Source organism: Virgibacillus halotolerans (assembly GCF_016908515.1).
GTDB lineage: Bacteria > Bacillota > Bacilli > Bacillales > Amphibacillaceae > Virgibacillus_M > Virgibacillus_M halotolerans.
In genome coordinates this window covers 115,344-173,014 of the sequence record NZ_JAFBEA010000006.1, presented here as the reverse complement: position 1 = coordinate 173,014, position 57,671 = coordinate 115,344, and the positions used below count along the sequence as shown (strand labels likewise).

At 38.7% G+C, this 57,671-nt stretch carries 57 protein-coding genes, 1 other RNA gene and 1 riboswitch (2 of these 59 cut by a window edge); of the genes, 10 read left to right on the top strand and 48 right to left on the bottom strand.

What is annotated here, in order from left to right; all coding sequences use genetic code 11:
* A protein-coding gene (locus JOC34_RS14935) for an aspartate aminotransferase family protein (protein ID WP_205137568.1) crosses the window boundary here: on the bottom strand, nt 1–35 show its beginning. Its footprint begins 1,333 nt before the window's first position; the window shows 35 of its 1,368 coding nt (coding positions 1–35); the start codon lies at nt 33–35; its stop codon lies beyond the left edge, outside the window.
* A 226-nt stretch (nt 36–261) separates the two neighbouring features.
* Between JOC34_RS14935 and JOC34_RS14930 the strand changes: the two genes are divergently transcribed.
* Nucleotides 262–1,902, top strand: a complete 1,641-nt coding sequence (locus tag JOC34_RS14930) for a PucR family transcriptional regulator (protein ID WP_239544455.1) — start codon at nt 262–264, stop codon at nt 1,900–1,902.
* Nucleotides 1,903–1,988: 86 nt separating this feature from the next.
* Here JOC34_RS14930 and JOC34_RS14925 read toward each other — a convergent pair whose 3' ends face one another.
* From JOC34_RS14925 to JOC34_RS14810, 24 genes are all read right to left on the bottom strand, one after another.
* Nucleotides 1,989–3,224, bottom strand: coding sequence for a Zn-dependent hydrolase (locus JOC34_RS14925; protein WP_205137567.1), 1,236 nt, complete (start codon nt 3,222–3,224; stop codon nt 1,989–1,991).
* Nucleotides 3,225–3,250: 26 nt separating this feature from the next.
* A complete protein-coding gene (locus JOC34_RS14920; RefSeq protein WP_205137566.1) occupies nt 3,251–3,481 on the bottom strand; it encodes a hypothetical protein in 231 nt (76 codons plus the stop codon).
* Nucleotides 3,482–3,506: 25 nt separating this feature from the next.
* Nucleotides 3,507–4,979 carry an NCS1 family transporter gene (locus JOC34_RS14915; protein ID WP_205137565.1) on the bottom strand — a complete coding sequence of 491 codons (1,473 nt, stop codon included), beginning with the start codon at nt 4,977–4,979 and terminating at the stop codon, nt 3,507–3,509.
* Between the two features lie 94 nt (nt 4,980–5,073).
* A complete protein-coding gene (gene hydA / locus JOC34_RS14910; protein WP_205137564.1) occupies nt 5,074–6,498 on the bottom strand; it encodes a dihydropyrimidinase in 1,425 nt (474 codons plus the stop codon).
* A 58-nt stretch (nt 6,499–6,556) separates the two neighbouring features.
* Nucleotides 6,557–7,822, bottom strand: coding sequence for an NAD-dependent dihydropyrimidine dehydrogenase subunit PreA (preA, locus tag JOC34_RS14905; RefSeq protein ID WP_205137563.1), 1,266 nt, complete (start codon nt 7,820–7,822; stop codon nt 6,557–6,559).
* Nucleotides 7,823–7,858: 36 nt separating this feature from the next.
* Nucleotides 7,859–9,232, bottom strand: coding sequence for an NAD(P)-dependent oxidoreductase (locus tag JOC34_RS14900; RefSeq protein ID WP_205137562.1), 1,374 nt, complete (start codon nt 9,230–9,232; stop codon nt 7,859–7,861).
* A 483-nt stretch (nt 9,233–9,715) separates the two neighbouring features.
* Entirely contained in the window at nt 9,716–11,143 is a 1,428-nt protein-coding gene (hydA, locus tag JOC34_RS14895) for a dihydropyrimidinase (protein WP_205137561.1), read from the bottom strand.
* Nucleotides 11,144–11,173: 30 nt separating this feature from the next.
* On the bottom strand, nt 11,174–12,436 hold the full coding sequence (locus JOC34_RS14890) for a Zn-dependent hydrolase (RefSeq protein WP_205137560.1): 1,263 nt from the start codon (nt 12,434–12,436) through the stop codon (nt 11,174–11,176).
* 583 nt (nt 12,437–13,019) lie between these two features.
* Nucleotides 13,020–14,417 carry a Fe-S cluster assembly protein SufB gene (gene sufB / locus JOC34_RS14885; protein WP_205137559.1) on the bottom strand — a complete coding sequence of 466 codons (1,398 nt, stop codon included), beginning with the start codon at nt 14,415–14,417 and terminating at the stop codon, nt 13,020–13,022.
* 90 nt (nt 14,418–14,507) lie between these two features.
* Nucleotides 14,508–14,939, bottom strand: a complete 432-nt coding sequence (gene sufU, locus JOC34_RS14880) for a Fe-S cluster assembly sulfur transfer protein SufU (protein WP_205137558.1) — start codon at nt 14,937–14,939, stop codon at nt 14,508–14,510.
* Nucleotides 14,929–16,149, bottom strand: a complete 1,221-nt coding sequence (locus tag JOC34_RS14875) for a cysteine desulfurase (protein ID WP_205137557.1) — start codon at nt 16,147–16,149, stop codon at nt 14,929–14,931. The genes sufU and JOC34_RS14875 overlap by 11 nt, the downstream gene beginning before the upstream one ends.
* The gene (sufD, locus tag JOC34_RS14870) at nt 16,149–17,456 is read right to left on the bottom strand and encodes a Fe-S cluster assembly protein SufD (RefSeq protein ID WP_205137556.1); all 1,308 of its coding nucleotides are present in this window, start codon (nt 17,454–17,456) and stop codon (nt 16,149–16,151) included. The genes JOC34_RS14875 and sufD overlap by 1 nt, the downstream gene beginning before the upstream one ends.
* A gap of 17 nt (nt 17,457–17,473) precedes the next feature.
* Entirely contained in the window at nt 17,474–18,259 is a 786-nt protein-coding gene (gene sufC, locus JOC34_RS14865; protein WP_205137555.1) for a Fe-S cluster assembly ATPase SufC, read from the bottom strand.
* A 254-nt stretch (nt 18,260–18,513) separates the two neighbouring features.
* Nucleotides 18,514–18,684, bottom strand: a complete 171-nt coding sequence (locus JOC34_RS14860; protein ID WP_205137554.1) for a YuzK family famiily protein — start codon at nt 18,682–18,684, stop codon at nt 18,514–18,516.
* Between the two features lie 211 nt (nt 18,685–18,895).
* Nucleotides 18,896–19,723, bottom strand: coding sequence for a MetQ/NlpA family ABC transporter substrate-binding protein (locus JOC34_RS14855; protein WP_205137553.1), 828 nt, complete (start codon nt 19,721–19,723; stop codon nt 18,896–18,898).
* Between the two features lie 16 nt (nt 19,724–19,739).
* Complete coding sequence (locus JOC34_RS14850) at nt 19,740–20,408, bottom strand: methionine ABC transporter permease (protein WP_205137552.1); 669 nt, start codon at nt 20,406–20,408, stop codon at nt 19,740–19,742.
* Nucleotides 20,398–21,429 (bottom strand): ATP-binding cassette domain-containing protein, encoded by a 1,032-nt coding sequence (locus tag JOC34_RS14845; RefSeq protein ID WP_205137551.1) that lies wholly within the window; start codon nt 21,427–21,429, stop codon nt 20,398–20,400. Before JOC34_RS14845 ends, JOC34_RS14850 begins: the two co-directional genes overlap by 11 nt.
* 107 nt (nt 21,430–21,536) lie before the next feature.
* Nucleotides 21,537–21,651: riboswitch (SAM riboswitch) on the bottom strand.
* A 67-nt stretch (nt 21,652–21,718) separates the two neighbouring features.
* Entirely contained in the window at nt 21,719–22,033 is a 315-nt protein-coding gene (locus tag JOC34_RS14840) for a thioredoxin family protein (RefSeq protein WP_205137550.1), read from the bottom strand.
* A gap of 10 nt (nt 22,034–22,043) precedes the next feature.
* Complete coding sequence (locus JOC34_RS14835) at nt 22,044–22,394, bottom strand: toprim domain-containing protein (protein ID WP_205137549.1); 351 nt, start codon at nt 22,392–22,394, stop codon at nt 22,044–22,046.
* 137 nt (nt 22,395–22,531) lie between these two features.
* A complete protein-coding gene (gene gcvH / locus JOC34_RS14830; RefSeq protein ID WP_205137548.1) occupies nt 22,532–22,915 on the bottom strand; it encodes a glycine cleavage system protein GcvH in 384 nt (127 codons plus the stop codon).
* 69 nt (nt 22,916–22,984) lie between these two features.
* Nucleotides 22,985–23,347 (bottom strand): arsenate reductase family protein, encoded by a 363-nt coding sequence (locus JOC34_RS14825; protein ID WP_205137547.1) that lies wholly within the window; start codon nt 23,345–23,347, stop codon nt 22,985–22,987.
* Nucleotides 23,348–23,507: 160 nt separating this feature from the next.
* Complete coding sequence (locus tag JOC34_RS14820; protein ID WP_205137546.1) at nt 23,508–25,292, bottom strand: acyl-CoA dehydrogenase family protein; 1,785 nt, start codon at nt 25,290–25,292, stop codon at nt 23,508–23,510.
* Nucleotides 25,293–25,331: 39 nt separating this feature from the next.
* Nucleotides 25,332–26,507: an acetyl-CoA C-acetyltransferase gene (locus JOC34_RS14815; protein ID WP_205137545.1), complete on the bottom strand. Its 1,176-nt coding sequence runs from the start codon at nt 26,505–26,507 to the stop codon at nt 25,332–25,334.
* Between the two features lie 18 nt (nt 26,508–26,525).
* A complete protein-coding gene (locus JOC34_RS14810) occupies nt 26,526–28,928 on the bottom strand; it encodes a 3-hydroxyacyl-CoA dehydrogenase/enoyl-CoA hydratase family protein (protein WP_205137544.1) in 2,403 nt (800 codons plus the stop codon).
* Nucleotides 28,929–29,477: 549 nt separating this feature from the next.
* On the opposite strand from JOC34_RS14810, the gene JOC34_RS14805 reads away from it, so the two are divergent.
* The 7 genes from JOC34_RS14805 (at nt 29,478) to JOC34_RS14775 (ending at nt 34,234) form a co-directional block, all read left to right on the top strand.
* Nucleotides 29,478–30,212 carry a metal ABC transporter solute-binding protein, Zn/Mn family gene (locus JOC34_RS14805; protein ID WP_239544454.1) on the top strand — a complete coding sequence of 245 codons (735 nt, stop codon included), beginning with the start codon at nt 29,478–29,480 and terminating at the stop codon, nt 30,210–30,212.
* A gap of 310 nt (nt 30,213–30,522) precedes the next feature.
* Nucleotides 30,523–31,458, top strand: coding sequence for a metal ABC transporter solute-binding protein, Zn/Mn family (locus tag JOC34_RS14800; RefSeq protein ID WP_205137543.1), 936 nt, complete (start codon nt 30,523–30,525; stop codon nt 31,456–31,458).
* A gap of 16 nt (nt 31,459–31,474) precedes the next feature.
* Nucleotides 31,475–32,230 (top strand): metal ABC transporter ATP-binding protein, encoded by a 756-nt coding sequence (locus JOC34_RS14795; RefSeq protein ID WP_205137542.1) that lies wholly within the window; start codon nt 31,475–31,477, stop codon nt 32,228–32,230.
* Between the two features lie 16 nt (nt 32,231–32,246).
* Complete coding sequence (locus JOC34_RS14790) at nt 32,247–33,110, top strand: metal ABC transporter permease (RefSeq protein WP_205137541.1); 864 nt, start codon at nt 32,247–32,249, stop codon at nt 33,108–33,110.
* Nucleotides 33,097–33,510 carry a Fur family transcriptional regulator gene (locus JOC34_RS14785; RefSeq protein WP_205137540.1) on the top strand — a complete coding sequence of 138 codons (414 nt, stop codon included), beginning with the start codon at nt 33,097–33,099 and terminating at the stop codon, nt 33,508–33,510. Before JOC34_RS14790 ends, JOC34_RS14785 begins: the two co-directional genes overlap by 14 nt.
* Nucleotides 33,511–33,512: 2 nt before the next feature.
* Nucleotides 33,513–33,896 (top strand): fluoride efflux transporter CrcB, encoded by a 384-nt coding sequence (gene crcB / locus JOC34_RS14780; protein WP_205137539.1) that lies wholly within the window; start codon nt 33,513–33,515, stop codon nt 33,894–33,896.
* Complete coding sequence (locus tag JOC34_RS14775; RefSeq protein ID WP_205137538.1) at nt 33,893–34,234, top strand: fluoride efflux transporter FluC; 342 nt, start codon at nt 33,893–33,895, stop codon at nt 34,232–34,234. Before crcB ends, JOC34_RS14775 begins: the two co-directional genes overlap by 4 nt.
* A 48-nt stretch (nt 34,235–34,282) precedes the next feature.
* On the opposite strand, the gene JOC34_RS14770 is transcribed toward JOC34_RS14775, so the two are convergent.
* The 17 genes from JOC34_RS14770 to nagZ form a co-directional block, all read right to left on the bottom strand.
* Complete coding sequence (locus tag JOC34_RS14770) at nt 34,283–35,089, bottom strand: VLRF1 family aeRF1-type release factor (RefSeq protein WP_205137537.1); 807 nt, start codon at nt 35,087–35,089, stop codon at nt 34,283–34,285.
* 357 nt (nt 35,090–35,446) lie between these two features.
* Complete coding sequence (locus JOC34_RS14765; protein ID WP_205137650.1) at nt 35,447–36,754, bottom strand: hemolysin family protein; 1,308 nt, start codon at nt 36,752–36,754, stop codon at nt 35,447–35,449.
* A gap of 479 nt (nt 36,755–37,233) precedes the next feature.
* The gene (locus tag JOC34_RS14760) at nt 37,234–38,679 is read right to left on the bottom strand and encodes a C40 family peptidase (protein WP_239544452.1); all 1,446 of its coding nucleotides are present in this window, start codon (nt 38,677–38,679) and stop codon (nt 37,234–37,236) included.
* Between the two features lie 273 nt (nt 38,680–38,952).
* A complete protein-coding gene (gene aceA, locus JOC34_RS14755) occupies nt 38,953–40,230 on the bottom strand; it encodes an isocitrate lyase (protein WP_205137536.1) in 1,278 nt (425 codons plus the stop codon).
* Nucleotides 40,230–41,831, bottom strand: a complete 1,602-nt coding sequence (aceB, locus tag JOC34_RS14750; protein ID WP_205137535.1) for a malate synthase A — start codon at nt 41,829–41,831, stop codon at nt 40,230–40,232. Before aceB ends, aceA begins: the two co-directional genes overlap by 1 nt.
* Before the next feature lie 75 nt (nt 41,832–41,906).
* Nucleotides 41,907–42,014, bottom strand: a complete 108-nt coding sequence (locus tag JOC34_RS14745) for a YhfH family protein (RefSeq protein ID WP_205137534.1) — start codon at nt 42,012–42,014, stop codon at nt 41,907–41,909.
* Between the two features lie 226 nt (nt 42,015–42,240).
* Complete coding sequence (locus JOC34_RS14740) at nt 42,241–42,873, bottom strand: response regulator (protein WP_205137533.1); 633 nt, start codon at nt 42,871–42,873, stop codon at nt 42,241–42,243.
* A complete protein-coding gene (locus JOC34_RS14735; protein WP_205137532.1) occupies nt 42,866–43,906 on the bottom strand; it encodes a sensor histidine kinase in 1,041 nt (346 codons plus the stop codon). Before JOC34_RS14735 ends, JOC34_RS14740 begins: the two co-directional genes overlap by 8 nt.
* Nucleotides 43,903–44,637, bottom strand: coding sequence for a cell wall-active antibiotics response protein LiaF (liaF, locus tag JOC34_RS14730; protein ID WP_205137531.1), 735 nt, complete (start codon nt 44,635–44,637; stop codon nt 43,903–43,905). The genes JOC34_RS14735 and liaF overlap by 4 nt, the downstream gene beginning before the upstream one ends.
* A 101-nt stretch (nt 44,638–44,738) precedes the next feature.
* Nucleotides 44,739–45,368 (bottom strand): PspA/IM30 family protein, encoded by a 630-nt coding sequence (locus JOC34_RS14725; protein WP_205137530.1) that lies wholly within the window; start codon nt 45,366–45,368, stop codon nt 44,739–44,741.
* 21 nt (nt 45,369–45,389) lie between these two features.
* Nucleotides 45,390–45,743: a lmo0954 family membrane protein gene (locus tag JOC34_RS14720; RefSeq protein ID WP_205137529.1), complete on the bottom strand. Its 354-nt coding sequence runs from the start codon at nt 45,741–45,743 to the stop codon at nt 45,390–45,392.
* 297 nt (nt 45,744–46,040) lie between these two features.
* The gene (locus tag JOC34_RS14715) at nt 46,041–46,649 is read right to left on the bottom strand and encodes a DedA family protein (RefSeq protein WP_205137528.1); all 609 of its coding nucleotides are present in this window, start codon (nt 46,647–46,649) and stop codon (nt 46,041–46,043) included.
* A 114-nt stretch (nt 46,650–46,763) separates the two neighbouring features.
* Nucleotides 46,764–47,753 (bottom strand): LLM class flavin-dependent oxidoreductase, encoded by a 990-nt coding sequence (locus tag JOC34_RS14710; RefSeq protein ID WP_205137527.1) that lies wholly within the window; start codon nt 47,751–47,753, stop codon nt 46,764–46,766.
* An 82-nt stretch (nt 47,754–47,835) separates the two neighbouring features.
* Complete coding sequence (locus JOC34_RS14705) at nt 47,836–48,891, bottom strand: M42 family metallopeptidase (protein ID WP_239544451.1); 1,056 nt, start codon at nt 48,889–48,891, stop codon at nt 47,836–47,838.
* Nucleotides 48,892–49,028: 137 nt separating this feature from the next.
* The gene (locus JOC34_RS14700; RefSeq protein ID WP_205137526.1) at nt 49,029–49,424 is read right to left on the bottom strand and encodes an HI0074 family nucleotidyltransferase substrate-binding subunit; all 396 of its coding nucleotides are present in this window, start codon (nt 49,422–49,424) and stop codon (nt 49,029–49,031) included.
* Nucleotides 49,379–49,723, bottom strand: coding sequence for a type VII toxin-antitoxin system MntA family adenylyltransferase antitoxin (gene mntA / locus JOC34_RS14695; protein WP_205137525.1), 345 nt, complete (start codon nt 49,721–49,723; stop codon nt 49,379–49,381). Before mntA ends, JOC34_RS14700 begins: the two co-directional genes overlap by 46 nt.
* 91 nt (nt 49,724–49,814) lie before the next feature.
* The gene (gene nagZ / locus JOC34_RS14690) at nt 49,815–51,497 is read right to left on the bottom strand and encodes a beta-N-acetylhexosaminidase (protein ID WP_205137524.1); all 1,683 of its coding nucleotides are present in this window, start codon (nt 51,495–51,497) and stop codon (nt 49,815–49,817) included.
* 542 nt (nt 51,498–52,039) lie between these two features.
* Between nagZ and JOC34_RS14685 the strand changes: the two genes are divergently transcribed.
* Nucleotides 52,040–52,489 carry a HicA family toxin-antitoxin system gene (locus JOC34_RS14685; protein ID WP_205137523.1) on the top strand — a complete coding sequence of 150 codons (450 nt, stop codon included), beginning with the start codon at nt 52,040–52,042 and terminating at the stop codon, nt 52,487–52,489.
* A gap of 349 nt (nt 52,490–52,838) precedes the next feature.
* Here the strand turns inward: JOC34_RS14685 and JOC34_RS14680 are convergent, their stop codons facing one another.
* Together JOC34_RS14680 and JOC34_RS21835 are read right to left on the bottom strand one after the other, a co-directional pair.
* Entirely contained in the window at nt 52,839–53,015 is a 177-nt protein-coding gene (locus tag JOC34_RS14680; RefSeq protein WP_205137522.1) for a hypothetical protein, read from the bottom strand.
* Nucleotides 53,016–53,715: 700 nt separating this feature from the next.
* A complete protein-coding gene (locus JOC34_RS21835) occupies nt 53,716–53,994 on the bottom strand; it encodes a hypothetical protein (protein WP_239544449.1) in 279 nt (92 codons plus the stop codon).
* 193 nt (nt 53,995–54,187) lie between these two features.
* Between JOC34_RS21835 and JOC34_RS14670 the strand changes: the two genes are divergently transcribed.
* The gene (locus JOC34_RS14670) at nt 54,188–54,598 is read left to right on the top strand and encodes an LAGLIDADG family homing endonuclease (RefSeq protein WP_205137521.1); all 411 of its coding nucleotides are present in this window, start codon (nt 54,188–54,190) and stop codon (nt 54,596–54,598) included.
* Nucleotides 54,599–54,937: 339 nt separating this feature from the next.
* Here the strand turns inward: JOC34_RS14670 and ssrA are convergent.
* The 4 genes from ssrA to JOC34_RS14650 form a co-directional block, all read right to left on the bottom strand.
* Nucleotides 54,938–55,280, bottom strand: a transfer-messenger RNA (tmRNA) gene (gene ssrA / locus JOC34_RS14665).
* A 109-nt stretch (nt 55,281–55,389) separates the two neighbouring features.
* A complete protein-coding gene (gene smpB, locus JOC34_RS14660) occupies nt 55,390–55,854 on the bottom strand; it encodes an SsrA-binding protein SmpB (RefSeq protein ID WP_205137520.1) in 465 nt (154 codons plus the stop codon).
* A gap of 157 nt (nt 55,855–56,011) precedes the next feature.
* On the bottom strand, nt 56,012–56,965 hold the full coding sequence (locus JOC34_RS14655; RefSeq protein ID WP_205137519.1) for a metal ABC transporter solute-binding protein, Zn/Mn family: 954 nt from the start codon (nt 56,963–56,965) through the stop codon (nt 56,012–56,014).
* A gap of 43 nt (nt 56,966–57,008) precedes the next feature.
* A protein-coding gene (locus tag JOC34_RS14650; protein ID WP_205137518.1) for a metal ABC transporter permease crosses the window boundary here: on the bottom strand, nt 57,009–57,671 show its 3' portion. It continues 192 nt past the right edge of the window; only the last 663 of its 855 coding nucleotides appear in the window; the start codon falls outside the window, past its right edge — the gene reads right to left on this strand; the stop codon is at nt 57,009–57,011.

The window sequence follows — 57,671 nt, the reverse complement described above, 5'->3', positions numbered from 1 at the left end:
GATTGGGATTGCTCTACTTCCTTAGCAGTTTTCATTTTTTTCTTCTCCCTTCTTTTGGCAACACTTTATCTTTTGTTCATTATCTTCAAATTGGTAGCGCTTACTGTTTATTCCGATATTCCCCTCCCCGTGTTGTTTTTCCTGTATTGACAACCATTCAACTATACTTCATAATTTATTATACAAATAATTGGTAACATTGTAACTTCACACTTTGTTAAATCATTTTGGTATTGCATTAACATTTTGGAGGGATGCAAGTTGATCAGTAGTTTTGAATTGACGGTCAAGGAAATTCTCAAGAGAAATACTTTCCAAAACGCCAAAGTTGTAGCTGGAAATAATGGATTAAATAAACAGATTAAATGGACTCATATATTGGAAACGAATCAATTTGAATCCCTAATAAATGGAGGCGAATTGATTCTTACAACTGGTGCTGGGCTACAACTCGATTCACCTACCGAACTAACCTATGTTAACAATTTAATAAAAAGAAAGACTGTAGGTATTTGTGTTGAAATGGGCACACATGTCAACCACATTTCAAATGAAATTATTCAATTAGCAAATAAACACCATTACCCAATCATTATATTTGAAGAAATCGTAAAATTCGTTGATATCACACAGGATCTTCATTCTTTAATTATTAATCAACACCACCAAATACTCAGCCAGCTAAATGAGTTATCAACAAAATTCAATGAACTTTCTCTATTACCAAATGGCATTTTAAAAATTCTCCAGGAATTACATGCTTGTTTTAAGCAAAGTACCTTATTTATTACAGATGATGTACGATCCTATTACTATCCACCTGAAATTAAATACATAGAGAAGCAGATTCGTTTCTACTTTTCTGGCTCTGATATATATCATGTACATGAAAGTATTATTTCACTTCATGAAGGAAATTTCGCGTTGGTTCCGGTAAAGGGGCTGGGGCAAACATGGGGACATTTATGTTTACAAGTAGAAGTAGAAGATAACATATTGAATGAGTTTCTTTTTTCTGTAATGGACCGTGCAGCATTAGCTATTGCACAAATCATGTTAAGGAACAGAACCATTGAAGAACGAAAACAGAATATCGAGGATAAACTCGTACGAAATTTATTACAAGGGAAGGAGTATGATTCAGATGAACTTCAATCCATTTTACCCTTCTCAGCTAAAAGTTTATACTATAGACTGATCCTTATTCAATTGAATCATACAGAAACAAACCCGGAAGAGGATTGGAACGAAATAAAATTACAACAATCAATGATGTTTCGATCATTATTTAAACACCATGGATACTTTCCTGCCATATCGATTAGCAAAAATGATATTGCTATCATTTCATTTTTTCGACAGAAAGATAGCCTCGTAACAGATACATCAAAGTTTTCCCAAATCGTACAATCAATAATAGAAATTCGCGAGAAAAACATGTTTGATGGAAGTGGATGTATTTTTGGCATCAGTAAGGTGAATAAAAACATATGTGACCTAACAACAAGTTATCAAGAAGCTAAAAAAATTCTTTTTTTACAAGGTTCTAATATATCTTCATCCATTTTTTATGAATATATCGGCGTGTATCGACTCCTTCTTTTACAACACAATGCCGGACAGTTAGATTTATATATTCACGATTATTTAGGTCCCGTGTTAAACTATGATCTGGAAATGAAGAGTGAACTTTTTAAAACTTTGGAAGTATATTTGGACTGCCAAGGTTCTAAAAAAGAAGCCGCTGAACAATTATTTATTGTTCGTCAGACACTTTATCATCGACTCAGAAAAATAGAAGAACTACTTGGAAAGGACTTTATGAAATCTAATAATCGCTTGGCCTTAGAAATAGCTATTAAGGCTTACTATATATCAAAAGCTGCTCCATCGTATTTGTGATGGTGACTCTCTATGACAATGTGTGGAAAGAAACCCAAGACCTTTTTACGAGTCCATGATTTCTTTCAACCATTATCATAAAATCACTACTTTGTTGTTAAATCCAGAACGGTCTGCAAGATAACATTAACCCCGTTTTCACAGTCTTCCCAGAATGTCAGTTCATCTTCAGCATGGCTTTTACCATTGACACTTGGAACAAAGATCATCGCGGTTGGAGTATATGTGGAAATAAACTGTGAATCATGTCCAGCACCGCTGACCATACGTTTATAAGAATATCCGATAGTTTTCGTGGTTTGTTCCAGTAAGTTGACTATTTTCTTATCAAACCATACCGTGTTTCGATCCCATTGTTTGGTTGTTTTCACCTCACATTTTTCTTTGTCAGAGGATTCCGTGAGCCCCTCAATAATTTCCTCTACTTGCCTAATGGTTTTGGTGTCCTGATGTCTTGCCTCGAGAGTAAACACAACCTTATTAGGAATGACGGTATGAATGTTTGGACTTACATTCATTCTGCCAATGGTATAAACTAATTTATCATCCAGTTTATTCATTTTCTCCCGTATTTCGGTAATTAAATTATTCGTAGCAAACAAAGCATCTTTTCGCATTGGCATTGGTGTTGTACCCGCATGGTCAGATTCACCGCTAACCTCGATTTCATAATTGACCATGCCAACTACACCTTCAACGACACCAATTTGCAGTGATTCACTTTCTAATATTGGCCCCTGTTCAATGTGTAACTCTAAAAAGGCAGCTGCATCTGTTAACCGATTTTCTTCTTTTCCTTCAAAGCCACTATTTTTAAGTGCTTCTCCAAAGGTAAGCCCATCTGTATCGGTTGACTGCAGCATGGTTGCTTTATCAAAGCGCCCGGAAAGCACACCTGATGACATCATTGCGGGTTCAAATCGCGCACCCTCTTCGTTTGTAATATTAGCAACAACGATAGGGACCTGCGGCTTGATACCATTTTCAACCAACGTTCGGACTACTTCTAACCCGGTCAATACACCAAGCACACCGTCAAAACGTCCACCTTTTTTCACGGAATCCAAATGCGATCCTACAACCACTGGAGGCTGATCATTATTAATTCCCGCTAGTGTTGCATACATATTGGCCATATCATCAGACACAACCGTCATCCCTAGATGTTCACACTCGGATTGAAAATGCTTCCTGACTTTAAGATCTACATCAGACAATGCTAAGCGGGTGACCCCATTATTTTCTGTTCTGCCAAAATCAGCGAACTCCTCCAATGTATCCTTCAAACGTACAGCGTTAATAAGAATCTTTTGTTTCTCCATATTTATTCGCCTCCAACTCATTCTCTCTATTTGACCTCTTCCTCCTTTTGACGCTGTTTGATGTACAACGTGGCAAAATATTTCCTGCTGTCCGGATTTGTGAACAGAATGGTTTCTTTACCTGGTTTCAGCGTTTTATGTTCGAATTCCACAACATCCCCATCAAGCGTACCTTGCACACTAGTAATGGTATAGCCTCTTTTAAATAAATTATCAATCTTCAATTTCTCTTCCAAAAAAGCTTCATAATGTGACATTGATATGCCCCCCTTAAAATTCAATTTAACCCACTACATCTTCTTGACCGTCCCCTTGTTCCTCGTCAATGACCCAATCACGTCCAACAGTAATTCCCAGATACTTATCGTCACTGGGATCTTCTATTTCGGCTTGTGGGAATTTTTTGAAATACCAATACTTGGCCAAGAAGTAGTAAATGGCTCCCGCTATCACAAAGCCTACGATAAATGAATAATCCATGATCAGAATGGCTACAGCACCACCAACCACCCAGGCAATAAATCCGACAATGTTTACGCCCCCATGAAACTTGAATTGTCCATCGTTTCGGTAGAGTTCCTGTACATTTACCCTTCGTTTTCGCAGCAAATAATAGTCTACGACTAAAATCCCGCTTATCGCCGACAACACTGCCCCAAAGAATAACAGCGCAGTCGTCAATATTTCGTATACACTCCATGGCTGAATAATCGTCCCAACTATACCTACAACAAATACCGCAATCACATTTGATACTTTAGGCCCCAGCACGTTTGAAAAAATAGCAGCAGCAGGTATAATATTGGCAGCAGTGTTCGTGGACCACTGTGTCAACACAATCATGAGAAGCAGCATAGCCAGCATCCAGCCTGAAGCCGTCTCCTGCAGGGCAATAACCGGATTTGAAGTGCCTGCCACCATAAGGGCCGACGCACCAATCATAATCATAAATGTTTCCGTCAATGGCATAGCGATCAGACTGCCAATTAAATTCGTCCTGTTTCGTTTAAACCAATTTCTTTCAAATTTGGGTGCTTTAAAAAACCGTGATATAGTAGGTATATCACACCCTAATGTTGCCCAGAACCCCATATTGGCAAAAATGACGATCATAAAAGCTGTAACGGCAGCGCCTCCCGTAATTGGACTTTCTGCCCAAGCCCAAACATCCTTCCCTTGTTCAATTGCAGCTGTTGTCAAGGTTTGATAAATGATTAAAGATAGAACAATAATGATGGGAGCAGCAAAGTCAGCAAATCGCTCCACCCATTTAATACCAGAAGCAGTATTGATTAGTTGCACAAGGGCAAATACAACATAACATAACACCCAGTTATCAAATCCCGAATTGATAGTATGGATGATGGAATTGATGGCAGTTGAACCGAAATACGTATTTAGCCCAAACCAAAATGATGCCGTAACGGCTCGTGCTACAGAGGGTATATGTGTACCAACTATGCCGAATGGAGCCCTCATATAGACTGGAAAAGACAAGCCATGTTCAACCCCGATATCTCCAACGATAGAAACAATAGTGCCAATTGCGATACATCCTATTATCGTTGCCAGTATTACCCAAGGTAAGGAAATACCCTGTACTCCGGAAGCGCCAATATCAAAGGTTGCTAAAAGTATGGCCATCCCAACCCACATTGCAAAAAATCCCATGATTCCTATCTTCCGCTCATTGTGACCAATTGGAAGTAAATCCGGTGACTTTAGGTAAGCATTGTTTTTATTAGTCTTTCCCATTGTCCCTCTCCATCCTCTTTTAAATAAATTAAGGAGTTTTACTAAGCTGCTTGACTTTTTATAAATCAAACAGCTTAGTCCTTTAAACATGAAATTAATGAACCAAATCATCCTCTTTTTCATTTTCTTGAAGTGAGTTATGATTAAATTTATTACACTTTAGATATTTACCATTTCCAGGTTTTCCAACAAATTGTTTATCTTTGATCACATAATCCCCACGCGAAAGTACTGTGACAGGTTCACCTATTATTCTCATCCCCTCAAGCGCGCTGTAATCTACATTCATATGATGAGTGTCAACCGAGATCGTACGTTCAGCATTTGGATCAAATAGAACGATATCAGCATCACTACCTGGTGCAATCGTTCCTTTTTGCGGGAATAATCCAAACAGCTTAGCGGCTTGTGTAGAAGTGAGATCGATAAATTTATTTAAAGAAATCCGGCCTTTCTTTACCCCTTCTGAGAATAAAACACTAAACCGGTCTTCAACAAAAGGTCCTCCATTTGGAATCTTTGAAAAGTCATCTTTTCCAAGTTCTTTTTGACCTTTAAAATTAAAAGAACAATGGTCTGAACCAATAGTCTGTAATTGTCCACTCTTCAGTGCATTCCATAGAATCTCCTGGTTTGAACTATGTCTTAATGGCGGAGACCATACAAATTTGGCTCCTTCAAAGCCTGGTCTTTCCAAGTAGGTTTGGTCAAGCACAAGGTATTGCGGACATGTTTCCCCATAAACACGAAATCCCTTATTGCGTGCTTCAGCAATTTGTTCAACCGCTTCTTGACAAGTTACGTGAACCACATATAGCTGAGAATCGGCCAGGGCAGTAAGCTTGGCAGCACGTCCTGTTGCTTCCCCTTCTAGCTCAGGTGGGCGTGTTAGTGCATGGTAGATTGGATCTGTATTTCCTTCTTCTAACGCTTTATTTGTTAAATAGTTAATAACGTCCCCATTCTCTGCATGTACCATTACCAGACCACCATGTTCTCTTGCAGTAACCAATGTCTGAAACAAAGTTTCATCATCTGCTTGCAATACATCTTTATAAGCCATAAATACTTTAAAGGAAGTAACTCCTTCCTCCTCAATAACCCGGGGCATTTCTCTTAATACATCTTCGTTTGCTTCCACAATTTGCAGATGAAATCCATAATCAATAACGGCTTTATCTGCTGACTTAGCATGCCATTTTTCAAGCGCACTTTTCAGTGACTTTCCTTTCTCAGTTAAACAAAAATCAATGAATGTTGTGGTTCCACCATGTGCCGCGGCTATAGAACCAGTTTCAAAGTCATCCGTTGTTACAGTGCCCCCGAATGGCATATCCATATGCGTATGCGGATCAATTCCTCCAGGCATGACATAATAGCCTGACGCATCAATCACCTCTGCATATATATCACTTATGTTTTGACCAATTGATTGTACCTTTTCATCTTCAATCAAAACATCTGCCGTATATATATCTGTAGCGGTTACGATGGTTCCATTTTTAATAATCTTTTTCATGAATGAATTCTCCTTATTTAAGTAAGTAGACGAATATTAGATAGCATCCTTTTGCCCATTAATTATTTAGCATTTGAAGTGCGGATTGACGATTATTCCATGACATTGGTGGTTCTGTTGGTGTAAGATCCACCATGTCAATTGCCCCGTCGACCGGACAAACAATTGAGCAAAGATTGCATCCAACACATTCATCTTCTCTGACTTCTAAATAACCATCACCTTTTTTATCTGTGAGCATGTCGATACACTGATGTGCAGTATCTTCACAAGCAATGTGACACTTATTGCAATTAATACAAATATCATTATTAATGCGGGCAACTTTCTTATGATTTAAATCCAAATGGCTCCAGTCGGTATATTTTGCTACTGAGGCACCGATGATCTCACTGATAGAGGCAATTCCCTTATCATCCAAATAATTTTCCAGTCCTTCTACTAGATCATCGATAATACTAAATCCGTGGTGCATCGCGGCAGTACAAATCTGCACGCCCCCAGATCCCATCAACATAAATTCAACGGTGTCCTGCCAAGTCGAAATGCCCCCTATTCCAGAGATCGGAATATTAATATCCTGTTGTCGCGCACATTCTCCTATCATATTCAAGGCAATCGGTTTAACTGCAGGTCCGCAATAACCGCCATGTGCCCCCATGCCATTCACATTTGGGATCGTATTCCATGTATCTATATCCACACCCATTAAGCTATTTATTGTATTTATCATACTAATTGCATCGGCCCCACCCCGTTCTGCCGCTCTTGCAGTTGTGGTAATATCTGTAATATTCGGTGTTAACTTTGTAATCACTGGTACCTCAGCAGCTTCTTTCGCGTACAAGGTTGTTTTCTCCACTAAATCCGGATGCTGACCAACTGCTGCCCCCATACCCCTTTCCGACATTCCATGCGGACAACCTAGATTCAATTCAAAGCCATCTACGCCTACATCTTGAACGCGCTTCACAATTTCATGCCATTTTTCCCGCTTTGGTTCCACCATCAATGATGCAATGATTGCCCGATCGGGAAAGCGTTTTTTTGTTTCATAAATTTCTTTTAAATTTTCCTCAATCGATCGATCAGATATTAATTCAATATTATTAAAACCAGCTACTCGCTGCCCATTAAAACTATGAGCACCGAAGCGCGAAGTCACGTTCAAAACTGGCTCCCCAAGTGTTTTCCATACCGCTCCGCCCCATCCGGCCTCGAATGCGCGTTGCACCTGATATCCTGTATTTGTCGGAGGTGCAGATGCAAGCCAGTAAGGATTAGGAGACTTAATCCCGGCAAAATTAATACTTATATCAGCCATATTCATCCTCCCAAATTCAATTGTCTATTTTATGTTCTAAACACACTCTGTTCTGGATTCCACTAATTGCTGATGTATGGCGTATGCCGTCTCTTTTCCTTGCTGCGCAGCCGAAACAACCATTGCCTCACCAATTCCCTTTCCAAAGATTGCGTCGCCCGCAGCATAAACTTTTGGATTGGAAGTAAGGTATGTTTCTGGATCTACTTTCACCACGCCGCCGTTATGTTCCAAACCAAATGCATCAATGATGTGCGTGTGCCGTGTCTGACCAATCGCTTTAACCACAATATCAACATCAATTAAAAACTCGGATCCTTGGATTTCTACTGGCCGTCGGCGTCCATCACTTCCAGTCTCCTGCAATTCCATCTGGACACACTCCATCTGCTTTAAATAGCCTTTATTGTCACCAATAAGACGCTTAGGCGCAGTCAACCATCTGAATTCAACTCCTTCTTGTTTGGCAAACTCATATTCAAATTCATAGGCTGTCATTTCCGCTTCCGTTCGACGGTATAGAATCTGGACATTATCTGCTCCGAGTCTTACCGAGGTAGTAGCACCATCTATTGCTGTATTTCCAGCCCCAATTACAGCTACTCGCTTTCCGGCAAATTCAGCTGAGTAGTTTTTATTCTTCGTCTCTTCGACAAGCTCGATCGCATCACAGATACCTGCTAAGTCCTCTCCTTCTATACCAAGCTTCGGCACTTTTGACATACCCACAGCTAGCATAACGGCGTCATAGTTAAGGACAAGGTCATCTGTAAAAATATCTTTACCGACTTCAACATTCGTTCGAATTTCAACACCCACATTTTCTACTTGTTCTACTTCCCATAGAGAAATATCTTTTGGAAGTCGAAACGGAACAATGCCATGTGTGTCCAATCCCCCCGCTTCTTTTTTCCCTTCAAAAACGGTCACCTCATAACCCATTCTTCCAAGCTCACGCGCAGCAGACAACCCTGCTGGGCCACTACCTACAATAGCAATGTTTTTCCCGTTTTTCTCTCCCTTTTTAAACAAGACCTGTTCATTTTTGATAGCCCAGTCTGTTGCAAAACGTTGCAAGTCTCCAATCATGATAGGTTTTGTGGAATCATTTAGTACACAGGCCCCTTCACACAATTCTTCTGTCGGACACACCCGGGCGCAGCTTGCACCAACAGGATTGGCTTCCATAATGGTCTTCGCTGAACCTTTTAAGTTACCTGATGCAATTTTTTTGATAAAACTAGGGATATTAATCCCGGTTGGACAGGCTGTAATGCAAGGCGCATCATAACAATAAAGACACCGATTCGCTTCATCTAATGCCTCCTGTGCATTATAACTGGGCTTGGATTCCTTAAAGTTATCTGCCAGATCTTCAGTTGACATCAAATTTTGCAGTAAATTTTCCATTGATAGACCTCCTTTTCAGGTTTCGTGAGTTAAAACTAGAAAATTTATCAAACTGCCTTCTACATCCTTTACGCTTTGATTCCAATAGTAAGCATATGATCTTCTACGGGCCTTAACTTGGAAAATCACCTCCTAAAAGTAATCCGATCGAATTTCTACTTAGGTGAACCAAAAGCGGTTCTCACCTCATAAGAACTATTATAAATTTTCCGAACATATTACGCATTAGACATAATGTTAAATTATGATTGCGCTTACATATACAACTTGTTCAAATTTGTTAAAAGCAGATTTAAATCCTTTTTATTTTGTAAACCACTGAACATAGCCTAGAGTCCCATAAATAAACAAAGGATTGCCTTTTTATGGGACTCTATATTTAATATGTTTTATCAGGTTAATTTTGATATGATAATTGTATAAGTATAAATATTAGCTAAACGATAAATATTACTATAAAGTTTACATCATTTTGAGATAAACTTAAATTCTCGAATTATCCAATTTCTTCGTTGGCTTTGTTTCATTAAAACATAGGCCATAAGGTTTTCCGGGAATAAAATTTCCATCTCCTTTCTCACCAATAAATTCACCATCGTCAACTACAAGTTTGCCGCGAAGGAATACTTTATCCACTTTTCCTTCCTGTTTGTACCCTTCAAATGTATTATAATCCACACCGTGCAAACTATTTTCATTTGAAATAATGGACGATCCATTAGGGTCATATAATACAATATCCGCATCCATGCCAACACCAATATGTCCCTTGCAATGATCTATTCCCATGTTTTTTGCTGGAGTCGTTGCGAATAAATCGACAAATCGCTGCCTAGAAATCTTTCCGGCGTTCACACCATACGTCCATAGAATAGCCAAGCGGTTTTCTACTCCTGGTGCTCCATTTGGTATATTAGTAAAATCATCGACGCCCATATGTTTTTGTGATTCCCAATCAAATCCGCAATGATCTGTACTGATGGCGTTTAGCCAGCCATTATCAACCGCTTCCCATAATGCTTCCTGGTCGGCTTTAGTCCGTAATGCTGGTGACATTACATATTTAGCCCCTTCGAAATTTGGTTTAGCTAAATCATCTTCATCAAGCATCAGATATTGGACACAAGTTTCTCCATAAACTGGCAACCCTTCATTTTTGGCAGTTCGAATGGCTTCCATCACATTTTTAGCTGTGACATGGACAATGTACACAGGAGCCTCTACCATAGCTGCCAGATTGATCACACGTTGCGTTGCCTCTAGTTCTACCCTTGCTGGTCTAGATACTGCATGGTAAGACGGATCTGTCTTACCCTCAGATACCAGTTTTCTTTGAAGATGGTCAATCACATCTGCATTCTCACAATGAACCATCACTGTGACGCCGGCTTCCTTTGCAGCTTTTAATGCTTTGTAAAGGGCTTCATCATCACTATGAAATGGCATTCCTTTATAAGCCATAAACAATTTAACAGTGGAAATACCCCTCCGAGGCAAATCCGCAATTTCCTCAAAAGTTTTATCCACTGGATCACATACAACAGCATGATATGAATAGTCAGCCATGGCCTTATGAGACACTTCATTTTTATCCATATCAAAAATGGTATCTGCCATTCCCTTGCCCTGTTCCTGATTCACAAATTCAACAACAGTAGTAGTTCCACCGGCAACTGCTGCATTGGAGGTTTCAAACCCTCTTACCCGTTCTCCTTTAAATTCAAAGGAATAATGAACGTGTTGATCGACCCCGCCTGGAAGCACATATTTCCCTTTCGCATCAACGATCTCCTCAGCAGTCGTGTCTAACTGTGCCCCGACAGCAATTATTTTTTCTCCCTCAACCAATACATCTCCAACAAATTCATCGATAGCGGTTACAATCGTTCCGTTTTTAATTAATGTACGCATGTATATCCTCCTCCGAATATTTGTGAATGCTTAACTTGATGTCCGATTTGTTTTCTTTCTCTTTACAGCTAATTTTATTACTGTCTGAAGTAATAAATCACCTCCCGATTTGATATCTTTCTCCCTTGTATATTCTTCAGGGCAGTGACTTTTTCCTCCCATACTTGGAATAAAAATCATTCCCACATCGGTTACGTCCGTCATCATCGCCGCATCGTGAACAGCACCACTGTTCATTTTCAAATAGTTATAGCCATATTCGCTTGCTGTTTCTTCAATCGCCTGAACGATTCTGGATGAAAGTTTGACAGGGTCAGATGCACCAATCAATTCAATCTTACATTGAAGTTTATCTTCAGCAGCCACGGCGTTTAACTTTTCAATCAGCCTATCGACAACGAGGTCGATTCCCTTTGTCTCAACATCCCTCACATCCACAAAGAACACCACACGCTGTGGGATGACATTCGGCATATTTGGCTCACAAATTATTTTACCAACAGTGGCAACCGTTGTTGGTAAGGCAACAGTTTTTGCTATTCTCTGGATATAGGAGATGATGTTTCCAGCTCCTGATAATGGATCCTGTCTTAAATCCATTGGTGTTGTCCCTGCATGATTGGAGTCGCCCTCCAAGGTAACTTTAAATGTTTTCATTCCTGCAATTGCTTGTACAATACCAACCGATTTGTTCAGCGTCTCAAGTACTGCCCCTTGCTCAATATGGAGCTCAATCATCGCATTGACTTCCTCTTCTTCAAGAACATCCTTTTCAGCAGACTCAATATCAAGCCCAAATCTTTTTGCAACATCATAAGCAGAATCACCCTCCCCATTTCTGATAGATTGGAGATCCGCTATTCCATACTTTCCAGTCAGTACCTTGCTTCCAAGCATCGTAATACCGAAATTGGAGCCCTCCTCTTCGGCAAAAATAATCAATTCAACCGAGCGGCTTAGTGTTACCTGTTCTTCTTTTAACACCCTAATAATCTCTAAAGCTACCAAAACACCAGTCAACCCACCATATTTCCCACCATTCTCCACGGTATCGATGTGGGAGCCGATCATGATGGAGGGTTTATCAATTTCCTCACCGTAGATTGCTCTAATATTTCCAATAGCGTCTACTTTTATGGAAAGACCAAGTCCCTGCATTTGTAATAAAAGATAATCCCTTACTTGTCTATCTTCATTACTATAAGAAAACCGTGTACAACCATGGTTTGGTGTTTTTGTAAAACTGACAATTGCCGAAAAGTCGTTTCTCATTCGGTCCAGATTGATTTCCAAATTGGTAGACCCCCTTGTTAATATCGACATCACTAAATAACATTACCGTAAGTCTAATTTACGAATAATTACAATCTGGCTGTTCCAATACATCTGTATCACTTTCAATTACGAAACTTTTATTTTCCCCTGATTACTATTATATTGACGGGCTAACGAAGTATGTCCCCTCCGTAATGGTGAAGCATCCTTAACGGCACGATCTGATCTATTATTTCATTACCTTCATTCTTCCTCCAACCTAAGTAATATACTAAGTTTTATTTATCATTTTAATTGAAGAATACTTGTAATTCTTTAGACAAAACGTTAAATATTAAAACGCTTACATGTTACGCAATGACAAGAAAAAATATTAAGTAGGAAGTATTTAGCCAAATACTTATGAAGATAGACAATTTAGCGACTTGAGCTCGCTTTAGGGAAACTATAGGACTGGAATTAGGATCGTTTGAGGCTATTGTACTTGGGGTTAAGCGCTAAATACAATTGATACAGAGAGTAAAGTAGTTTGTTTTGAAGACGTTAGTTGATATAATAAAACCCTCGCCACAAACGTTGTTGTGGCGAGGGTTTAAAGAGTTTAACCAATAGAGCCTTCCATTTCCATTTTAATAAGTCTATTCATCTCAACGGCATATTCCATTGGCAGTTCTTTTGTAAATGGTTCGATAAAGCCCATTACAATCATATCTGTTGCTTCTTGTTCACCAAGTCCTCTACTCATCAGGTAGAATAATTGTTCTTCGGAAACTTTCGATACTTTTGCTTCATGCTCCAATGAAATATTGTCATTATAAATTTCATTGTACGGAATTGTATCTGATGTGGATTGATTATCCATGATTAACGTATCACATTCGATATTGGAACGTGCGCCATCTGCTTTACGGCCAAATTCAACAATACCACGGTAAGATACTTTACCACCTTTTTTCGAAACAGATTTCGACACAATCGATGATGATGTGTTTGGTGCAAGGTGATGCATTTTCGCGCCTGCATCCTGGTGCTGACCTGCTCCAGCAATCGCAATCGAGATCGTATTACCACGTGAACCTTCACCTCTTAATAGAACAGAAGGATATTTCATGGTAAGTTTAGAGCCCATATTCCCGTCGATCCATTCCATCGTAGCATTTGCATCACAAATCGCCCGTTTTGTAACCAAGTTATACACGTTATTAGCCCAGTTTTGAATCGTCGTATAACGGCAATATGCGTCTTTTTTAACAAAGATTTCAACAACCGCACTATGCAAAGAGTTTGTTGTAAATACGGGTGCGGTACAACCTTCTACATAATGTACGGAAGCACCTTCATCAACAATAATTAGTGTTCTTTCAAACTGTCCCATGTTTTCCGAGTTGATACGGAAATACGCCTGTAACGGTGCTGTAGTATGAATGCCTTTTGGTATATAAATGAATGAACCACCAGACCATACAGCAGTGTTTAATGCAGAGAACTTATTATCTGCCGCTGGAATAACTTTACCAAAGTATTCCCTGAAAAGTTCTTCATGATCTCTCAGTGCTGAATCTGTATCACTAAAAATAATTCCTTGTTTTTCCAAATCCTTTTCAAGGCTTTGGTATACAACCTCTGATTCATATTGTGCAGAAACACCAGATAGATACTTTTGTTCTGCTTCCGGGATACCTAACTTATCAAATGTTTCCTTAATCTCAGCAGGTACCTCATCCCATGTTCTACCTTGTTTCTCTGAAGGCTTCACATAATAAACGATTTCATCAAAATCAAGTTCCGACAAATCGCCGCCCCATTGTGGCATTGGCATGCTGTAAAATATTTCTAATGCTTTTAGACGTTTTTCAAGCATCCATTCCGGTTCATCTTTCATCCGTGAAATTTCCTCAACAACTTTTTTTGTCAAGCCTCTTTCTGTACGGAAAACAGAAACGTCTTTATCGTGGAAACCATATTCATAGCCTTCCATTTCAGGTATTTCTTTTGCCATGATTAAAAACCTCCTATTAGATATTCGTACATGCTTATCTTTGCTGTAAAACAGCTTTATAACAATTTCGTACGGTAATCCATTGGCATATTATTCTTCGTGAAATCCTTTTTCCATCGCTTTCCACGCAAGGGTCGCACACTTAATTCGTGCTGGGAACTTAGCTACCCCCTGCAATGCCCCCAGATCTTCTAAATCCAGTTCTTCCATATCAATGTCTTCCCCCATCATCATATGTGAAAAGGTATCAGACATTTTTAATGCTTCTTTCAGTTTCTTTCCTTTGATAGCCTGTGTCATCATCGAGGCGGAAGACATGCTGATTGAGCAGCCTTCTCCATCAAATTTAACATCCTTTACAATATCGTCTTCTACTTGTAATTGTAGTTGAATTCGATCCCCACATGTTGGGTTATTCATATCGACGGTTAATACTTCACCATCAAGTACTCCTTTGTTACGTGGGTTTTTATAATGATCCATAATTACTTGTCGGTATAGTGTATCTAGGTTATATGACATCACCGAAATACTCCTTTGTTTTCAAAAGTCCATCAACTAAATGATCAATATCTTCTGTTGTATTATACAAATAGAAACTTGCCCTCGCTGTTGCTGTTACATCCAACCAACGCATAAGTGGTTGTGCACAGTGATGCCCCGCTCGAACAGCAATCCCGAATGAATCAAGAACTGTTGACGTATCATGCGGATGTACATCAGCTAAATTAAACGTAACAAGTGCAGCACGATTTTCCGGTCCATATATGGTTAGATCATCAATTGTACGCAAGTTTTTCATCGCATAGTCTGCTAATACTTTTTCATGGTTTAAAATGTTATCCATTCCAACCTCGTTTAAAAAGTCAATCGCAGCTCCTAAACCAATTGCACCGGCTATGATTGGCGTTCCACCTTCAAACTTCCAAGGCAGTTCTTTCCATGTTGAATCGTAAAGATTTACGAAATCAATCATCTCACCGCCAAATTCAACCGGATCCATCGCATTTAGATATTCCTTCTTACCATATAAAACGCCTATTCCTGTCGGCCCACACATTTTGTGACCAGAGAAAGCGTAAAAGTCGCAATCTAAATCTTTTACATCAATCTTCATATGTGGTGCACCTTGCGCACCATCTACAAGTATTACAGCACCATTTTCATGGGCGATTTTCGCAATTTCTTTCACCGGATTTATGGTACCTAACACATTGGATACATGTGCGATCGCAACCACTTTCGTGTTTGCTGTAATCGTATCACGTGCATCCTCCAATGTTACTGTTCCATCCGACTGTAATGGCATATATTTCAATGTTGCTCCTGTTTTCTTTGCGACCTGCTGCCATGGAATGATATTACTATGATGTTCCATCGGTGTAATCACAATTTCATCGCCGATTGTTAAGTTCTGAAGCCCAAAGCTCTCGGCAACCGTATTAATTCCTGTTGTTGTTCCGCGATTAAAAATCACTTCTGCAGTGCTATCCGCATTAATAAAACGTCTTACTTTCTCACGAGCACCTTCATATAATTCAGTTGCCCGTGAGCCTAATGTGTGAACCCCACGATGCACATTGGAATTGTCGTGACGATAATAATCATTGACCGCTTCGATCACTGACAATGGTTTTTGTGAGGTTGCTGAGGAATCAAGATATACCAAGGGATGTCCATTAACTTCCTGATTTAAAATCGGAAATTGCTCTCTGATGGCTTTTACATCCATTAGTAAACTTTCCTCTCAATTAATTTCGTTAATTGCGCCCTAACAGAGGCGATTGGTAACTTCGTAACTACTGGTGCTAAGAATCCATGAATAACAAGACGCTCTGCTTCCGTTTGTGAAATACCGCGGCTCATTAAATAATACAATTGTAATGGATCAACACGGCCTACTGAAGCTGCGTGTCCCGCAGTAACATCATCTTCATCAATTAATAGAATTGGGTTGGCATCCCCACGCGCTTTCTCACTTAACATGAGGACGCGGGATTCTTGTTCCGCATTGGCTCGGGTTGCACCATGTTCAATTTTACCAATTGCATTGAAAATAGATGTTGCCTTTTCTTTCATTACACCATGCTGCAGAATGTGGGCATGTGTATCCAATCCAATATGGACACTCTTCGTTGTAAAGTTCTCAATTTGCGTACCACGACCTACAACTACTGCTTTCGCTTCAGAAGATGACCCGTCACCAACTAAATACGTTTCGTTCTCAAAAACAGTATTCCCATCATTCATCTGACCTAAAGCCCAATCAATGGTTGCATTATGATACGCAACGCCACGACGGTTCATATAGTTTGTCGTACCTGCAGCAAAGTTATCAACACCGCCAAATGAAATCTTTGCATTATCGTGTGCAATAACCTCTGTTATTACATTTGAAATGGTTTCCTGTTCATCGTTTTGCGATACATAGTTTTCTACATATGTTAATGAACTGCCTTCATCCGCAACAACTAACACATGATTAAATAGAGCAACTTCAGGGTCTTCCTGCCAAAATATAGATTGGATCGGCTCTTCCACTTGTAAGTTCTTTGGAATATAAACGAAAACTCCACCATTCATTAATGCTGCATGTAATGCTGTTAAACGATGCTCATCAATAGAAACAGCGTCTTTCATATAATATCTTTTCACCAATTCTTCATGCTCTGTTAAGGCAGTGAATATATCAGTGAAAATAACACCTTTATCTTTCAATTCGTCGCTTAATGATGCATAAGCAACCGACTGATTGCGTTGAATAAATAAGTTTTTCGGTAGGTTATCCTGATCAAGTAAATCCTGAATCTCCAATGGCAATTCACTTAATGAGGAAATCACCTCTCCTTTAGCCGCATGCTTAAAACGACTGAAATTCCATCTGCCGATCTTTGTCTTATCGGGTTTAGGCATTTCAAGTGAACCCGCCTGATCTAAAGCTTCAAGACGTAATGAATTCATCCAAGCTGGTTCATTTCTTTCCGCAGAAAACTGTTTTATATAATCTTTATCATATGGAAGCTTTGTTTCAACCGTCATACTATCCCTCCTAACAATTACGCATTTTGACCTACAGTTTCGTCCTCAATACCAAGTTCTTCTTTAATCCACTCATAACCTTCTGCTTCCAGACGTTGTGCCAATTCCGGACCACCGGATTTAACAACGCGCCCTTGCATCATAACGTGAACATTGTCTGGTGTAATATAGTTTAGTAAACGCTGATAATGCGTAATGATTAAGCAACCAAAGTTTTCGTCACGCATTTTATTAATTCCTTTAGATACTACTTTTAATGCATCAATATCCAGTCCTGAATCAATTTCATCCAAGATTGCAATTTCAGGTTTCAATAGCATTAATTGCAGAATTTCGTTACGTTTTTTCTCTCCACCTGAGAAGCCTTCGTTTAAATAGCGCTGTGCCATGTTTTTGTCAATTTCCAAGAAATCCAAAGTCGCATCCATTTCTTTAATAAATTTCATTAAAGAAATTTCGTCGCCTTCTTCACGTCGCGCATTGATAGAAGATCGAAGGAAGTCGGATGTTGTTACACCACTGATTTCACTTGGATATTGCATGCCTAAGAATAGACCTGCACGAGCACGCTCGTCTACTTCCATTTCCAATACATCCTTACCATCAATATGAATGCTTCCTTCTGTTATCTCATAATGAGGATGCCCCATAATTGCTGAAGCTAATGTCGATTTCCCTGTACCGTTTGGTCCCATGATTACATGGAATTCGCCACCGTTTATTGTAAGGTTTACGCCTTTTAATATTTCATTACCTTCAATTGACACATGAAGATTCTTAATTACTAGTGTTGACCCTGCCATATTAATACCTCCAAATACTATTGTAGTTGTATATTTCAGAATGAAAGTTGCATTCATTCTCAACTTATTCTCATTACAATCTTAAAGCATTTTTAATTAATTATCAACTCTTTTAGACTAATGGCGGGTTATGCCAATAGAATGCATGAAATTACTGGTAGTAATTGATTCATACTATTGATATTCATAATTTATTAATTACGCTTAACAAAAATACTGATGTCCCATTTCAGGAACATCAGCACTGTCTTTTTTTATTTTATAACACTATTTTCTAAATCAGCTACTAAGAATTTACATTGTTCATATTCTCGCTGTCGTTTTTTCTCTACGGCAATCTGATTATCCAGATTTCTCGCATACTCCGCATAACCCATTTTATGCGATTGTTGCATTGCTTTCTCCATCTCTGGAGTGTAGTTCATTTTTATCCCACTAATAATAGTGAATCATCCTTTCAATTTGTCTACCACATTAAGACTAACATAGGGACGATTCCCATTACAATCTGGTTATAAACGTGTTATTCATCACTAAAGCCCGTGAGCTGTAATTCAATGCGGATTGATTTACCAGTTCATTAACATAGAACGAATTACTCGCATATACTGTATTTTACGCCATATTCACTAAAAATTAATCGTTTCCGCCGACAGGAACAATCGCGCCATCATACGTTTCTTCAATAAATTGCTGTATTTCATCTGAATGCAGTACATCTACAAGTGTGTTCAATGCCTCATTATCTTTATCTTCTGAACGAACTGCAATAACATTCACATACGGGGATTCATCCCCTTCTATTATCAATGCATCCTCTAAAGGATTTAAATCAGCATCAATTGCATAGTTTGTATTGATTGCAACTAATACATTATCCTCTTTGCTGTACAGTTCAGGTAATGTTGCTGCATCAACATCAGCGGAGAATGTTAAGTTCTTTGGATTATCAACAATATCTTTCACTGTAGCGGACACCTTGTCCACATCTTTATCTAACTTAATGAGTCCTTCTTTTTCAAACAAAGCCAAAACACGGCCATGGTCTGCAACAGAACGACTTAAAATCACTTCTGTTCCATCCTTGATATCATCTATACTAGCTATGTCTTTGGAGTAAATACCCATTGGCTCAATATGAATCCCATCGATATAATCAAGATCATAACCAGTATCTTCAATTGTTGTTTCTAAATATGGGATATGTTGGAAAAAGTTTGCGTCAAGCTCGCCGCTTTCTAAGTCATCATTAGGAAAAACATAATCCTGATATTTCTTAATATCTAATGTAATTCCTTCCGCTTCAAGCAATGGTTTTGCTTCCTCTAAAATTTCCGCATGTGGGGTACTAGATGCACCAATTTTAATTTCTTTTTCATCTGAATTCTCATCTGTATTGGAACCACCACATGCCGCCAAAATTAAAACAAACAATATAGATACATAAGCTGCTATTTTTTTCATCTTTGTATTCTCCTTATTATCTTTTATCTAATTTATTTGAAATGAAATCTCCAATGAACTGAAAAATAAATACAATAATAACAATGATTACCGTACAAACAAACACAATATCAACATCGCGTCTTTGGAATCCAAAGAAATATGCATAATCACCTAAACCACCTGCACCGATTACACCTGCCATTGCCGTATAACCAATTAATGCGATAGCGGTAACGGTGATTCCTGAAACTAATGCTGGCATTGATTCTGGCAACAGAACCCGAAATATGATGGTTCTTGTTTTTGCTCCCATTGCTTTTGCCGCTTCGATAACACCTTTATCCACTTCTTTTAACGCGATCTCAACGAGCCTTGCATAAAACGGGGCAGAACCGATGATTAATGCAGGTAATGCCGCATTAGGACCACGGATTGTTCCTATTAGGAAATCTGTAAACGGAAACAGCAGTAAAATTAAAATGATAAATGGGATGGCTCTAAACACATTGACAATTATAGCTGTAATCATGTTAAGAAATTTATTTTTCCAAATCCCTTCACGTGAAGTCAGATATAAGAGTAATCCTAACAAAATACCGAATATTACTGTTCCAATTAACGACATTAATGTCATATAAAATGTTTCATAGGTCGCCTCAACTAATTCATTGATATCTAAATTAGACAGTAGATCAGTTAGCATCTCGGATAACCTCCACTTCTACAGAGGTTTCATCACTTATAAATGTCACTGCCTTATTAACCTCTTCATTTTCCCCTTCGATCTGAACAAATAATGTTCCATATGCCCCACGCTGGGTTTGCGTTATTTTTCCTTGCAGTATATTTATGTCTATCGCAAACTTTTTCGCTACTTGACTAATTAATGCCTGATTCGTTGTTTCTCCAATAAAATGCAGGCGAAGAATCTTACCATGATCATACGTATGAATTAAATGGGAGACACCATCGTCTTCATCATCCACACCCATTACCTGTTCTACAAAGCGCTTTGTTACACGCTGTTTTGGGTGTAAGAACACATCAAGCACATCACCCTGTTCGACAACCTTACCATTTTCCATCACTGCAACTCGATTACAAATTTTACGAATAACATGCATTTCATGGGTAATCAGGATAATTGTCAGACCTAATTTTTCATTAATATTAACTAATAGATCGAGAATGGCATTCGTCGTTTCTGGATCTAAAGCCGATGTTGCTTCGTCACATAGTAATACGTTCGGATTGTTTGCTAGTGCTCGGGCAATTCCGACTCGCTGTTTCTGACCACCACTAAGCTGGGATGGGTATGCATGCTCCCTATCCGAAAGTCCGACCAGTTCAATTAATTCATGAACACGTTCGTCCCGTTCTGCCTTGGAAAAGCCTGCTATCTCTAAAGGAAAAGCGATATTATCCTTCACTGTACGTGACCATAGTAAATTAAAATGTTGGAAGACCATTCCAATTTCTTGTCGTGCCAGACGTAACCGTTTTGAGTTTAAAGCAGTTATTTCCTGTTGGTCAATAACAATGCGCCCTTTCGATGGTTCTTCCAATCGGTTCAATAAACGCAAAAATGTACTTTTTCCTGCACCGCTATAACCGATCACACCGAATATTTCGCCTTCCTTGATATTAAGGGTCAAATCATCTACAGCTGCAATTTGATTCTTTTTCGATGTATAATACTTGCTTAACCCTTCAATTGAAATCACAATAAATCCTCCTCTAAAATTCTGCAAACAATTAAAAATAAGCCGATTAAATAGGAAAACGTCTTTCTGTAAGAGAACAGAAAGACGTTTATTCATATCTTCACGTTCCCTCATCTGCCAAAGCAAACAATACTTTGCTGGAATTGGCACCTTTCAAACAAATAACGTTTGAAGGTTGCCGCGGTTTCATAGGGCCAGTCCCTCCACCACTCAGGATAAGAGATTACTTTATTCATTTTAAATGGATAGATCATATAATAGCATGATGTATTTAACGTGTCAAACGAAGCTAGCTTTTAGCGAACAGTGCCGGTTTATAGGACAATAAGTAATTGTAAATATTTGCTATTGATCGAAAAGCATACACTTTTTCCTTGATTTCATTATCCTGCATGATTAACAAACATGGAACACTTTCAATTTGATTATCCTGCATGAAATCTGGATATAAAGAAGCGTTCATTTCAACAAATATGTTTTCATGATGAACGGATTCAATCTTTTCCAGCATCGAGCGCGCTACATGACATGTCCCACAAAATGGAGAATAAATAAAGAGTAGATAATCCCCTTTTTTTAATTGTTCATTCGTAATTTCCTGCAAAAATACCACCCTAAACCAGGAAGTTTGGATTTACAGCGATCCCCTGCCCTGCCAATGCTGTTGCAAGCATATAAGCTGGTGTAGCTGCCACTTCCTTATAATCACTACTTACATAGATGTGGGTCGCATGTGGCAATTCGTTTTTTAACTGCCTGCGAAGGCTGATGCCAGATGGATCCTCATCAACGAAAATAAAGACCTCCTTATGATCTAAATCATAGGTTTCTAACAAATTATCAAACCGTTCCACACCCAATGTACCATTTGTACAAATAATTATTACATCCTCATTAATAATCTTTTTAATCTCTCTTTTATCTGTTAAACCCTCAACAATGATAACTTTTTCACTTTCAATCATCCCATAGCACTCCTTATAAAATCAAGTAAGAAGCTTATATTGAACGTCCTTCTATAAACAGTATATGATATAAACAAGGCTGACTATACAACTTATAAAAAGTTGTTAGCCAGCCTCGCTTTCATTGCTATTTATCATTAGTCTTCGTCAATTACTGCTGCATATTGCTCGGCTGATAAAAGATCATCAAATTCACTGTCATCAGCAGGCTCTAAAACAACCATCCACGCATTTTCATATGGAGATTCGTTCACATACTCAGGATTGTCTTCTAATTCCTCGTTTACTTCGACAACTTTACCACTTAACGGTGCATAAAGCTCGGAAACTGTTTTTACGGATTCAACACTCCCAAAAGGCTCATCCGCTTCAAGTTCATCTCCAACTTCTGGAAGTTCTACAAATACAATGTCACCTAGTTCGGCTTGAGCAAAATCTGTAATCCCGATCCGTACTTGATCGCCTTCTTTTTTAATCCACTCATGCTCTTCTGAATATAATAATTCCTCTGGTAAGCTCATTGATATCCCTCCGTAAATTAAGTCACTATTACTATACAAGCAAAACACTTTTATTTCTAGTATTTCATTCTAATTATTTAACCATTCTTGATTAAATGTTTCCTCTTTAAAACCGACTGTTACTTTTTGTCCATCCGTTACAATCGGACGCTTAATTAACATCCCATCGGAAGCTAAATATGCTGCCATTTCCTCTGTACCTGCATCCTTGATCTTTTCTTTCATATTCAGTTCACGATATTTTTTCCCGCTTGTATTGAAGAACTTTTTCGCCGGTAGACCACTTTTGGCAATTAAATCTTCCAGTTCCACCTGGGTTGGTGTCTCGTCCACAATATGTATGCTCGTATAAGCAACGCCTTGATCATCAAACCATTTCTTTGCCTTTTTACACGTACCGCAATTCGGGTACCAATAAAATGTCAATGCCATGTACAACCCTCCCGATCGTTTCTTTCATTAGAATCATTATAACAAATTTTAAAAAATATTCTATTGTTTTGTAACGTTTGATATAAATATCGTTATTTCTCCGAGAATAATTTGCAGTAAAAACCCCCAGTTTTGAATGAAACTGGGGGTATGTTACCAATTAAACCGTATACTTTTCTTCTTCTATAATCCCTGCTGCAATTTCACGCTTTTTAGCAACTACATTTGTCGGTGTATGTCGGGTTAATTTACGTAACGATGAAAGCATCATCCGCAATGTGTCTCCTTCTTCTACTGCGATTAATGTTTCTTTTGCGTCCGCTTCGATCCGGTTAAATGCTTCTTGCGCATATACCTGGGTGTAAAGCAATTTTTGCTTACTAGCTGCTTCCCCTGATTTCTTAATAGCTTTTTCCGTACGAAGAATGGCTGCTTCCATGTTATAAACTTCGGCAGTCATGTCAGCTAGGTTAACAAGAATCTCCTGTTCATTCTCCAACTTCTGCATATATTTCTGTGCAGCTAAACCAGCACCGAGAAGCACCATTTTCTTCGCGTTTCTCAAGAGATGTTTTTCCTGCTCTAATGGTTCCATGCCGACCTCTTCCGGCATCATCATCATTAGTTCTTCTTGCAAGCTTTGCGCTTGTTGTAAAAGTGGTAATTCACCCTTCATTGCTTTTTTCAGTAATGTACCCGGTACAATCAATCGGTTGATTTCATTCGTTCCCTCAAAAATACGGTTGATGCGAGAGTCGCGATACAAGCGCTCCACTTCATATTCTTGCATAAATCCGTATCCGCCATGCAGTTGTACAGCTTCATCTACCACATAGTCCAAACATTCTGTGGCAGTGAATTTATTCATGGAACATTCGATTTGGTATTCCGCGATTGCACGGGCCACTTCACGTCCATCTTTTAGCTGCTCCTCCGTTAATGCTCCCATGCGCTGTTCGAACAAGCCCACAGTCCTATATACAGCACTTTCATTTGCATACGTGTTTGCTGCCATGGTTGCTAGTTTTTCCTGAGTTAGGCGGAAGCTGGAAATTGGCGTATCAAACTGTTTACGTTCGTTCGTATATTTCACAGCCAATTCAATACCACGTTTGGAACCACCTACAGCACCGATGGCCAATTTATACCGGCCTACGTTTAAAATGTTAAATGCAATAATATGGCCGCGTCCTTTTTCACCTAATAGATTTTCGACAGGAACTTCGGCATCTTCTAAAACCAATGTACGAGTCGAGGAACTTTTTATACCCATTTTCTTTTCTTCCGCCCCTGTCGATACGCCAGGGTACTCTCGTTCCACAATGAATGCAGAGAAATGCTCTCCATCAATTTTTGCGTAAACAATGAATACATCAGCAAATGCAGAGTTGGTAATCCACTGTTTTTCTCCATTTAAAATATAGTGGGTACCAGCTTTATTTAATTTAGCGGTTGTTTTTGCCCCTAAAGCATCCGACCCTGAAGATGGTTCTGTTAAAGCATAAGCGGCCAACAGTTCTCCGGTAGCAAGCTTTGGTAAATATTTCTCCTTCTGTTCGGCATTACCAAAAAATACGATTGGTAGTGATCCGATTCCAACATGTGCGCCATGTGTGATCGAAAATCCACCGGCACGTGAAAATTTTTCAGTAATTAAAGAGGAACTGATTTTATCTAATGCAAGCCCACCATAATCTTCGGGAACATCAGCACCGAGCAGTCCAAGTTCTCCAGCTTTTTTTAATAGATCAACAGAATGCTCGAATTCATGGTTTTCCAAGTTATCAATTTTAGGTACCACTTCGCCTAATACAAAGTCTTCTGTTGTTTTGGCGATCATTTTGTGTTCTTCTGTAAAATCCTCTGGCGTAATCACATCATCACTTGTTAAATCTTCAACTAAAAACCCGCCGCCTTTAAAAATCTTTTCTTTTGTATCACCCATGTTTATCGTTCCCTTCTATTATAGAATACATATTTATATTTAAATTAATTCAAAGACACCTGCAGCGCCCATGCCACCGCCAATACACATGGTTACAACACCATATTGTATATTTTCCCGCTTCATTTCGTTGATCAAACTTAAGGTTAACTTCGTGCCTGTCATGCCTAACGGGTGGCCAAGTGCAATTGCGCCGCCATTCACATTCACTTTGCTCGTATCCAGTTCCAAAGCTTGAATCACACGAACAGACTGAGAAGCAAAGGCTTCATTCAATTCAAATAGTCCTATATCAGAAAGTTCCAGTCCAGCGATTTTTAATGCCTTAGGAATTGCCGCTACTGGACCTACCCCCATAATCTCTGGTTCCACACCCGCTACAGCAAATGAACGGAACTTCACTAATGGGGTTAACCCTTCCGCTTCTGCTTTTTCGCGATCCATTACAAGTACGGAGGCTGCACCATCACTCATTTGTGAGGCATTTCCTGCTGTTACAGATCCTTTTATATTAAATGCTGGTCGAAGCTTTGCGAGTATTTCTGTTGTTGTTCCCGGACGTACACCTTCATCCGTATCAAACAAAAATGATTTTTCTTCTATTTTATTATCAGAACCAACAATACGCTCCATCACTTCTACCGGAACAATCTCATCCTTAAATTTTCCTGCTTTAATTGCCTTTTCCGCCCGTTCATGACTTTGAGCCGCAAATGCGTCCTGATCCGTACGGGAGATGTTAAAACGATTCGCAACTTCTTCTGCTGTATGGCCCATTTCCATATAATAACCGGGTGCATCCTGAACCAATTTACTGTTCGGTTTGATCACATGCCCCCCCATCGGGATTAAACTCATCGATTCCGCACCACCAGCAATGATCGTATCACTCGCCCCAACCATAATACGCTCGGCTGCATAAGCGATACTTTGCAAACCTGATGAACAGTAGCGATTGACAGTGATCCCTGGGACATCATTGCTTAATCCAGCCAATCCAGCAATATTGCGTGCCATATTCATTCCTTGTTCCGCTTCTGGCATAGCACACCCGATAATAACGTCATCAATATTACCTTCATAACTTCCTGCCCGCTTCAATGTTTCCTTAATGGTTAAAGCGGCTAAATCATCCGGTCTCATATGAGCGAGTGAACCTTTATTTGCCTTTCCGACTGGTGTTCTTGCACCTGCTACAATTACTGCTTCCTTCACGGTTGTTCCCCCTATCTATTAGTTTCGAAGTGGTTTTCCTTTTAATAACATGTGCTGCATCCTTGCTTGTGTTTTCGGTTCAGCGATTAAGCTCAAGAATGCTTCACGTTCCAAATCAAGCATGACCTGCTCATCAATCAATGTTCCTTCTTTTATACGTCCACCTGATAATACATATGCTAATTTTTCAGCAACTTTCAGATCATGATCTGATGCATAGCCGCTCAGCTTCATGGACTTGGCCCCGAGCAGCATCGCCGCATACCCTGCGTCTCCCACAACAGGGACTTGTTCGCGTTTGGGTGCCTGATAGCCCGATTTTGCTAGTGCCAATACCTTTTGTTTAGCATCATGTAAAACATGATCCGGATTTACACTAATCTCATCACTTTCATTTAAAAAGCCATTTTCCCGTGCTTCTGCAGCCGAAGTAGATACTTTTGCTGTGGCAACTTTTTCAAAAACATCATTGGCTACCTTTGTCAGATCGAAGTCTACCCCTTTAGGCAGGTTACGCAGTTCTTTTAAATAAAGCTCTTTCGTTCCGCCACCACCAGGAATGAGTCCAACGCCAAACTCAACAAGTCCCATATAGGTTTCTGCTGATGCTTGAATGGAAGCGGCTGGTAAGGATACTTCCGCACCACCACCAAGTGTCATTCCGAATGGTGCCGTTACAACCGGCTTCTCTGAATATTTTATTTGCATGGCCATATTCTGAAATTGGCGCACAACCATATCCAGCTCGAAGAAGTTATCATCTTGTGCTTCCATCAGCATCATGCCAAGATTGGCACCTACACAGAAGTTTTTCCCTTGGTTACCAATCACGAGCCCTGCATAATCCTTATTATTTACCTCTTCAATCGCAAACTTGACCATTTGAATAATATCCAGACCAATCGCATTGCTCCTAGAATGGAACTCAAGTGCTAAAACACCATCACCTAAATCTATTAAACTCGCTCCTGTATTCTTTTTTATCACGCCATTTACGTCTTTTAAACGCTGCAAATTAATTTCCTTTTCATTGAACTGCTGCTGTTTATATCCACCTTGATCATAATAGGAAACGTTGCCATTTTTCGTTTTATAAAAACATTCATTTCCTTCCTCTAACAGCTGTAGTACCCATTCCGGGACCGTTTCTCCTTCTTTTTGCATCCGTTCTACCGACTTACGAACACCAATAGCATCCCATGTCTCGAATGGACCAATTTCCCAGCCAAAGCCCCATTTCATAGCTTGGTCAATTGCGACAACATCATCAGCAATTTCCCCTAGAAGCTCAGCGGAATACCGCAGTACTGGCTTAAGTACAGACCAGACAAGATCACCGGCTTTATCTCCTTTTGCATTTACAAGCGCTTTCAATTTATTGCGTGAACCTTTCGCTTGTTTTGCTAATTCTGTTGCTTCTGTTTTTAACTGCTTACGGTCCTCATATTCTAATGTTTCCGGATTCAATTCATAGATCGTACTGCCGTCTTTTCCTTTTTTCTTAAGGAAAAACCCTTGACCGCTTTTCGCACCTAACCAGCCATTTTCCTGCATTTTAAGCATGAACTTTGGTACATCAAATACATCTTTCTCATCGCCCTCTACTTGATCATACACATTTTTAGCTACGTGAATGAAGGTGTCTAAGCCAACCACATCGAGTGTGCGGAAGGTAGCACTTTTTGGACGGCCAATCATTGGTCCTGTAACAGAGTCGACCTCACCGATGCTATAACCACCCTTGAGCATTTCTCTTACCGTTACCAGTAATCCATAAGTCCCAATGCGATTAGCAATAAAGTTAGGTGTGTCCTTTGCTTCGACAACCCCTTTGCCAAGCACATCTTCCCCAAATGCTTTCATAAATGCCAATACGTCCGGATCCGTTTCTTCCCGCGGTGTAACCTCCAGCAATTTTAAATAGCGTGGTGGATTGAAAAAGTGTGTCCCCAGAAAATGCTTACGAAAGTCTTCGGAACAATCTGCAGCCATTGCTTCCACGGATATACCTGAAGTATTGGAACTAACAATGGACCCAGGTTTCCGGTATTTATCCACATTGGCAAATACTTGCTTCTTCACATCCAAGTTTTCAACAACAACTTCAATGATCCAGTCAACATCAGCTAATTTTTCCATGTCATCATCCATATTCCCTACTTCAATTAAATCCAGATTCTCTTTCGTTGTTAATGGTGACGGCTTTTGTTTTATAAGCGCTTTTTTGCTTTGTGCTGCCACTCGATTTCTCACCTGAGAATCTTCTAATGTAAAACCTTTTTGTGCTTCTGCCTTAGTCAATCCCCTTGGTACAACGTCAAGCATAATCGTTGGTATCCCCACATTAGCTAAGTGAGCGGCAATGCCGGAACCCATCACACCAGAACCGAGTACTGCAGCACGCTTGATTGATTGCTTCATTTTTTATCCCCCAATCTCCATTTGAATGAATGATCATTCATTTTAACTGAAAAAATAAAAGATAGTTACCTATCCATCTATTTTCTAGTATAAAGCAATATCAGATACTTCGCAATAAATATAATGCAATTCCTGAAAATAATGTAAGCGATCGCAATCGTGTTCACGTTTCTGGAGGAAATTTATTTTTATTGTACGGAAATAAGACGAAACGTATGGTTACTATTTACAGATCGTAATCATTACGATATAATTCATTTTGTACTTTAAACAGAGAAACAAGGAGGATAACACCGCATGAAATTTTTCCAAGTGCTATATGTATCATATTTTTATTAGGGATGATTACCGTTAGTTGTTCGCAATCAAATCAAACTTCCGGTAAATCTGGAAAATCAAAGGAACCAAATGAGAATGTTTCGGATATATACACATCACTTTACCCAATCCAATATATAACGGAACGTATCGGTGGCGATACCGTATCCGTAAAAACTGTTTACCCACCGGGGGGCGGATGCTCATACATATGAGCCTACTTCAAAAGAAATGATCACCATTGCTAAAAGTGACGCATTCTTTTATTTAGGAGCTGGAATGGAGGCCTTTGCGGAAACCGCCGCGGAAACACTGGCAAATCAAGATGTTAAGCTTTTAGAGATTGGCGAAGATAAATCAATATTTTTAAAGGATGAACATGGAGAGAAGGAACATGAAGAAGAACATAACCATGATACAGATCAAGCAACTGAACACGAAGAGCATGAGCATCACCACGGAGACTATGATCCGCACATCTGGTTGGATCCACTCCGTTTAATCGACGTATCCGAAATTGTTAAAGAAGAACTTATTGCATTAAATCCAGATGCAGAATCAATGTACGAAGAAAACTTTGCAGGCTTAAAAGAAGATTTAACAGCATTAGATGAAGCATATAAAAATGTTCTAGACAAGAAAGAAAATAAACATATTCTTGTTTCCCATGCGGCATATGGCTATTGGGAAGATCGCTACGGTATAGAACAAATGTCTATCAATGGTTTATCATCATCTAATGAACCATCGCAAAAAGAATTAACGAATATTATCAATCAAACCAAGGAATATAATTTGAAGTACATTCTTTTTGAACAAAACATTTCCAACCGTGTATCTGAAATTATCCAAGATGAAGTTGGTGCAGAAGCGGCTGTCATTCATAATTTGGAAGTCTTAACAGAAGAGGATATTGAACAAAATGAAATTACCTTTCTCTCATGGAACATAACCTGGAAGTATTAGATAAAATAACCGAATAAAATCGGAACCCCTTCTACCTATCTAGTTAAAAGCCTGGCATTCTCAAACCTTTAATGGTGAATGCCTTAGGCCTAACATAGCTGTAGGAAGATTTTACCCCTTCCTACCCTATCTTCCAATAAACTGGATCTTCCTTTCAATATCTAAGAATTATCGAATCCATACTCTATCTGTTTACAACAAATTTTATTTTCACTATAATGAATCGTAATCGTTACTATTTACAAACAAGCATTCTTACCATATAATGAGGAAAGAAAAAAATTAAAGACTGGGGAATAAAAAAAGCGTTATGAAAATTTTAAAGGCTATCATCACCATTTTTACAGTATTACTTATTGCGTCTGGCTGTGCCCCATCTCAGGATGCTGCAACAGATAACAAACCAATTATTTATACCTCTATCTATCCGATCCAATACGCGGTGGAACGTATTGCTGATGATTTTGTTACCGCAAAGACGGTTTATCCGCCAGGTGTAGATGCGCATACCTATGAGCCAACTTCCAAAGAAATGACGAATATTGCTAAAGGGGATGCGTTCTTCTATCTAGGGGCAGGTATGGAAAGCTTCGCGGAAAGTGCCGCAGACGCTCTTGCCACGCAGGATACGAAATTAGTTGCGTTAGGAGAAAACGAATCACTTTTCCATACTGAAACAGACCATATTGAGGCGGATCACGAAGACGACGGTCATCAGCACGGAGATCACGATCCACATATTTGGTTAGACCCTATTCGGATGATAGACATGGCTGAAATGATTAAAGACGATTTAGTCGAACTTTATCCGGAACAAAAAGAGGATTTCAATCAAAATTTCGAAGCATTAAAAGCAGACTTAATAGATTTAAATACGCAATACGAGACCGTTTTACAAAACAAGAAAGATAAAGAAATACTTGTTTCTCATGCTGCTTTCGGCTACTGGGAAGAGCGATACGGCGTTACGCAAATAGCTATTAATGGATTGTCATCCAGCAGTGAGCCTTCGCAAAAGGAATTAACAAAGATTGTTGATCAAGCGAAGGAACATAAATTGAAGTATATTATTTTCGAACAGAATGTGTCCAACCATGTTTCTGAAATTATTCAAGATCATATTGGCGCAAAACCTCTGACGATCCATAATCTTTCGGTCTTAACAGAAGAAGATATCGAAAATGATGCGGATTATATCTCTTTAATGCATTACAATTTGGATATACTTGATAAAGCAACAAATTAATGAAAGGAGTACAAACATGAGCGAAGCTGTTGTTACGATGAATAATATAAGTTATGCCTATGAACATAAAAAAGTATTAGACCATGTCAATTTTGAAATTCCTCGTGGTGCTTTTATGGGACTAGTTGGGCCAAACGGTGGTGGCAAAACAACCTTAATCAAGCTCATACTTGGGTTGATAAAACCGGATGAGGGAGACATTCAATTGCTTCATGAACCGATTAATAAATTTAATCAATGGAATAAAATCGGATTTGTTTCGCAAAAGGCAAATAGCTTTAACAGGGGATTCCCCGCAACCGTTTATGAAGTTGTTTCCATGGGACTAACCGCTAAAGTAGGTTATTTAAGATTTTTTAACAAAACTCATAAAGCTAAAATAAGACAAGCAATTGATCAAGTAGGAATGCTTGATTATGTGAATGAAAATATTGGTAATCTTTCTGGTGGGCAGCAACAACGGATTTTCATCGCACGCGCACTTGTAAATGATCCGGAATTACTTATATTAGACGAGCCTACAGTGGGGGTTGACTTTGAAAATGTAAAACGATTTTATGAGCTTCTACATCAATTAAATGAGCAACGTAATATTACATTATTGCTCGTTACGCATGATACGGGAACAATGACTGAACACGCAACAGATATTGTTTGTTTAAATAAACAACTCCACTTCCATGGAGATCCGAAAGCATATGCGGCACTTTCGGAGAAAGACTTCTCAAAGTTTTACGGCCATCCCGTAAACCTAGTTATACACGATCATTAATGTTGGAGGAACAATTATGCTAGCAGACTTTTTTGAATACGACTTTTTACGTCATACATTTTTAACCGGTATATTGATCGGTTTAATCGCACCATTACTTGGAACATTTATTGTTGTAAGACGGCTTTCCTTGATTGCTGATGCACTATCACATGTCACGCTAGCAGGTATTGCGTTTGGATTGTTCCTGGATAAGAAATTCGCAATCGCATGGATTACACCATTTTACGGTGGGATGATCTTCTCTGTCATTGGGTCTATCTTAATAGAAAAATTGCGCGGGGTTTATAAAGCCTTTCAAGAGTTGGCAATACCAATCATCCTATCTGGTGGAGTAGGACTCAGTGTTATATTTATTTCATTAGCAGATGGCTTCAATACGGATTTATTTAATTACCTGTTTGGTTCTGTTTCAGCTGTTAGTCGAAATGATTTTTTTACTATTTTAGGTATTTCCATCTTTATCCTGATTGTCATCGGATTGTTTTATAAAGAACTTTTTACGCTTTCCTTTGACGAAGAACATGCAACCATTTCAGGCATTCATGCGAAACGAATTCATCTGCTCTTTATCATTTTAACAGCACTCGTAATTGCTGCATCGATTCGAATTGTCGGGGTATTACTTGTTTCTGCACTAATGACATTACCTGTTGCAGCAAGCATGCAGTTGGCAAAAGGATTTAAACAAATGATGTTTTTATCGGTAGCATTTGGTGAACTCGCGGTTATTGGCGGATTAATATCAGGCTATTACTTGAGCATCCCACCAGGAGGTACTATCGTGATGATCTCTATTCTTATTTTGCTGCTATCAATTGGTTATAAACGACTAAGTGTTACTTCGAAAAAAAGGAGGACTGCTCATGAACACGCATGAAGCAATACAAATTTTGAAAGAAAAAGGTTATAAAATGACCGGCAAACGAAAAGACATACTCAACTTTTTTGAAGCATCGGATGGATATCGGACAGCAAAGGATTTAATTGAGCATATGGAAATAAGTTATAAAAACATTAGCTTTGATACCATCTACCGCAACCTGCATTTATATTACGAAATGGGTATCCTGGAAAAAACTGTATTAAACGGCGAAAAGCAATTTCGCATTAGTTGCGCTCAACACCACCACCATCATTTTATTTGCAACCATTGCGGAAGAACGAAAGAAATCGATGTTTGCCCGATGGACGAGGTAGCAAATACACTTTCTAATTATGCGATCGAGGGACATAAATTTGAGATTTACGGTTTATGCCCGCTATGTCAAAGCGCATAACTATGAAATTATATCTTGCTATTGGTGTTGGCGGTATGATTGGAGCAACGGCCCGGTACGGTATATCCTTGCTATTCGTACCGGACATTACATTCCCTTATGCTACACTAATTGTAAACCTGATTGGATGCTTTTTGTTAAGCTTTCTTTTTAACCAACCCGCCATCAAACGAAAATTATCACCACAGCTGTTTGCAGCAATCGGAACTGGTATGATCGGTGCATTTACTACTTTCTCTACTTTTGCAATTGAGATCGAGAACTTGTGGCATGCCAATGGCTTCACCGCAGTCAGCTACATACTCATCAGTATTTGTGGTGGATTATTTTGCTGTTTTGGTGGCTATAAACTGGCATCAAAGAATAGAAATCAGGTGACATCATGAGTATTTTGCTCGTAGCAATTGGTGGATTTCTTGGAAGTATTACCCGTTTTCACATTGCTTCATTGGCAAACAAACGGCTTATCGGCACATGGATTGCTAACATTACAGGATCTATTCTCCTCGCATGGCTGCTTCGATTTCATATAACAGGATCTATTTCAGATTGGATTTGGCTCTTTGCCGGGATTGGATTCTGTGGTTCTTATACAACCTTTTCTACATTTGGAAATGAAACATTAAATCTGATTATAGATGGCCAATATCGAGCCGCTGTAAGTTATGTTAGCAGTTCTCTTGTTGTATCCCTCCTATTCGTTTTTATTATTTTGCAGGTTTGAATAAGATAAAAGGGCTTGAGATGATGGACTCAAGCCCTTTTATCTTATTTACCCAAATACTTCCTGAAGTACTTTGGATTCGTCATGATCGAGCATGTTCTTCTGAATGACATCATTGACAGGTTTATTCATTTCCTCTTTTAATTGAATGGCTGGATCCGCTTCACCTACAACAATTATTTTCTCCCAGTTATGGTCTTTCGCACGCTTATCTATTTTTGGTGCAATCTTTTTATACCAGCGATGTTTATTTTCCTGATAGCGGGCTTCAAATTTATCCTGTTGATAATTGGAGGCACCTGGTGCTCCTGTTGTTGCGCTTCCCTTCCGAGGTCCCTTTTTTTGTCGCCAGTTATCTGTATTTAAATCTAATTCAAAGGAGGTTGTATCTTCAACCCGATTAAGATCCGACTCTATTACTTTAATTTCATTTTGTTGGACAAGAATAATACCAGCTTTCGGATAATGTTCCTTTAAGTTCCTCAGTTGATCCAACTCAGGTGTTTCCTGCCATGTAAAGCTAGTTTCTACTCGCATTTGAATACGATCAGCAAACCAGATTTCTTCATCTGCAGTCGCAAACACAATTATTGATCTCAGTAAATCTGGCTCATGTCCATACACAAACTTTTCTACCTTTCGTTTGACCAATTGAAAATTCTTCAATTCTTCTTTATTATCATCTTCCTGTAAATAGCTTTCAAAATTTCGCATACCATTTTTAAAGTTTATCTTCCACTTTCCCCCTTGCTGATCAGGATCGGATGGATCCGTGTTTAAGTACATCGTAAATATTTTATTAGCGCCTTCCCTTCGAACATGCTCTAAATGCTTTAATTGGTTATTTAAGTCCATATTTCGTCAGCACTCCTTTAAATGAAATATCCTTCTCGTTTATAGTATTTGTTTATCCTTTATTCAATCCTGATAAACCTCTAGTTTGAAAGTTGTTTTTAGAAGGGAATTGCTTTCCACAAGACCATAGGCGCAAGCAACATATATGTTGCTTGCGCCTATGGTTGGCTGTTACTGCCTAAAGAAGCGGTTTAACCGAACATTACTAGGAGATAAAACATGTCCTTTCTGTAACTTTAAAATACACACTGCTATCGAATCCAAAAGAATCCAAATTTCTCTGACATAACCGGGTTTTTAAGTATATTCTCTAGTTGCAAAAAAAGACAAACACCTTAGCGTCTGTCTTCATTCAAATTACTGCTTTACAATTTTCACTTTTTTGATCTGATAGCCATCGATTTCCTCAACGATGAATTGATAGCCCCCATATTCAATCATTGTTCCTTTTGTTGCATCTATATTTTTCATAAATATCCAACCACCAATAGTATCCACTTCTTCATCTTCGAGATGCGTGCCCAGTAGTTCATTAATTTCCTCGAAATGTAATTTCCCTGCTACAATGGTTGTACTATTATTCAGTTTTTCAACCAGTGGCATTTCATTCACATCAAACTCGTCCCGTATTTCCCCAACAATTTCCTCCAAAATATCTTCGACTGTTACAAGTCCTGCAGTGCCACCATATTCATCATTCACAATCGCCATATGGATGCGTTCCTTTTGCATTTTAAGTAACAGTTGTTTAATCGGAGTTGCTTCAGAAACATGGATAATTGGGCGAATATATTTATCAATGGATACTGGTTTCTCTTCATCGAAATGACCAGTAAACACTTCTTTTAAATTGACTAAACCAACAATGTTATCCTTATCTTTATCCGCAACAGGATATCTGGTGAACTGCCCATCATATATCACTTTAATATTTGCTTCAAAGCTATCTTCTTTAAAAAAACAAACCATTTCTGTACGTGGAACCATAATTTCCTTTGCCAATCTTTCATCAAACTCAAATATATTATTTACATAGGTCATTTCTGCTTTATTAATCTCTCCACTCTTGTAACTTTGTGAAAGAATAAGTCGCAATTCTTCTTCAGAATGGGCAACTTCATGCTCCTGAACTGGCTTATATCCAAATAAACGAATAAACAGCCGTGCAGATCCGTTGAGCAACCATATAAATGGATACATGACCTTATAAAAGCCAATCAAGGGCTTTGCCAACATTAGAAGTATAGCTTCTGCCTTTTGTATCGCAATGGTCTTCGGTGCCAGTTCTCCAATTACGACATGTAGAAATGTAATAATGAAAAAGGCTATTGCGAAGGACAAGATTTTAGTCACAGCTGCATTTAATGATAGGTATTCAAAAACCGGGGTTAGCAATGCTTCAATTGCTGGTTCACCAAGCCAACCTAAACCTAGCGAGGTAACTGTGATCCCCAACTGACAGGCCGATAAATAAGCATCTAGATTATCGACAAGCTTTTTTGCATTTATCGCTTTTTTATTTCCATCCGCAACTAATTGATTAATACGGGTCATACGTACCTTTACGATCGCAAATTCCGTTGCTACAAAGAATGCTGTAAGCAAAATCAATATTGCGACCAAAAATAATTGAATAACAATCTCCAATTGAGATCCTTGTGCCATTTGACACAAGGATTTCACCTCCTGATTTTTTCAAAACAATTCTGTGTGATTAGTTTACACCAATATTTAACAGTTAATTCTATTATAAACTAAAAAGAATCCAACGGGTATATTTTTTTGCCCTTTTCACTAATTTTATCGCGATTTGGCGAGAAGTGAAACTCCACTGAGGGGGGTCACTTTCTTAAAGTTGCAACTATAAGAATTAAGTTGATCCTTAAACGGTACCCAGCAGACAATGGAGCAGTCTATAATGCATCCCATCCGTGTCTGCTAAGGCATTCATAACGGATCCATTCATCGTTGTGATAAAGTGAACTAATATTCTATAGACTATTTCAATGTTAATTAAACTATATTTTTCCCTAAACTCCACTTCGAATTCCTTACTAAAATCTGTCTTTAAATATGAGAAAATTTATGCTTGCTATCCGCGCAAAAAAAGCCATCCATAGGACGGCTTTTTATCGTATATGTTATTAATTTACACGACGCACATTACCTTTAAAAGCATCTTTCCAATATCCGCTTGACATATTTGCGACTGCAACACCTGTCGAACTTTGTGCCCCAAGGAAGCTGCCACCACCAAGATAGATACCTACATGACCATTTTTTCTACCTTCCGTGTCGAAGAATACAAGGTCACCTACTTGCATATTGCTGGATGATACTTTAGATCCTACACCAACTAATGCAGCTGTTGAAGATGGAATGGAATAGCCAGCCTGTCCAAATGCCCATGATACAAATCCGGAACAATCAAAGCCTGAAGGACCCTTGCCGCCCCAAACATATGGCGTTCCCGATTGCGTTTGACCGGCACTGATTGCTGAACTTACACCACTGCCGCCACTGTTACTAGTCTTTTCGCTTTTGTTGTTATTACTATTGTTATTGCTCTTATTTTTCTCTTTGTTATTGTTGGATGTTACAGTTGCAGCCGAAGCTGTGTTTTTCTCTTTGGTTACTTTCTTGCTCTTTTCATGTTTCACTTGAGTAACATTATCGTTACGATTTGAACTTGTTTTCTCTGAGTTTGATGACGAATCCGGTTCAGGCGATTCAACTGCCTCTGATTCAGTAGTTGTTTCAGCTTCTGCTGATTCAGCAGTTGTTTCAGCAGCAACAACTGTTTCAGGTGCAGGTCGTTTTGCTATTTCAAGGTTTTGTCTAACTTCTCTTTCGAGTGATGCTAGACTGCTATCTTTAATCTCTAAATCTTCTTTTAAAGCCGTTAAGTCATTTTCTTTCGCTTTTAATTTATCCTTCTTTGTTTCGCTTTCTTTCTTTTGATCTTCAATCGTAGCGATCATACCTTCTAAATCCAATTTCATTTCATTCAATTCATCCAGCTTTGCTATTACTTCGTCCTGTTTTTCTTCAACCGCTGCTTTATCTTTCTCTTGTTTTTCCATTAAAGCGGTATCCGAGTCAGCTATTTTATTTACAGCTGAAACACGACTAATAAAGTCACCAAAGCTTTTCGAACCAAACACCACTTCCAAATAGCTAATGTTTCCGCCGCTTTTCTGATAAGAAACAATTCGTTCTTTTAAAATTCCATAACGTTTTTCGATTGCATCTTCTAATTTTTCTACTTCATCTTCTAATGCATCTACTTTATCTTTTGTCTTTGAAATGTCTTTTTTAGTAGCCGACATTTTGTCTTCATTTTGTTTTAATGCAGACTTCACACGATCAATTTCAGTATTCAGTTCATCTAAGTCTATTAAAACATCGGCAATTTTCCCCTCTGCCTCTGATAGATTTGCTTTGATTGAAGACCGATCGTCTTTTATTTGTGATTGCTTATTTTGCAAATCTGGGACAGATTCAGCATGTACTGCGCCTCCAAAAGTTACACTTCCTAATCCAACCACTGCGGCGGCAGTCATTGTAATAAACGTTTTTTTCAATTTCAATTCCCCGTTTCCCCCAAATTTCACACTTGCAAAAGAATTCTTTGTATGTAGGTTTTCCATCGATTATTATGTATTTCTAATTGCCAATAGTGTGATGGCTATGTAATTAAATATTAATATATTTGATTCAACAATTCGTAGTATAGCACCAAATAATTTCATGCATGTTATAGTTATGTTACAATTATGTTTCAAAAGTGACTTTATACCTGTTTTTTCATTAAAAAACGTGCCCATTCTTAAACAAATGGGCACGTTTTGTCTTTATTTCAGTTATCTTGTAAACTGTTGTTCTTCCGTCGAACCCTTCAAGGCGCCAGTTGATGACGTTCCACCAGATATCACCTGTGCTACTTCATCAAAGTAACCGGTGCCAACTTCACGCTGGTGACGGGTTGCACTGTAACCATGTTTTTCACTTGCGAATTCTGCTTGTTGTAATTCAGAATAAGCTGCCATCCCTTCGTTTTTGTATTTCCTTGCTAGATCAAACATACTATGGTTTAATGCGTGGAAACCTGCCAATGTAACAAATTGAAACTTATAGCCCATTTCCCCCAGTTCTTTTTGAAAACGAGCAATTTCTGCATCAGATAATTTACTTTTCCAATTAAATGATGGTGAACAATTATACGCCAATAATTTATTTGGGTATTTTTCATGGATAGCAGCTGCAAATTGTTTCGCCTCTGATATATTTGGTTCTGATGTTTCACACCAGATAAGATCCGCGTAAGGGGCATATGCCAATCCACGGGAAATTGCCTGATCAATTCCTGCTTTCGTTCTAAAAAATCCCTCCACAGTCCGTTCCCCAGTAATAAACGGTGCATCATACTCATCGACGTCATTTGTGATAAGGTCAGCTGCGTTGGCATCTGTCCGCGCAACAATGATTGTTGATGTTCCCATTACATCAGCAGCAAATCGTGCTGATATTAAATTCCGAATCGCGTTCTGTGTAGGGATTAACACTTTTCCACCTAGGTGACCACATTTTTTCTCAGATGCTAACTGATCCTCAAAATGTACACCAGATGCGCCAGCCTCGATCATTGATTTCATTAATTCGAATACGTTGAGTTGACCACCGAATCCAGCTTCAGCATCGGCAACGATTGGTGCAAACCAGTCTGTCTCTTCATTATCTTCCAGGTAATGAATTTGATCTGCACGTTGTAAAGCCTGATTGATCCGTTTTACAACAGTAGGAACACTGTCTACCGGGTATAAGCTTTGATCTGGATACATTTGTCCTGCCGAGTTTGCATCCGCTGCCACTTGCCACCCACTCAGATAAATTGCCTGTAAACCTGCTTTAACTTGCTGAACTGCCTGATTACCAGTTAGTGCCCCTAACGCATTCACATAATCTTCACTGTGTATTAAATCCCACAGTTTTTTAGCACCCTTTTTAGCTAATGTATGTTCAATATCTAATGATCCTCTCAATCTAATAACATCTTCTGCAGTATAAGGGCGTTCAGTACCTATCCAGCGTAATTCCTTATCCCATTCCTTTTGTAATTGTTCAATGCGTTTTTGTTTCATTACGCAATTCCCCCTTCTATTATTTTTTGATAAGCAGGTATCGTTAAAAATGCTGCGAAATGATCCTGTTTAATTAATGAAGTAAATAATTCCGTCGCTTCTCGAAAACCCCCATTTTCAAATAAAACATTTCCTAACTTAGTCTTAATTTTCTCTAACTCTTCTACGGTCATGGTATCTACCATTTCAAAAGTTACTTTCCTGCCGTCATCCAGCAAACCTTTTGGATGACGTATCCATTGCCAAACTTGTGCCCGCGAGATTTCGGCAGTCGCAGCATCTTCCATTAAGTTGTTTATTGGAACAGCACCTCTCCCTTTCAGCCACGCAGCAACATATTGAATCCCTACATTAATATTGGTGCGTAGCCCTTGCTCTGTTATCTTTCCTTCAGGTATTTCCAACAAATCTGCCTGCGTTACATGAACATCTTCACGTTTATTAAATATTTGATTTGGTGTTGGCATCTGTTCATCAAATATATCCTTCACGAGTTGTACCATACCTGGATGTGCTACCCATGTGCCATCGTGTCCGTTGTTCACTTCTCGCTCCTTATCAGCACGAACTTTACGAAAAGCAGCCTCATTTGCTTCATTATCATTTTTCACAGGAATCTGTGCTGCCATTCCACCGATTGCAGGAGCATTCCGTTTATGACAGGTCTGGATAGCCAATTGTGTATAGGCTTGCATAAACGGTACTTCCATTGTCACTGCGGAACGATCTGGTAAAATGACACCTGGATCTTGTTGAAACTTTTTGATATAGCTAAAAATATAATCCCATCGCCCACAATTTAATCCCGCCGAATGATCACGCAATTCATATAAGATTTCATCCATCTCAAATGCTGCTGTAATCGTTTCAATTAATACTGTCGCCTTAATTGAACCTTTTGGAATATCCAACTCTTCCTGTGCAAAAACAAATACATCATTCCAAAGTCTTGCTTCCAGATGATTCTCCAGTTTTGGTAAATAAAAGTATGGACCTGTTCCATTTTTTAAAAGTTCTTTTGCGTTGTGAAAAAAATAAAGGCCAAAATCTACTAAGCTGGCAGAAAGTGCATTGCTGTTGATTGTAAGATTACTTTCCTCCAAGTGCCATCCTCTTGGTCTTACTATTAATACAGCTGTTTCATCATGAAGTTTATATTGTTTTCCATTCTCTGCTTGGAAGTCAATTTGTCTGCGTATCGCATCCTTCAGGTTAATTTGCCCATTCATTACATTTTCCCATGTTGGCGAGGTTGCATCTTCAAAATCTGCCATAAAACCCTTTGCACCTGAATTAAGTGCATTGATAACCATCTTCCTATCAATCGGACCAGTGATCTCTACTCTGCGATCCTGTAAATCATCCGGTAAAGAAGCAATTGTCCATTCTTGGTCACGGATATCCTTTGTTTCTGATGGAAAGTCAGGTTTCTTACCATTATTCAAATTTGTTTGTACAAGTTCTCTAATTGTTAATAAATATTGCCGACGCTCATCAAAACGCTGGTGAAGTTTCTGCAAAAATGCCAAAGCTTCAGGCGTTAATACGTCTTCAAACGATTGCTCGGGATTCACCCGCAATTCCTTACTTTTCATTAACATAGAAATACGCCTCCTACTGTTATGTTACAATGTAATTTAAACTAATTTGTTATATAACAATAATGATAAAAAAATTTACTCCGATTTTTTGGATAGACAGTAATCACATTCTTGAATATAACCTTTCGCTTCGATACGTTTTCCACATTCCGGGCACGTGATCGCTTCATTGGTTTTTGTCATGTGTTACACCTCCTCTTATATAACAGTACGTTTAATTATCTTGTTGTTATAATACAGTCTATATACTTTTTTAAAAAATGCAACCCCTTTTTTAAAATTATTTAAAACTTTTTTGGTGTATCTGCAAATAATTCAGTCATATCAAAGTGTACAAAAAAATAGGGACAGTCCCCCACCACACTAAAGTGTTAAAGCTCTAATGTGATGGGGGACTGTCCCTAAATATTCATTTCACTAAGTCGTGTTTAAATGCGTAAATAACTGCTTGTGTTCGGTCTTGTACTTCCAGCTTGCCAAGTATATTGCTTACATGTACTTTCACTGTTTTCAGTGCGATAAATAATTCATCCGCAATTTCCTGATTTGTTTTCCCTTGGGCAATGAGCAACAGTATTTCCTTTTCCCGTTCCGTTAATTGATCATGTAGGTTTTCTATTGGTTTTTCTCGCATTCGATCCATAATCTTCCCGGTTACTTCAGGTTCTAAAATCGATCTTCCTTCATGGGTGGAACGGATTGCCTTCGCAATTTCATTTGCCTTTGACGTCTTCAACATATAACTCGTTGCGCCAGCTTCAAGTGCTGGATATACTTTTTCGTCATCAAGGAAACTGGTTACAATAATAATTTTTGCATCTGGCCATTGTTCTATTATTTTCCCTGTTGCCTCAATTCCGTCCATTTCTTTCATCACCAAATCCATTAATATAATATCGGGCTTTAATTCCAACGCCAGCTTCACAGCAGGACCTCCATCATCCGCTTCTGCAATGACATTAATATCTGGTTGAGCTGATAAATAGGCAGAAACACCAATGCGAACCATTTCGTGATCATCCGCAAATAGCACACTAATCATGGTTTTCACCCTCTTTCCGTAAAATAGGTACCTTCACTTCTAACCTTGTCCCCTCATTAGGTAAACTGATTACCTTTAACGTCCCACCTATTTCATAAGCACGTTCACGCATATTTTCAACGCCATACGAACTTGTCTTTATTTTATTGATATCAAAACCGATACCATCATCTGCTACTCGTAAAATAACTGTGTCATCCCGTTCAATCAACATGACATACAAACTTGTTGCTTTTGCATGCCGAAGTATATTGGAAACAGATTCCTGCAAGATACGAAACAATTGATCCTCTATCCCCTTATCAACTGTAAATGCTTCTACCTTCCAATCAATTTGCATCGGTACCTTTTGAATAAGCTCAAGCAATAATTCCTCTACACCTGCCTGTAGATTTTTCCCCTTCAATGCGACTGGGCGCAAATGAAGTAATAATGCACGCATCTCCGACTGTGATTGATGGATCGCTTTTTCAATCATATGCAGTTGTTTCCTGATCCCGTCATCTTTTGGCGGATTTGTCTCATTGATTGCTGACATCATCATCGAGGCCGCAAACAATTGCTGACTGACGGAATCGTGTAGTTCCCGTGCCAGCCGATTTCTTTCCTGAACAACGACTTCCTGCAGGCTCTTTTCACGTTCCACAGCTCTTTCTGTGGCAATTCGCTGTGCCATTTCCGTTTGACTATTAATTTTTTCCTGCACCTGCTCAAGATAATGTTGAATTTTATCTAATTCAGCGTATGGCTCTTGATCAAATGTCATTTTCTGTCCTTTAGCTAATTCATCGAGCTGCCGCTCAATCCGGCGCACGCGTTGTTGCCAATACCAGGCGGAAACAGTACCAATAATAATTCCAGATACGATTGGAATAATAAGAACCATTGCCAGATAAGAAATTTCTCCAACCTTATGATCTAAAATAAGGGACCAATCTTCTAGAAATGCCACTAAAGTAATCCCCGTAATAATAATAGACAGAATGAAACTGAACAATATCGCTGTGAATACATGGCGTAAGATCGTATTCATATCCGCTTCACCTCGATATCTCCGGAAAACAAAGCGGTAACAATCTTGATGCGGGGTAATGTTGTATCATCGTAATGTTTCGTCTGATAGGAAATCGATTGATTCATTAGTTTCGTATCATGCTTACCAAGCAAATGGGCCCGGCCAAAAATGGAGCTATGATGAATACTGACTTCTACTTCATATGGGACATAAATTTCAATATTTCCCACAATATGCCGAATAGAAATTACAGCAGTATCACGAGGAAGGACTGTATTACTTAAATCAATCACACGATCACCAAATCCACCATGTATATTAACATCCCGCCATTGATAAGCTGCATCCGCTGTGGACTGATCCCCGAAAATTTGATGTTTAAATAATGACTCAACAGCAATGACAGAATCCGGCATCCTTTCCTCGTTTACGGAAAGATTTGGTTTAATATACACGGCTTCCTTTTTCGATTTGGAATAATCGATAATAAATAAGACGATAATCGCCACCAGTAAAAAACGAACAGCGAACATATTTAAAACAGCAAAAATTAATCCAATAACACCAATCCAAAAAACGATTTTCCCCCATAATTGATCAAACATTTTCTTACCAACGTAAATCAGGCATCCACAAAATAAAGCGGAAATGATCATTCCACCATGAAAAAAGGCTATTTCAATAATAAAGAGGATCACACCAATGATCAATATCCAATTTAATCTGTCTGTTGTTAGTCGTTGAAACATGGTTGTGACCCCCTTTTTGCTTGTATGTAGAAAGGCGCAGTAATCTGCGCCTGCTTATTATATCATTTTTTATTTAAACTTACCTGTTACACTTAACTTGCTCAACTTTCGCTTTCCTGCATTTCCTTTTCGAGATTGGCAATTTTACTATCAAATGTACTTCTGTAATAAGAGCTATTCACTTTATACTCAAGTCCCTCAATATATTGCTCCATTTCTGCAAAGCGGGAAAAAGGCTTGTCCGCAGATTCTGTAACGACCCGGTTGATTTGCTGGTTTGCATTGGCGACATTTTCTCTCCCCATCAATTCCATCCGGCGCAAGTGCATGTCCTTGAGTTTATGTTTCATTTCTTCATATTTTCGTTCTAAATTTTCCAGTTGCTGTACCGCTTCTTCACGTGATGCTTTCATGCGATCTGCTCTCATTTGATACTCTTCATGTTCCTTCAAAGCAAATTCATGCATTTGTTCTTCGCCCGCTTTTTCAGCAATTTTAGCTTGTCTTAATCGTTTTTCCGCCAAGTCCTGCGCTTTATGATATTCTCTCGTAAATTCATCTTTTAATTTATATTGACGATCAACCAGTTTTCTTACTTTTTCCTTTTCCTGCTCGCTTTGGCGTAAGTACTGATTTAAAGCAGTCATTGGATTTTTCTGTTCCTTTTTATCCATCATAGTATGGAGATCTGCTGAAACGGAATCTTTGATTCGTGTAAATATATTTGACATCATTTTTAGCTCCTTTTTATATTAATGATTTAATTCTGCCCATTCCCGTTCGAAATTAGTAAATGGATCATCGCCTTTGATAACATGTACAACTGGATCATTGTCATCATTCTTCCAGCTTTTAAAGATTACATAAAGCGCGTATGCTGCAGCAAGTCCGAGCACTGCATAAATGTTGGATAGGACGATTCCAATAAGAAGTAAGCCAACGATTACCCAGCCAATCTTTCCTGCTGTAGATTCACTCTTTACAAACCGTTTAAAGACAATATACAAAAGCCAGACCCCTAAACCCAGTAAAACCATTGGTCCGAGGTTAGCCAATAATACAATCAAAGCAATCAATCCACCAACAAATAACATAAATTTCTTCATTATCCCGCCTCCTTTCTTGATCTTAAGTTCATTTTACTGCGAATAAGGAATTCTAGTAATGAGCCTAAGCCATATTTTTAACTAGGTCTAAGGGCGTATGGGGTCAGTCCCCCACTACGCTACCAAGTTAAAGCGTTAGCGCGATGGGGGACTGACCCTAATGAGATGAAGGGACTGAATATAAAAGATTTTGTTGGGGCTGTTTTACATTGGCCAGACGTGATCGAGGTGTGGAAGATGAGGAATACGTAGAAGATTATATTGACTTAAGGAAAGGGATGTTTGAATACATCCCTTTTAGTCGTGGGCCTTTTTTCTAATAAATAGAATGATGAATAGAATGATACCTGCGCTAAGCATCATATAAACTGCGGTTGAATAAACATCCATAAAACGAAGAATATCTCCCCATGATGCCCCTAAAATAACACCAGACATAATTAAAAAGATATTCCATATGACTGTGCCGATGATTGTAAAAAGCAGGAAAAGCCAAAAACGCATCTTCGACATCCCCGCTGGAATAGAGATCAAGCTGCGTACAATTGGGATCATTCGGCAAAACAGAACGGTCCAATACCCATAGCGGTCAAACCAAGCATCGGCTTTATAAATGTCATGCTTTTTCAAGCGAAGCAAGTGGCCCCATCTATCCACAACTTTTTCCAAACGATGAACATCAACTAGCATACCAATTCCATAAAGCATAATTGCTCCAATTACTGAACCGGTAGTCGCCACAACTGTAACCCCAAAAATTGTTAAGTTGGTATATGTTGTAAGGAATCCTGCAAACGGAAGAACAATTTCAGAGGGAATAGGAGGAAATAAGTTTTCTAGTGTCATCATCAAAAAGATCCCTACATAACCGAACTGCTCCATCATATCTGTTATCCAATTTTGCATTGTATACCCCCAGTAAGTTAGAAATGAGTTTGTCCTTTCTAAAGTATAGTCTGCAATTGGCTCATTTATGAGTGTAAAAAAACAGGATTTCTATCAACAGAAATCCTGTTTTTTCTATTTTTCCAAACCAAATTCTTTTGCAAGTAACTGATAGGATTTTCTTCTTGCTTCATAACTGTGGGTAATCGTTACAATCATCAGTTCGTCCGCTTGATATGCCGCCTGAAGCTCCTCCAGTTGTTGCTTACAATCTGCAGGATTGCCAATGATTGTTTGTTTCCTCATGGATTTCATTTGTTCCCGCTCTTCATCTGTAAACGAGTATGCCTTCGCTTCATCTATAGTTGGGACACCCTTTGCTTCCTCTTTTGCTTGTTGCACGTTCCAGAGCTGACCACTAAGTGCCAATTGTTCTGCTTCCGCTGTTGTCTCTGCGCATATAACAGACGCCGCAATCAATACTTTTGGATTTTCACCAGCATAGCTATTGCGGTATTTTTCCACAATTGACGGTCCGTCATTTGATGTCATAAAATGACCAAATGCATAGGATACTCCTTTTTCAGCAGCCAAAATCGCGCTTTTTTCACTTGTCCCTAATAACCAAAGATCCGGTAAGACGGCAGGAACAGGAGATGGAGCAATTTTGGCATACATATGATCTTTAGGAAAATCACCATTTAAAAACGTTTGCAGCTCCGTCAATTTATCAGGCATTTTTCGGACATTTTCCAAAAAGTTGTCCGACAGTGCCATCGTAACTTCAGCAGATCCTCCTGGAGCACGGCCGATCCCCAAGTCAACTCGATTCGGAAAAAGACTTGCCAGTATATTATATCGTTCGGCAATATTAAAGGCTTTATAGTGCGGCAGTAACACAGCACCCGACCCGATGCGAATGTTTTTCGTTTGTTGACCAATCATGGCCAGCATCATATCTGGTGCAGGACTTGCTAAACCAGGCATATCGTGATGTTCTGCAGCCCAGTAACGCGTATATCCTAACGCATCTGCTAGTTTTGCAAGTTCTATCGAAGCGTTTAATGCTGCTTGTGCTGTTTTACCAGCGGAGATTGGTGATTGATCCAATATGCTAAGTTTCATATAAACACCTCATTTTCAAATAGAAGCATCCTGTTTCAAATATTGAAACAGCACGCTTCTTTATTGAATCATTTATTACGATCTAGATGGATACCATATCAGATAATACATAGTGATACAGCAATTGTTCTGTATAATTTAATGATGTTTCATGGGTTCTTTCATAGGCATGTGAAGAATCAATGCCTGGTCCAATCAATCCGTGTACAATATCATGGCCTGCGCGAATAGCGGCAGATGCATCTGATCCATAAAAAGGATAAATATCGAGTTGATAACCAATTTGATTTGATTCTGCCAGCGCGACAAGATTTTTACGCAATCCATAATGATACGGACCACTGGAATCCTTTACGCAAATAGAGACAGTGTATTCATCTGTTGATTGCCCATCACCCATTGCGCCCATATCAACCGCCAAATATTCAACCGTTTCTGGTGAAATATTGGAATTTCCACCATAACCAATTTCTTCATTATTGGAAATAAGAAAATGAGTCGTATATGGTAGCGTAATGTTCTCCTGTTTCAATCGTTTAATCAGCTGTAGTAAAATCCCAACACTCGCTTTGTCGTCCAGATGACGGGATTTAATAAAGCCATTTGCTGTTAATTGGACACGCGGATCGAATGATACAAAATCGCCTACCTCAATGCCCAACGCACGAATATCCGCTGCATTTTCAACCTTTGCATCAATTCGAACTTCCATATTTTCCTGGTTTCGTTTTGCTTCCCCAGCATCCTTATACACATGGACCGAAGTTTGACGCATCAAAATAGTTCCTGTAAATATTTCGCCACTGGAAGTTTCGATTTCACAATACTCTCCTTCCATTGCGTTATATTTAAATCCACCAATTAAATCGAGACGCAGTCGCCCGTTATCTTTTACTTCCTTAACCATTGCACCAAGCGTATCCACATGAGCGGTCAACATCCGATGTGCTTCATTATTTTTTCCGGGTAGTGTAGCGATTAAACCACCTTTACGATTACGCTTTGTTTCCACATCTAAATCGCGTAACCGTTCTTCTACAAATTGAATTACTTTCATCGTATTGCCTGAAGGACTTGGTATAGACACCAATTGCTTAATAAGTTCCTTGGTATCCGTTATATTCGGGTATGTACTCAAAGTAATTGCTCCTCTCGATTCATCTATCCTTATATTTTATCGTTTATGGCGCTGGATGAACAGCGAAAGACTTTATACCTGAACAAAAAAGGAAAAGCATAATGATGGGAAATGCTTTTCCAGGGGATGTCAATTATTCAAGTATTATCGTTATTCAGTCGATCCATCCAGTTACTTAATAATTGATGATAATGTGGCAGTTTGCTAAAAATTTCAATTGCCAATTCCTCATTATAAGTGTGTACAGTTAGGTTTCGATCATTCACCATGTGTAAACCAAGAATAGTTTCATCCTCGGAAAAAATTCCTACCTCACGAAAAGCGCGCATAACCCCTTTGGGTGAGCCAATATCCAAGCCCTCTACATCATATAAGTATTGCTTCGCAGCTTTCCAACAAGCCTCAAAGCTATATTCAAATCGCTGAATCCCTGCATCTCTTTCAATAGTAGAGGGTTCATCAATGCTAACTATCTCCCGCAAAGTATCTAGAGCCCTTTTCGCACTTTGAAGCCGTTCGTGCAATCTTTCCACATAATTCCCTCCCTCATCACATTTTCAACCAGATTTGGACTTGCCTTTGATAAATCAACTATATCAACATGATAAGGCAACATTGATTCTTCTATATTTTCCCGTAGTTCAACCATTTTATTGATTGGAATTTCTTCATCTGACTGTAGTGCAATGTCAATATCGGAAGTTCTTTTTTCCTCATTACGGGCCCAGGAACCAAATAGATAAATATTTACCTGAACGTCAGTTAATGTTTTCATAAGGATATTTTTAAGTAGTATCAACGAATTTTCCCTTTTCACTTTTCCACTATTCACGTTAAAATACCTCCTTGCTACTACTGACATTATAGCATATCTTTTTTTAGAGTACGGGGACAAAACGAAGTATCCACTTGCAACACCACACCTATTTATCCTTACTCAAAGTATTTTCAATCTCTTCATTTAATTCGTCCAGGTCAGCAGCCTCCACCTGATCATCGTCCAACTCATATTTTAGTTTTAGCTGAATAATTCTTTTTACACTTTCATCAATTCGTTTTTCTGAAATTTCACCAGCATCAACCGCAGATTTTATCGCGTTAATTGCAGCCACTGCCTTATTATAATCATGGGCGATCAAGACAATATCGTTTCCAGCCTTTACAGATTCAAGGGCCGCTTCACCAATTTCATAATTATTGGTTATCGCCTGCATGGTCATATCATCTGTCATGATAACCCCTTTAAAATTGAGTTTCTCCCTTAACAGATCTGTAACCACTTCTTTCGACATCGAGGATGGATATTCCGTTTTCAATTCCGGTAATAGAATATGGGCAACCATCACCACATCTGCACCTTTATCAATCGCTTCTTTGAATGGAATAAGCTCTAAATCCATTAGCTCATCAAGGCTTTTATTGACAGTTGGCAATTCAAAATGAGAATCAACTGCAGTGTCTCCGTGCCCAGGAAAATGCTTCACAACAGGGAGAATATTTTCTGCCTGCATCCCCTTCATCATCTGTGTGCCTAATTCACCAACTCGTTCAGGATCGTTACCAAAAGAACGATTCCCAATCACCGTATTTTTGGAATTACTGTTCACATCCAATACTGGTGCATAATTTAAATTCATCCCAAATGCATGCAATTCTTTTCCTAAAAGCGATCCAACATCATAGGAGAAAGATGCATCATTTATCCCTATTTCATCATTGTTAGGGAGAACCTTCAAATCTCCCGGGAGCCTGGAGACCTCGCCGCCTTCCTCATCTGTGCTTAGAAATAGTGGCAGAATATTCCCCTTGTTTTCCGCTTTTAAATCGTTGATCAGCGCTTGGCTTTGCTCCACCGTGTCCAGATTATTATCGTAAAAAATGAAACCACCTATTTTGTCATCATGAATTAATGACTTGCTGCGATTATCAAGGTCAGTTCCAGGAATTCCAGCTATCATCATTTGCCCAATCTTTTCATCTAAATTCATTTCATCTAAAATAGTTGATGCCATCCTTTTTGTTTTATTTTGTTCTGTCCAAAATGCATAGACAGATACATAATCCACCACAGGATTTTCTTCATCATTAGACAATATCCATTCTAATTGGTATTCCGCATTTATCGTGTAAGTAAGAATAATTTGATCATGATCATCATCCTTATAATAATTGATATCATCAGGCTGGCCTTTTATTTGTTTAATATCATTCATATGGATATTGCTTAGTACCGGACGATACGATCTTAAATCAACGATTAAATCATCTTGATATCCAATCGTGGCTTCATGATCAGGAAAACTTTCATATGTTGCTTTTTCTTCCTCTTTTTTATTTTCAGAAGTGCCCCACTCATCCGTTAGCTCTTCAATATTAGATTCACCAGCTATAAATGGTGCTTGGGCCACCTGACCCTCTTTTGCCAATGAAAAGATTTCATTAATAAGCGTTTCCGCATTATCCTTGCCGTCATCCTCATTCAATGGTTGATCGGGGGATTCATTCTGATCTGTATCGTCTTGCTTCGCTTCGTCACCCGTAAAGAACCAGCTTAGTACAGCTATTAAAGCAATAAGAATAACAATCAAGCCTACCCTTTTAATCATTCTGAATCCCTCCTCCATATATTTTATACGAACAGCGTATACTTTTATACCAATAGTAGCCGTTAATCTATAATACCAAGTCATTTTTCTTACATTCATGAAAAACACATGAGGTACTTATTAAAATCATACCATTTTTGATGATTTTTAGCACAAGATTAGACGAAAAAACAGGTACAAAATACCATTAACTTTATACGGAAATTCATAAGAAAAACACTCAGGAATTGATCTGAATGTTCATTAACCTTTTAGCAGTATAGCTAACAATACTATACATTTCAACCATATAGGAAATGATATCTTTAATAAACTTATCAGACATTGATTTGTTTATCATTATACTCGTTCCCCTTAATTTGTAACGCCTTGAGAGACCGCGAAGTTCCAATAGATGAATCATAAAACCCATTGCCATCTTTAAATGCGATATTACTTAAAAAATGCATTATTGTACAGAATAAAATTACTTTTTAAGCAGAGCATACTTGGGTAATTTTACGGAAAGATATAGGTGAGATAATTTTTAGGAGGTGTCTACAATGGTTGAGAACTTTGAAGTAGGAGTAGTCTATCCGTTACGCACGTACGAACGTCACCAGTTCAGTTTTTCAATTGATGGAAAGGAGTATAAAGGTGATTACCATAATGAAATAATTGAATGGTTAAACCCTCACCCGAAGCAGGTTGTTGATGAAGGACAATTAAATCTTATTGAAGCGGAGGTCTATCAAATGCTTGGATATCACGGGGTTAAAGACGATATAGAAGATATCGAAATTGGACGGATGCTGAATAAGGCGCACTTCTGTTCTGATGCACATCGGTTTAAGTTAAGAACTCAGGGTGAAGAATTTAAAGGTGTTTTCCGTGATGACAATATTGATTGGTTCTATCCAAAACCACAAGGCAAGCTAAAACATGATAAAATTGAAGAATTAGAAAAGACAGTACACCAAAAGGTAAAAGAACATAAAGAAAAAGAAGGCTAGGGTGCAAAAGAGAATTAGTAACTTCATCTAATGATTTTGGTTTCGGAATCTGTATTATGCAAAAATGACGTTCTCAAAAACTAAATCAACAGGCCACTTTCGACTTATTGCCAATCCAATGCCTATCATAAAAAACTGCGGGGCTGAATTTTAGCCCCGCAACAATCTTAAGCCATTAATAATAACCGGAATCGTACTGCGTTCATAGTGACTACACCTTAAGGCAACCACAGATCCTACACGAAGTTCGATGCAATGAGAACTACGATAGCAGCAACGGAAAACACCATATTTTATTTAACAATCCGGTTCATTGTTTTTGTAAGGAATACTTATTTCCTCTTTATCTTCAACAATGGCGGACAACCATCGCTCTTAGGGCTGCTTCAACAATTCCATTTGTAAAAAATAAAGTTAATATAGCAATAATAATTTCAATCATGCTGTCAACTTGAACAGCCTGATCATAAGCATCCTGAAACAAAATAGCAATCAAACCCATGACTAAAAATGTATGTATAAACATTGTAAGCATACCAGTCATAAATAAAGCAGATTTTGATTGGATTTTTTCTTCGCTATGAATTTTCGAATTATCCTAAATATATTGCAAAGGATAAGACCATTGATTATTCTTGGCACACTAGCAATAAATAACGCCCAAAAGTTTCCTTGTTTGTTCTCAAAACTGGAATTGCTGGTAAAAAAACAAAGAACAATAAAGCTGGAGCAATTGTATTTGTTACAATGCTAGTGATTCCCACAAGCCCTAGCAATACACCAATTTTTGAGCCTAATCATTGGAATATGGACAATTATCGCCTTAATGCACCTAAATGTATAAACCCAAATGGTGACATTACCGCAATACTGGCGGCAACGACCGCAGATCTGTTATGCCTTAATACACTCTATTCAAGCAACCTATCTCAAATTCATTCAACTTTGCATTCAGCCCACCCCCCTACCGTTCTTTCATTTATTTTCAATGCTGTATATTCAGCTCCTTTGCAGCATGTGATACAGACCCCGCAATAGCCAGAAGTACGAGTACAACGATCAACGCGTTAAGCAAACCAACATATTCACCTAGAATACCTAATAGCGGTGGTCCAACTAAGAAAGCGCCATAGCCGATTATCGATACGGCGCTTACTCTTGCTACAGCATGATTCGCGGATCATCTCCTGCCGCTGAAAGCCCTACTGGAAAGCCAAGGGATGCCCCTAAGCCCCATAAAAGACGCCGATCACACCAATTGTAAGGGAAGAACTAAAGATTGTTAATGCAAGTCCGCCAATTCCAATTCCTGCGGCAACTCGAAGGACAGGCACCCAACCAAACTGATCTAATAAATAGCCTCCACATACAGCCAATGAACATGGCAGCCAGGAACACCGAGAATATTGCTGTTCCAGTGGATGAATCCACCTTAAAATCATCAACCATCGCAATCGGTAACCAGTCGTTGGCTGATCCTTCTGCAAACGCCATACCGAGAACAATTATGCCACTAAAAATTTGTTATACAAGGTCAAGGTAGAACTTTTAATCGTAAAGCTCCATAATCACGTTTATATGCACAACATTTTTCCTTAATTCGTCCGCGAATGAAGATTCTTATTGATTTAAATAGGGAGATATTTTATAATAAACAGAACATATGATTCATAATTAATTTAAGGATGTGTAAACCTATTGGTTAAAAAATGGGAGGCTGCTTATATTGCTGGAATAATAGATGGAGAAGGCACCATAACGCTGACTAGGTTTCATCAAAACGAACACCGCAGACCATGTATTACTATCTCATCAAATGACAAAGAACTTCTTATATATATTCAATTATTAGTCGGTGGTAGTATTTACAGCAAGAAGAATTATAATCCTACTAAACATCGGAATTCCTTCACATTGTACATAAAAAAGAAGCATGAAGTCTTCTTCACTTTAAACACAGTCTATTTATTTTTGCGAATCGGGCAAAAAAGAAAAAGGGCCGAGTGGATACTTAAACATTATAACGATGTAACAGCAAGAAACGGCAAATATACCGAAGTCATGTTTAAAAAGAAACTATTGTTTGAGGAAAACTTCTTCAATTTTTAGCCTCAAACTGATTTTAAATACAAAAAAACCACCAACATTATGTATTGGTGGAGACGGTGGGACATGCGCTTCCATGCTTTCGTCATGGCACTGACTATATCTTGAACCTGCAATATTCAGGTCCCCCGGCGTCTTATGCAGAATATATTTTTACCTTTATCAGGCAGGATTCCACATCCTAGTACTACCACATCGGGTAGCCTATAAGTCGATACATGGCTGTTGGATCACTCCACACACCACTCGGTATTGCCAATATCGCCATCTATTCAGCGACTTAGGTTTCACCGATAAAGCCGAATTATCACTTTTGCGTTACCACAAAAGGCGACTATTTACTAATCGAACCCACGTCCAAAGATATTGCCACTCAGGCATCTACACGTGTAGTTGGTATATTATCATTCGCTAATCTCTTCAGCCTGCCAACAGGCTTTGGAGCAGCTAGTCTGATTCATTTCAACTGTCTATCCTCAGACGGTGGACAACAGTGTAGCCCGCTTCATTTGAGACCCTTCAATCTGCTTCACGGGCGAAAGCAGGAAGGATCGCTTTAGAACTACTTACGCAGCTGCTAAAGCAGGTTGATTATTAGTTTTGCCAGTTATTATAGGCGATAACGTTTTACGAGCCGTAGCCTCGACGCGCAACCTGAGCTCAATCTATCCCTGTCGAATCCGTAACGTCCCCATAAAAAGAGGCGCTCGGTAAAAATTGAGCATATCATTCAATTACTAATTTTAATTATAGCATAAATCTCACTAAAATCAAGTGCTGAAAGAACTTACAAGCTATCTCATATGATCCTTAATCGCTCGATCGACGTCCCGTTTCATTTGTTTTTGCTTCAAATCTTCCCGTTTATCGTACTTCTTCTTCCCTTTTCCTAGTCCGATCAACACTTTGGCAAAGCCATTTTTGATATATATCTTTAATGGCACCAATGCATACCCCTGCTGTTGCGTTAGTCCTAATAGCTTATCAATTTCTTTACGATGCAATAGTAACTTTCGTGTACGTGTTGGATCGTGATTGAACCGGTTTCCCTGCTCATAGGTCGCAATGTGCAGATTAATCAACTTCATCTCGCCACGATCGATCCTTGCGTGCGCATCCTTGATAGAGACGCGACCAGCACGAATAGATTTAATTTCCGTTCCTTGCAATACGATTCCCGCTTCATACGTTTCTTCAATAAAATAATCGTGGGATGCTTTTCTGTTTTGTGCAAGTGTTTTTCCATATCCTTTTGGCATAACTGCTCCCCCTACTGTTACCGTGATCATTATTCTAGCAAAAAAAGCAACGTAAAGCCAATCAAAACCTATATTATTGAACATGGAAGACGCCGTCTATCAATATGCATGATAAACGGCGTCCTTTCATTTATATATAATCATGGCAAAATGATTATTACTCTGCTAAAACATCATGAATTTCTTTAATGTTATATTCAAGGTACTTGATATAGGTATCTCCTGGAGAACCAGGTTTCCCAATTTCATCGGAATATATTTCCCCGGCAATATCTACACCCGTTTCTTTTGATACAGTTTCCATTGGTCTTGTGTCCACATTTGTCTCCACGAATAGAGCAGGTACATCATGTTCATCAATAAACTTGACTAATGATGTAATCTGTTCCGGTGTACCATTTTCCTCTGTATCAATCGCCCAAATATAACCTTCCTCTAGTCCGTAACGATCAGCTAAATATTGATACGCTCGTTCACTTGTTACCAGTATACGATGTTCTTCCGGTATTTCACCAATCTTTTCTTTATATGTTTCATCAATTTCTTTCAATTGATCCAAATATGCTTCTGCACTATCTTCATATTCCTGTTTATTGTCGGGATCGACTTCCATTAGTGCATCACGAACGTTTTCAGCCATTTGAATACCAACTACTGGATCTAGAAATGCGTGTGGATTGATTTCTTCTTCTTTGCCGTCATCAGAAGTAAGGTACATTGGTTCCACACCTTTGGCTGTTTCAAAAATGTTATCCTCATCCTGTTCAACGGAATCTATTAATTTAAAGAACCAACCATGCTTCCCACCTTCTAAATTTAACCCATTGTAGAATAGTGCATCGGCATCTGTTGCTTTTTTAATATCTTCAGGCAATGGTTCATATTCGTGTGGATCTGTTCCAATTGGTACAAGATTATGGACATCCACGTGTTCTCCGCCTATCTCTTTAACCATATCATTTAAAATACTAAAGGATGTAACAACCTGCAGCTTATCACCTGCCGCACCACTGTCTTCCTTTCCTTTACCAGAAGTATCATCCCCACCACATGCTGCTAAAACAATGACAGCCATTAATGCAATAACTGCCAACTTGAAAATGTTTCTCATCAGACTTTCTCTCCCTTTTCTTTTTATATTATAATATTATTTCTTAAGCAGCCGTTTTATTTTTACTGCTTCTGATAAAACGCCATAATATGCCTTGATTTGGTGCGAAAATAAATGTGACAATAAAGATTGCGGTTGTCACGAGTACAATTACTGCTCCGGAACTTAAATTGTAAATAAAACTAAAGTATAAACCTACTACTGCAGAAATTGCGCCAAACGTTGATGCGAGTATAATCATAATGGATAATCTATTTGTTAATAAATATGCCGTTGATGCGGGTGTAATTAACAATGAAACCACTAGAATGACACCCACTGTTTGTAAAGATGCAACAGTTACCATGGTAAGCAAAAGCATAAGCCCATAATGAATCAGGCGTATCGGTAATCCATAGGCCGCTGACATCGTTGGATCAAAGCTACTGATAAGCAATTCTTTATAGAATACAGCAACAACGAGTAGAACTATCGCACCAATGATCAACGTCATCCACATATCTGATGATTTAACGGCTAACACATTTCCGAATAAAATTTGTGTTAGGTCTGTCGCACTTTGTGCCTTTGCGATTAAAATAATACCTAGCGCGAAGAAAGCGGAAAAAACAATACCGATCGATGAATCACTTTTAATTCGGCTACTTTGACTCACGACACCAATACCAAGAGCAGTCAAGATACCCGCTAGAACTGCGCCGTAAAA

What these genes read in the sequence shown, in the direction of transcription:
- JOC34_RS14900 (WP_205137562.1), bottom strand. Translation starts at nt 9,232, where the DNA reads ATGGAAAATTTACTGCAAAATTTGATGTCAACTGAAGATCTGGCAGAT.
- JOC34_RS14765 (WP_205137650.1), bottom strand. Translation starts at nt 36,754, where the DNA reads ATGGCACAAGGATCTCAATTGGAGATTGTTATTCAATTATTTTTGGTC.
- JOC34_RS14740 (WP_205137533.1), bottom strand. Translation starts at nt 42,873, where the DNA reads ATGATTAGTGTGCTATTTGCGGATGATCACGAAATGGTTCGCATTGGT.
- JOC34_RS14925 (WP_205137567.1), bottom strand. Translation starts at nt 3,224, where the DNA reads ATGGAGAAACAAAAGATTCTTATTAACGCTGTACGTTTGAAGGATACA.
- nagZ (WP_205137524.1), bottom strand. Translation starts at nt 51,497, where the DNA reads ATGATTAAAAGGGTAGGCTTGATTGTTATTCTTATTGCTTTAATAGCT.
- JOC34_RS14655 (WP_205137519.1), bottom strand. Translation starts at nt 56,965, where the DNA reads ATGAGAAACATTTTCAAGTTGGCAGTTATTGCATTAATGGCTGTCATT.
- JOC34_RS14850 (WP_205137552.1), bottom strand. Translation starts at nt 20,408, where the DNA reads ATGCTAACTGATCTACTGTCTAATTTAGATATCAATGAATTAGTTGAG.
- JOC34_RS14685 (WP_205137523.1), top strand. Translation starts at nt 52,040, where the DNA reads ATGGTTGAGAACTTTGAAGTAGGAGTAGTCTATCCGTTACGCACGTAC.
- JOC34_RS14725 (WP_205137530.1), bottom strand. Translation starts at nt 45,368, where the DNA reads ATGTCAAATATATTTACACGAATCAAAGATTCCGTTTCAGCAGATCTC.
- JOC34_RS14800 (WP_205137543.1), top strand. Translation starts at nt 30,523, where the DNA reads ATGAAAATTTTAAAGGCTATCATCACCATTTTTACAGTATTACTTATT.
- sufC (WP_205137555.1), bottom strand. Translation starts at nt 18,259, where the DNA reads ATGGCAGGGTCAACACTAGTAATTAAGAATCTTCATGTGTCAATTGAA.
- JOC34_RS14735 (WP_205137532.1), bottom strand. Translation starts at nt 43,906, where the DNA reads ATGAATACGATCTTACGCCATGTATTCACAGCGATATTGTTCAGTTTC.
- JOC34_RS14790 (WP_205137541.1), top strand. Translation starts at nt 32,247, where the DNA reads ATGCTAGCAGACTTTTTTGAATACGACTTTTTACGTCATACATTTTTA.
- JOC34_RS14810 (WP_205137544.1), bottom strand. Translation starts at nt 28,928, where the DNA reads ATGAAGCAATCAATCAAGCGTGCTGCAGTACTCGGTTCTGGTGTGATG.
- JOC34_RS14710 (WP_205137527.1), bottom strand. Translation starts at nt 47,753, where the DNA reads ATGAAACTTAGCATATTGGATCAATCACCAATCTCCGCTGGTAAAACA.
- JOC34_RS14835 (WP_205137549.1), bottom strand. Translation starts at nt 22,394, where the DNA reads ATGATTGAAAGTGAAAAAGTTATCATTGTTGAGGGTTTAACAGATAAA.
- JOC34_RS14875 (WP_205137557.1), bottom strand. Translation starts at nt 16,149, where the DNA reads ATGGATGTAAAAGCCATCAGAGAGCAATTTCCGATTTTAAATCAGGAA.
- JOC34_RS14770 (WP_205137537.1), bottom strand. Translation starts at nt 35,089, where the DNA reads ATGGACTTAAATAACCAATTAAAGCATTTAGAGCATGTTCGAAGGGAA.
- JOC34_RS14720 (WP_205137529.1), bottom strand. Translation starts at nt 45,743, where the DNA reads ATGAAGAAATTTATGTTATTTGTTGGTGGATTGATTGCTTTGATTGTA.
- gcvH (WP_205137548.1), bottom strand. Translation starts at nt 22,915, where the DNA reads ATGAGCTTACCAGAGGAATTATTATATTCAGAAGAGCATGAGTGGATT.
- aceA (WP_205137536.1), bottom strand. Translation starts at nt 40,230, where the DNA reads ATGAAACAAAAACGCATTGAACAATTACAAAAGGAATGGGATAAGGAA.
- smpB (WP_205137520.1), bottom strand. Translation starts at nt 55,854, where the DNA reads ATGCCAAAAGGATATGGAAAAACACTTGCACAAAACAGAAAAGCATCC.
- JOC34_RS14745 (WP_205137534.1), bottom strand. Translation starts at nt 42,014, where the DNA reads ATGACAAAAACCAATGAAGCGATCACGTGCCCGGAATGTGGAAAACGT.
- liaF (WP_205137531.1), bottom strand. Translation starts at nt 44,637, where the DNA reads ATGTTTCAACGACTAACAACAGACAGATTAAATTGGATATTGATCATT.
- crcB (WP_205137539.1), top strand. Translation starts at nt 33,513, where the DNA reads ATGAAATTATATCTTGCTATTGGTGTTGGCGGTATGATTGGAGCAACG.
- sufD (WP_205137556.1), bottom strand. Translation starts at nt 17,456, where the DNA reads ATGACGGTTGAAACAAAGCTTCCATATGATAAAGATTATATAAAACAG.
- JOC34_RS14920 (WP_205137566.1), bottom strand. Translation starts at nt 3,481, where the DNA reads ATGTCACATTATGAAGCTTTTTTGGAAGAGAAATTGAAGATTGATAAT.
- JOC34_RS14795 (WP_205137542.1), top strand. Translation starts at nt 31,475, where the DNA reads ATGAGCGAAGCTGTTGTTACGATGAATAATATAAGTTATGCCTATGAA.
- JOC34_RS14825 (WP_205137547.1), bottom strand. Translation starts at nt 23,347, where the DNA reads ATGGCATTGACATTTTATTGGTACCCGAATTGCGGTACGTGTAAAAAG.
- JOC34_RS14715 (WP_205137528.1), bottom strand. Translation starts at nt 46,649, where the DNA reads ATGCAAAATTGGATAACAGATATGATGGAGCAGTTCGGTTATGTAGGG.
- JOC34_RS14680 (WP_205137522.1), bottom strand. Translation starts at nt 53,015, where the DNA reads ATGTTTATACATACATTTTTAGTCATGGGTTTGATTGCTATTTTGTTT.
- hydA (WP_205137564.1), bottom strand. Translation starts at nt 6,498, where the DNA reads ATGAAAAAGATTATTAAAAATGGAACCATCGTAACCGCTACAGATATA.
- JOC34_RS14775 (WP_205137538.1), top strand. Translation starts at nt 33,893, where the DNA reads ATGAGTATTTTGCTCGTAGCAATTGGTGGATTTCTTGGAAGTATTACC.
- JOC34_RS14915 (WP_205137565.1), bottom strand. Translation starts at nt 4,979, where the DNA reads ATGGGAAAGACTAATAAAAACAATGCTTACCTAAAGTCACCGGATTTA.
- JOC34_RS14855 (WP_205137553.1), bottom strand. Translation starts at nt 19,723, where the DNA reads ATGAAAAAAATAGCAGCTTATGTATCTATATTGTTTGTTTTAATTTTG.
- preA (WP_205137563.1), bottom strand. Translation starts at nt 7,822, where the DNA reads ATGGCTGATATAAGTATTAATTTTGCCGGGATTAAGTCTCCTAATCCT.
- aceB (WP_205137535.1), bottom strand. Translation starts at nt 41,831, where the DNA reads ATGTTAATGAAAAGTAAGGAATTGCGGGTGAATCCCGAGCAATCGTTT.
- sufU (WP_205137558.1), bottom strand. Translation starts at nt 14,939, where the DNA reads ATGTCATATAACCTAGATACACTATACCGACAAGTAATTATGGATCAT.
- JOC34_RS14785 (WP_205137540.1), top strand. Translation starts at nt 33,097, where the DNA reads ATGAACACGCATGAAGCAATACAAATTTTGAAAGAAAAAGGTTATAAA.
- hydA (WP_205137561.1), bottom strand. Translation starts at nt 11,143, where the DNA reads ATGCGTACATTAATTAAAAACGGAACGATTGTAACCGCTATCGATGAA.
- JOC34_RS14805 (WP_239544454.1), top strand. Translation starts at nt 29,478, where the DNA reads ATGATCACCATTGCTAAAAGTGACGCATTCTTTTATTTAGGAGCTGGA.
- JOC34_RS14860 (WP_205137554.1), bottom strand. Translation starts at nt 18,684, where the DNA reads ATGAACTACACTCCAGAGATGGAGAAAGCAATGCAACAATCGCATAAA.
- JOC34_RS14820 (WP_205137546.1), bottom strand. Translation starts at nt 25,292, where the DNA reads ATGGGTGATACAAAAGAAAAGATTTTTAAAGGCGGCGGGTTTTTAGTT.
- sufB (WP_205137559.1), bottom strand. Translation starts at nt 14,417, where the DNA reads ATGGCAAAAGAAATACCTGAAATGGAAGGCTATGAATATGGTTTCCAC.